The 57,671-nt window shown below is 33.2% G+C and carries 44 protein-coding genes and 2 tRNA genes (2 of these 46 cut by a window edge); 26 read left to right on the top strand and 20 right to left on the bottom strand.

What is annotated here, in order from left to right:
• The 3 genes in view from QYS48_RS00450 to QYS48_RS00440 are tightly spaced (at most 8 nt apart) and all read left to right on the top strand, a layout consistent with a single transcriptional unit that may run on beyond the window.
• Positions 1-3,874, top strand: partial view of a tetratricopeptide repeat protein gene (locus QYS48_RS00450; protein WP_308357063.1) — the 3' portion only. Its footprint begins 215 nt before the window's first position; 3,874 of the gene's 4,089 nt are visible here — the last part of the coding sequence; its start codon lies off the left edge, out of view; its stop codon occupies positions 3,872-3,874.
• Positions 3,875-3,882: 8 nt separating this feature from the next.
• On the top strand, positions 3,883-5,982 hold the full coding sequence (locus QYS48_RS00445; RefSeq protein ID WP_308357062.1) for an OmpA family protein: 2,100 nt from the start codon (positions 3,883-3,885) through the stop codon (positions 5,980-5,982).
• 4 nt (positions 5,983-5,986) lie between these two features.
• Positions 5,987-8,152, top strand: a complete 2,166-nt coding sequence (locus tag QYS48_RS00440; protein WP_308357061.1) for a hypothetical protein — start codon at positions 5,987-5,989, stop codon at positions 8,150-8,152.
• Between the two features lie 45 nt (positions 8,153-8,197).
• Here QYS48_RS00440 and QYS48_RS00435 read toward each other — a convergent pair whose 3' ends face one another.
• Positions 8,198-8,779 carry a porin family protein gene (locus tag QYS48_RS00435; RefSeq protein ID WP_308357060.1) on the bottom strand — a complete coding sequence of 194 codons (582 nt, stop codon included), beginning with the start codon at positions 8,777-8,779 and terminating at the stop codon, positions 8,198-8,200.
• An 87-nt stretch (positions 8,780-8,866) separates the two neighbouring features.
• On the opposite strand from QYS48_RS00435, the gene QYS48_RS00430 reads away from it, so the two are divergent.
• Genes QYS48_RS00430 through bioA form a run of 3 tightly spaced genes read left to right on the top strand, consistent with a single transcriptional unit; the run spans position 8,867 to position 11,861 of the window.
• A complete protein-coding gene (locus QYS48_RS00430) occupies positions 8,867-9,985 on the top strand; it encodes a pyridoxal phosphate-dependent aminotransferase family protein (protein WP_308357059.1) in 1,119 nt (372 codons plus the stop codon).
• Positions 9,982-10,590: a dethiobiotin synthase gene (gene bioD / locus QYS48_RS00425; protein WP_308357058.1), complete on the top strand. Its 609-nt coding sequence runs from the start codon at positions 9,982-9,984 to the stop codon at positions 10,588-10,590. The genes QYS48_RS00430 and bioD overlap by 4 nt, the downstream gene beginning before the upstream one ends.
• Positions 10,587-11,861, top strand: a complete 1,275-nt coding sequence (gene bioA / locus QYS48_RS00420) for an adenosylmethionine--8-amino-7-oxononanoate transaminase (protein WP_308357057.1) — start codon at positions 10,587-10,589, stop codon at positions 11,859-11,861. Before bioD ends, bioA begins: the two co-directional genes overlap by 4 nt.
• An 83-nt stretch (positions 11,862-11,944) precedes the next feature.
• On the opposite strand, the gene QYS48_RS00415 is transcribed toward bioA, so the two are convergent.
• Both QYS48_RS00415 and QYS48_RS00410 read right to left on the bottom strand, forming a co-directional pair.
• Positions 11,945-12,016: transfer RNA gene (locus QYS48_RS00415), tRNA-Glu, on the bottom strand.
• A gap of 84 nt (positions 12,017-12,100) precedes the next feature.
• A tRNA-Glu gene (locus QYS48_RS00410) sits at positions 12,101-12,172 on the bottom strand.
• A 171-nt stretch (positions 12,173-12,343) separates the two neighbouring features.
• Between QYS48_RS00410 and gap the strand changes: the two genes are divergently transcribed.
• On the top strand, positions 12,344-13,339 hold the full coding sequence (gap, locus tag QYS48_RS00405; protein ID WP_308357056.1) for a type I glyceraldehyde-3-phosphate dehydrogenase: 996 nt from the start codon (positions 12,344-12,346) through the stop codon (positions 13,337-13,339).
• Between the two features lie 285 nt (positions 13,340-13,624).
• Here the strand turns inward: gap and smc are convergent, their stop codons facing one another.
• Entirely contained in the window at positions 13,625-17,179 is a 3,555-nt protein-coding gene (gene smc, locus QYS48_RS00400) for a chromosome segregation protein SMC (RefSeq protein ID WP_308357055.1), read from the bottom strand.
• A 246-nt stretch (positions 17,180-17,425) separates the two neighbouring features.
• Here smc and QYS48_RS00395 point away from each other — a divergent pair, with 246 nt between their 5' ends.
• From QYS48_RS00395 to QYS48_RS00385, 3 genes are read left to right on the top strand one after another with little or no spacing between them, the layout of a single operon-like run.
• Entirely contained in the window at positions 17,426-19,597 is a 2,172-nt protein-coding gene (locus QYS48_RS00395; protein ID WP_308357054.1) for a carotenoid oxygenase family protein, read from the top strand.
• A gap of 59 nt (positions 19,598-19,656) precedes the next feature.
• On the top strand, positions 19,657-21,180 hold the full coding sequence (locus QYS48_RS00390) for a SpoIIE family protein phosphatase (RefSeq protein ID WP_308357053.1): 1,524 nt from the start codon (positions 19,657-19,659) through the stop codon (positions 21,178-21,180).
• Between the two features lie 60 nt (positions 21,181-21,240).
• On the top strand, positions 21,241-21,777 hold the full coding sequence (locus tag QYS48_RS00385; RefSeq protein ID WP_308357052.1) for a hypothetical protein: 537 nt from the start codon (positions 21,241-21,243) through the stop codon (positions 21,775-21,777).
• Here the strand turns inward: QYS48_RS00385 and QYS48_RS00380 are convergent.
• From QYS48_RS00380 to QYS48_RS00360, 5 genes are all read right to left on the bottom strand, one after another.
• Positions 21,761-22,231: a hypothetical protein gene (locus tag QYS48_RS00380; RefSeq protein ID WP_308357051.1), complete on the bottom strand. Its 471-nt coding sequence runs from the start codon at positions 22,229-22,231 to the stop codon at positions 21,761-21,763. The two genes, QYS48_RS00385 and QYS48_RS00380, sit on opposite strands and share 17 nt — an antisense overlap.
• Positions 22,231-23,487, bottom strand: coding sequence for a M56 family metallopeptidase (locus tag QYS48_RS00375; RefSeq protein WP_302099978.1), 1,257 nt, complete (start codon positions 23,485-23,487; stop codon positions 22,231-22,233). The genes QYS48_RS00380 and QYS48_RS00375 overlap by 1 nt, the downstream gene beginning before the upstream one ends.
• Entirely contained in the window at positions 23,487-23,846 is a 360-nt protein-coding gene (locus QYS48_RS00370) for a BlaI/MecI/CopY family transcriptional regulator (RefSeq protein ID WP_308357050.1), read from the bottom strand. The genes QYS48_RS00375 and QYS48_RS00370 overlap by 1 nt, the downstream gene beginning before the upstream one ends.
• A gap of 103 nt (positions 23,847-23,949) precedes the next feature.
• Positions 23,950-25,785 (bottom strand): cation:proton antiporter, encoded by a 1,836-nt coding sequence (locus tag QYS48_RS00365; protein WP_308357049.1) that lies wholly within the window; start codon positions 25,783-25,785, stop codon positions 23,950-23,952.
• Positions 25,786-25,946: 161 nt separating this feature from the next.
• Positions 25,947-28,568 (bottom strand): ATP-binding protein, encoded by a 2,622-nt coding sequence (locus QYS48_RS00360; RefSeq protein WP_308357048.1) that lies wholly within the window; start codon positions 28,566-28,568, stop codon positions 25,947-25,949.
• Positions 28,569-28,745: 177 nt separating this feature from the next.
• Here QYS48_RS00360 and QYS48_RS00355 point away from each other — a divergent pair, with 177 nt between their 5' ends.
• Positions 28,746-29,297 carry an NUDIX hydrolase gene (locus QYS48_RS00355; RefSeq protein WP_302099987.1) on the top strand — a complete coding sequence of 184 codons (552 nt, stop codon included), beginning with the start codon at positions 28,746-28,748 and terminating at the stop codon, positions 29,295-29,297.
• Here the strand turns inward: QYS48_RS00355 and hisC are convergent.
• The 3 genes from hisC to hisG all read right to left on the bottom strand — a co-directional run bounded on the left by hisC (position 29,274) and on the right by hisG (position 32,574).
• Positions 29,274-30,320: a histidinol-phosphate transaminase gene (gene hisC / locus QYS48_RS00350; RefSeq protein WP_308357047.1), complete on the bottom strand. Its 1,047-nt coding sequence runs from the start codon at positions 30,318-30,320 to the stop codon at positions 29,274-29,276. The two genes, QYS48_RS00355 and hisC, sit on opposite strands and share 24 nt — an antisense overlap.
• Positions 30,321-30,342: 22 nt before the next feature.
• Positions 30,343-31,629 carry a histidinol dehydrogenase gene (gene hisD, locus QYS48_RS00345; RefSeq protein ID WP_308357046.1) on the bottom strand — a complete coding sequence of 429 codons (1,287 nt, stop codon included), beginning with the start codon at positions 31,627-31,629 and terminating at the stop codon, positions 30,343-30,345.
• 87 nt (positions 31,630-31,716) lie between these two features.
• Positions 31,717-32,574 carry an ATP phosphoribosyltransferase gene (hisG, locus tag QYS48_RS00340; protein ID WP_308357045.1) on the bottom strand — a complete coding sequence of 286 codons (858 nt, stop codon included), beginning with the start codon at positions 32,572-32,574 and terminating at the stop codon, positions 31,717-31,719.
• 341 nt (positions 32,575-32,915) lie between these two features.
• Between hisG and QYS48_RS00335 the strand changes: the two genes are divergently transcribed.
• The gene (locus QYS48_RS00335; protein WP_308357044.1) at positions 32,916-33,392 is read left to right on the top strand and encodes an Mpo1-like protein; all 477 of its coding nucleotides are present in this window, start codon (positions 32,916-32,918) and stop codon (positions 33,390-33,392) included.
• 3 nt (positions 33,393-33,395) lie between these two features.
• Here the strand turns inward: QYS48_RS00335 and QYS48_RS00330 are convergent, their stop codons facing one another.
• Positions 33,396-33,995: a YigZ family protein gene (locus tag QYS48_RS00330; RefSeq protein WP_308357043.1), complete on the bottom strand. Its 600-nt coding sequence runs from the start codon at positions 33,993-33,995 to the stop codon at positions 33,396-33,398.
• A 104-nt stretch (positions 33,996-34,099) separates the two neighbouring features.
• Between QYS48_RS00330 and QYS48_RS00325 the strand changes: the two genes are divergently transcribed.
• Genes QYS48_RS00325 through QYS48_RS00310 form a run of 4 tightly spaced genes read left to right on the top strand, consistent with a single transcriptional unit; the run spans position 34,100 to position 37,563 of the window.
• Complete coding sequence (locus QYS48_RS00325; RefSeq protein WP_308357042.1) at positions 34,100-35,008, top strand: hypothetical protein; 909 nt, start codon at positions 34,100-34,102, stop codon at positions 35,006-35,008.
• Positions 35,002-36,231, top strand: coding sequence for a hypothetical protein (locus QYS48_RS00320; RefSeq protein WP_308357041.1), 1,230 nt, complete (start codon positions 35,002-35,004; stop codon positions 36,229-36,231). The genes QYS48_RS00325 and QYS48_RS00320 overlap by 7 nt, the downstream gene beginning before the upstream one ends.
• Positions 36,218-37,084, top strand: coding sequence for a glycosyltransferase (locus tag QYS48_RS00315; protein WP_308357040.1), 867 nt, complete (start codon positions 36,218-36,220; stop codon positions 37,082-37,084). Before QYS48_RS00320 ends, QYS48_RS00315 begins: the two co-directional genes overlap by 14 nt.
• Positions 37,081-37,563, top strand: coding sequence for a low molecular weight protein-tyrosine-phosphatase (locus QYS48_RS00310; RefSeq protein WP_302099995.1), 483 nt, complete (start codon positions 37,081-37,083; stop codon positions 37,561-37,563). Before QYS48_RS00315 ends, QYS48_RS00310 begins: the two co-directional genes overlap by 4 nt.
• 27 nt (positions 37,564-37,590) lie before the next feature.
• Here the strand turns inward: QYS48_RS00310 and QYS48_RS00305 are convergent, their stop codons facing one another.
• On the bottom strand, positions 37,591-40,290 hold the full coding sequence (locus QYS48_RS00305; RefSeq protein WP_308357039.1) for a putative LPS assembly protein LptD: 2,700 nt from the start codon (positions 40,288-40,290) through the stop codon (positions 37,591-37,593).
• 124 nt (positions 40,291-40,414) lie between these two features.
• Here QYS48_RS00305 and QYS48_RS00300 point away from each other — a divergent pair, with 124 nt between their 5' ends.
• From QYS48_RS00300 to QYS48_RS00285, 4 genes are read left to right on the top strand one after another with little or no spacing between them, the layout of a single operon-like run.
• Complete coding sequence (locus tag QYS48_RS00300) at positions 40,415-41,161, top strand: N-acetylmuramoyl-L-alanine amidase (protein WP_308358442.1); 747 nt, start codon at positions 40,415-40,417, stop codon at positions 41,159-41,161.
• A gap of 14 nt (positions 41,162-41,175) precedes the next feature.
• Entirely contained in the window at positions 41,176-42,102 is a 927-nt protein-coding gene (locus QYS48_RS00295; RefSeq protein WP_308357038.1) for an MlaD family protein, read from the top strand.
• 43 nt (positions 42,103-42,145) lie between these two features.
• The gene (locus QYS48_RS00290; RefSeq protein WP_308357037.1) at positions 42,146-43,774 is read left to right on the top strand and encodes an acyl-CoA carboxylase subunit beta; all 1,629 of its coding nucleotides are present in this window, start codon (positions 42,146-42,148) and stop codon (positions 43,772-43,774) included.
• A 12-nt stretch (positions 43,775-43,786) separates the two neighbouring features.
• Positions 43,787-44,653, top strand: a complete 867-nt coding sequence (locus tag QYS48_RS00285) for a transglutaminase-like domain-containing protein (RefSeq protein ID WP_308357036.1) — start codon at positions 43,787-43,789, stop codon at positions 44,651-44,653.
• Here the strand turns inward: QYS48_RS00285 and QYS48_RS00280 are convergent.
• Positions 44,650-45,285 (bottom strand): 4'-phosphopantetheinyl transferase superfamily protein, encoded by a 636-nt coding sequence (locus QYS48_RS00280; protein WP_302100001.1) that lies wholly within the window; start codon positions 45,283-45,285, stop codon positions 44,650-44,652. The genes QYS48_RS00285 and QYS48_RS00280 overlap by 4 nt on opposite strands.
• A 16-nt stretch (positions 45,286-45,301) precedes the next feature.
• Here QYS48_RS00280 and QYS48_RS00275 point away from each other — a divergent pair, with 16 nt between their 5' ends.
• From QYS48_RS00275 to hutU, 5 genes are all read left to right on the top strand, one after another.
• Positions 45,302-46,216, top strand: coding sequence for a WD40 repeat domain-containing protein (locus QYS48_RS00275; RefSeq protein ID WP_308357035.1), 915 nt, complete (start codon positions 45,302-45,304; stop codon positions 46,214-46,216).
• Positions 46,217-46,323: 107 nt separating this feature from the next.
• Positions 46,324-47,073: a DivIVA domain-containing protein gene (locus QYS48_RS00270; protein WP_308357034.1), complete on the top strand. Its 750-nt coding sequence runs from the start codon at positions 46,324-46,326 to the stop codon at positions 47,071-47,073.
• A gap of 14 nt (positions 47,074-47,087) precedes the next feature.
• Complete coding sequence (gene folB / locus QYS48_RS00265; protein ID WP_308357033.1) at positions 47,088-47,450, top strand: dihydroneopterin aldolase; 363 nt, start codon at positions 47,088-47,090, stop codon at positions 47,448-47,450.
• Between the two features lie 125 nt (positions 47,451-47,575).
• The gene (locus tag QYS48_RS00260) at positions 47,576-49,084 is read left to right on the top strand and encodes an FMN-binding glutamate synthase family protein (protein WP_308357032.1); all 1,509 of its coding nucleotides are present in this window, start codon (positions 47,576-47,578) and stop codon (positions 49,082-49,084) included.
• 67 nt (positions 49,085-49,151) lie between these two features.
• Complete coding sequence (gene hutU, locus QYS48_RS00255; RefSeq protein ID WP_308357031.1) at positions 49,152-50,825, top strand: urocanate hydratase; 1,674 nt, start codon at positions 49,152-49,154, stop codon at positions 50,823-50,825.
• A gap of 53 nt (positions 50,826-50,878) precedes the next feature.
• Here the strand turns inward: hutU and QYS48_RS00250 are convergent, their stop codons facing one another.
• On the bottom strand, positions 50,879-51,316 hold the full coding sequence (locus QYS48_RS00250; RefSeq protein WP_308357030.1) for a DUF4174 domain-containing protein: 438 nt from the start codon (positions 51,314-51,316) through the stop codon (positions 50,879-50,881).
• A gap of 293 nt (positions 51,317-51,609) precedes the next feature.
• Here QYS48_RS00250 and QYS48_RS00245 point away from each other — a divergent pair, with 293 nt between their 5' ends.
• The gene (locus QYS48_RS00245; RefSeq protein ID WP_308357029.1) at positions 51,610-54,999 is read left to right on the top strand and encodes a methylmalonyl-CoA mutase family protein; all 3,390 of its coding nucleotides are present in this window, start codon (positions 51,610-51,612) and stop codon (positions 54,997-54,999) included.
• 140 nt (positions 55,000-55,139) lie between these two features.
• Here the strand turns inward: QYS48_RS00245 and QYS48_RS00240 are convergent, their stop codons facing one another.
• The 4 genes in view from QYS48_RS00240 to QYS48_RS00225 are tightly spaced (at most 37 nt apart) and all read right to left on the bottom strand, a layout consistent with a single transcriptional unit that may run on beyond the window.
• Complete coding sequence (locus QYS48_RS00240) at positions 55,140-55,676, bottom strand: hypothetical protein (protein ID WP_308357028.1); 537 nt, start codon at positions 55,674-55,676, stop codon at positions 55,140-55,142.
• Positions 55,677-56,825, bottom strand: a complete 1,149-nt coding sequence (locus QYS48_RS00235) for a PQQ-binding-like beta-propeller repeat protein (protein ID WP_308357027.1) — start codon at positions 56,823-56,825, stop codon at positions 55,677-55,679. It lies immediately after the preceding gene.
• 34 nt (positions 56,826-56,859) lie between these two features.
• The gene (locus tag QYS48_RS00230; protein ID WP_308357026.1) at positions 56,860-56,994 is read right to left on the bottom strand and encodes a hypothetical protein; all 135 of its coding nucleotides are present in this window, start codon (positions 56,992-56,994) and stop codon (positions 56,860-56,862) included.
• Between the two features lie 37 nt (positions 56,995-57,031).
• Positions 57,032-57,671: the 3' portion of a PQQ-binding-like beta-propeller repeat protein gene (locus tag QYS48_RS00225; RefSeq protein ID WP_308357025.1), read on the bottom strand. Its footprint extends 539 nt past the window's final position; the window shows 640 of its 1,179 coding nt (coding positions 540-1,179); its start codon lies off the right edge, out of view; it ends in the stop codon at positions 57,032-57,034.

Here is a 57,671-nt window from a genome sequence, read left to right as displayed (position 1 = left end):
ATTACACTTAGGGGTGAAATTGTCTTTTCAAACTCAGGATTATAAATATGGATTAGAATTAGCTCAAAGAGAATTAGAGTTGATGAATGATGTTACATTCGATCAACAAATACAATTTTATATTCAGCTTATTAATTTTTTAGCTCAACTTAATATTCAACTCGAAAATACTGATGAAGCAATTCAGTATTCGAAGGATTACATGGAATTGCTAAAAAAGGAAGATCCAAATTCTCTGAATCAAGCTTTAGCAACTTATGATTATGCTTCACTACTATATCAAAACCAAGATGATAAAGCATTAGAGTATTTTCAAAAAGCCTTACCTGAACTTGTTCAATTTACAGCTCAAGCCGGAACGCAATATTTGAATGCCCTTTATTATGTTGCATCATTGGTACAAGAAAAGGGTCAGTTAGATCAAGCCGCTAATTACTATGATAAGGTAATCGGGATCACTCAGGATAACAACTTACAAAACTCTGATCTCTGGAAAATCTCAGCCTACCAAAGAGCTTTAATTTATCAAGAAAGTAGTCAGAATGATAGAGCTATAACATTTTATGAGATATTGATTTCCCAATTAGAAAAGGATGGAGAAACTGAAAAGGATTTATATGTCAGTGCAAAAAATAATCTAGGAGTTTTATATCAAAAAACTGGACAAACTAAAAAAGGAGAATCCTTACTGGCTTTAAGTGGTGATGATTTACAGAGTCAATTAAATAGTGCCGCTATTGCTTATAATAATGGTGATTATGAAACTGCATTAAACCTTTATACCATTGCTAATGACTCACTGGAGATACAGACAATAGAGGACAGTCTTCAATCCGTAAAAATATTAGCTCAAAAAGCCTTGGTATTTAAATCTATGGGTCAATTAGATTCTGCTTTAAATTTACTGCTAGCTTTAGAGGCTGACATACTTAAAAATATAGCCGGAAGGCAGGAGGAGAAAGCGCTAGCTTATAAAAATACTGGAGATCTTTATCTTGAATTAGCTGATTTTGATTCAGCTGAATTATATCTGAATAAGGCTCTTGCTCAATTTGAAGGCAATGATAAATTCAAAACAGAAATCCAGATACAAACTAGAAATAGCTTAGGGGTTTTAGAGCAGAATAGAACCAATATTGAAAAAGCTGCTTCGTACTTTACTCAAAATTTGAAGCAAATTGAAGAAACCCTGGGTAAGCAAACGGTAGAATATGCCAATACCTTAAATAACTTAGGTTCTTTAAGATTAGAAGATAGTGATTACGATTTAGCAGCTTCATATTTTGAAGACGCTGGAAAGATCTTCAGGTCTATTTTTGAGGAGGAACATGAAAACATAGCGAGAACCTACGAAAATTTAGGAGCTGTTGCGCAAAGTAGATCTCAATACAGAGTAGCAGATTCTTTATATCAATTAGCTGAAAAAACTTATACAGCAAGTTTGGGAAGTGAGCATCCCGCATTATTGAATGTGAATTCAAAATTAGCTTTAGTGAAATTGGCTGAAGCTGATTATCCAAAAGCAGAGCGCTACTTTAGGCAGTCCTTAGATTTATCAAAGCTAATTTTTGGAGAGCAAAGTGCTGCTTATGCTGATGCCTTATCGGGTATGGGTTTATATTATCAAAGCACAGGGAATTTAAGGGAGGCAAAAAATAATCTTCAAAAGGCCATCGAAATTTATATCAAAAAACTTGGTAAGCTTCATCCATCTTATGTTACCTCTATAGAAAATCTATCTTCTATTTATCAAAGTGAGGGTAATGTTAAAGAAGCCCTTCCCTTGCTGAATGAGGCTCTAGAGATGGATTCGATAATCTATGGAGTTAACCATCCTAAATATGCTACTACCTTACACAACTTAGCTTCCTTATATTTGAGCAATGAAGATTTTAATAAGGCAGAAGACTTCTATGAAAAATCATTGGTAATTGATGAAAAAGTATACGGTAAAGAAAATCCCGTTTATGCTAGTACTCAATATAATCTTGCTGTTTTATACCAAAAGCAGGATCAATTTGATAAAGCAGATTCTTTATTTGCTAGAGTTACAGATTTAAGAAAAGAAGTATTAGGAGATAATCATCCAGACTATATCTTTACCCTATATGGTTGGGGTATTTTAAAGCAAGTAGAAAATGATATAGACTCAGCCTATAATTTATTTGCAACTGCTGTTGATAGCTACTTATTTCTTTTCAAAGAATATTTTCCTTCCATGAGTGAAAGTGAAAAATCTGCCTTTTACCATAAGGTAAATCCAGTTTTTGAAGCCTATAAAGATTTTGCACTTGAAAACTACACTAAAATCCCTAAGCTGAAAGAAGATTTATTTGACCTGCAATTGTCTACCAAAGCAATGTTATTGAATGCTTCGGCTAAGATGAGAAATAAGATCTTAAATAGTGGAGATGAGGAGCTGATTTCATTATTCAAACAATGGCAATCTAAGAAAGAAAAAGCAATCCAATATTACTCTTACACAAAAGATGAATTAGAGGAACAAAATATTGATTTAGATGAATTGGAGGTTTCCATTAATAATATGGAAAAAGAATTGAGTTTGAAGTCTAATTTATTCAATGCAGGTTTTGGAGCAGACAGTATAAACTGGAGAAAATTAAAAGCAAGCTTAGCACCAAATACTGGTGTGGTTGAGCTAGTAAGAGTTAAGAAGAGTTTAAGAAATGATTCCATTATATATGCAGGTTTGATTTTGACTTCCGATATGACGGAACCTGAAATTGCAATTCTACAAGAGGGAAGAAGAATTGAACAAAAATATTTTAATGCCTATCAGAATTTGATCAAGTTTAAATTGATGGATAAAATTTCTTATGAGAACCTTTGGGAATGGGTAGATGAAAAGATTCCAGAAAATTTAGATAAGCTATTCATCAGTCCAGATGGAATTTATAATAAAATAAATATCAATACACTTTACAGCGAGAACTTAGATCAATATCTTCTTGAAAAAGAGAATATCAGAATTATTACAAGTTCTCGAGATTTGATTAAGCAAAATGAAATCCCAATACCTAAAACTGATTTGGCAGTTGATTCTGCTGGTGAAAGTTCAGATTCAGTGATGATTGCTGATGATTTAGATTTGAGAAGTAAAACGCCAACTTTAGTGCTAATTGGATCACCTGATTTTTCTTTAGGAAGATCAGAAGACGAGATGAATTTAACAGCCGAAACGGTAGGGTTAATGAGGAATTTCAGTGGTGGTATTCCAAGACTCCCGGGTACCAAAAAGGAAATTAACGCCATTGATTCTATGACTAGGTCAAGCAATTGGCAAGTGAGGAAATATTTAGAAAAAGATGCAAATGAAATTTTGATAGATAGCATCTCAGCACCAAATATATTACATATTGCTACCCATGGCTTCTTTAAGACTTATGATGCTGATAAAAAGATTTCAGGAGTAGAAAATCAAGGTAAAGAAGAGAATCCATTATTAAGATCTGGTATATTGCTTTCAGGTGCTTCAATCGGTCTTGCTGGAGGCTTACCTTATGAAAATAGTTTTGAAGATGGCTTACTTACAGCCTACGAAACTATGAATCTTAATTTGGATGATACCGAATTAGTAGTGTTATCTGCTTGTGAAACAGGTTTAGGAGATGTAAAAAATGGAGAAGGAGTTTATGGACTTCAACGTGCATTTTTGGTAGCAGGAGCAGATAATCTAATCATGAGTCTATGGACTGTCAATGATTATACAACTCAACTTTTAATGACAGAATTTTACAAACATTGGACAGAAGGGGATGATAAATTTTCAGCCTTCAGGAAAGCACAAATGAAAATTAAGGAACAATTTCCACAACCCTATTATTGGGCAGCATTTACTATAATTGGAGAATAAGTATTTCTATGAACTATTATAATAAAATTTTTTTAATAATCGCATTGGTGTTTAGCGCATCTATTGCTTATTCACAATCCAAAAAGGATTCGATAGAACAAGTATTAGATTCAATATATCCTAAGACTATTGTAGCTGAAATCAGCTCCGATGAGTTTACAGAATATGCACCTAGTATTAGTGCGAATGGTCGGATTATGATATTCGAGTCTAATCAAAACGGACTCTGGAATCTTTATTTAACCAGATTTGAAGATGGTAAATGGATTGATGAAGTTCCCATTGATAGCGTTAATATGGCAGCAGATTCCAACGATGTAATCAGTGGCCCTAACTTTAGTTATGACGGTAATAGAATATATTTTCATGCTTCATTTGACGGAGGTTATGGAGCTGAGGATATATATTTTTCTGAAAGGGTAGGTGACAATTGGACTGAGCCAGAAAATATGGGGCCTGAAATTAATTCATCAAGCTTTGATGGTTTTCCAACTATTTCAACTGATGGAAAAACACTTTATTTCACTCGTAATAGTAAAAACATCCCAGAAGGCATAAATGAATTTTGCTATGAGATTTATGCTTCTCAAAAAACTGATTCTGGTTGGTCTGAACCAGAAGTTTTACCGTATCCTGTCAATTTAGGATGCGAAAAAGCTCCTAAAATCATGGCGGATAATAGGACTTTAATATTTGCTTCATTAAGGGAAGGAGGAATAGGAGGCTTTGATTTGTATCAGACCAGACTCAATGAAGATGGGGATTGGGTTAAACCAGTACCTCTGGAATATGTAAATACCACGGATGATGATTTATTTTCTTCCATCTCTGCATCTGGTGATTTAATGTACTTCTCAAAGCGTAATGATATATATAGTGTTGAAATTCCTCAGGAATTTAGACAGTTCCAAAATGTCACCCTTCAAGGTGTTATTCGAGATGCTGACAGTAAAGAGGGTTTATCAGCATCAATCAGGATTACAGATGCCAATACATCTGAAATCATTACCAGTTTTGATAATAACCCATCAGATGGTTTTTATTCTATTGTATTATCTGCTGGAAGAGCCTATAATTTAGAAGTAAGGAAAGAGGACTACAGCAGCGCTCTTTATTATTATGATTTGAGAGATATAGAGAGTTATCAGGAATATGAGCAGAATATTGATTTATTCACTACTGCCCACCTTAATGTGAATATTTATGATATTGAGTTGTATGATCCCTTAAAGTCTACTATCACAGTTAAAAATACATCCGGTCGAACGGTAGATATTGTAGAATCAGATGGTCAAAACTGGAAAACTAGAGTAGACCTACCTATTGGCAATGCCTATACTGTGGAAGTAGAAAGTGAAAATTTTAAATCTAAAAGTTTTTCAATTGACTTGACGGGTTTGATTTTATACCGTGTTTATGAAGAGGATATTGAGTTAATCCCTGAGAAAATTGGAGTTCCTATTAATGTAAATGATTTATTGAGTGGAGGGTCTGTTTCATCTTCTACCTTGATAATTCGCAATAAGACAAGAAATGAAGAGATTGTGATTTCTGGAAATCAAACCATTAATTTGAGGGTGGGAGACCGTTATATGGTGGAGGCTTCAAGTGATAGAGGTTATGCCTTTAACTCTACTGAAATTGAGATTTCGGATCAAGGTAAATTGCAAACCATTGATGAAAGCACTGGTGAGATTAAAGAAGATAGTAAAGGAGTTGAATTAAAACTGCAACCTTTAGCTAAGGATGCTAACCTGACCTTAAAGGATATCTACTTTGAATCAAATAAATCAGACTTATTTGAAAGTAGTTTTGAAGAGCTAGATAGGGTTATAAAACTAATGAAATCATATCCTACAATGAAAATTGAGATTGCTGCACATACTGATGATATTGGGGCGGCTGCTTATAATGTACGACTATCTAAACAACGGGCCAATAGTGTAATCAGTTATATCACGAGTAATGGCATTGAGGAAGATAGATTAATTTCACAGGGTTACGGAGAATCCAAGCCTGTGGTGCCTAACGATTCTGAGGAAAATAGAGCCAAGAATCGAAGAGTAGAATTAAAAATATTAGACATTCAATTGGCGCAAAATGATTAAGAACATGAAGAAGTTACTATTTATCATATCGTTATTCATCTTATTGCCTAAAGTAAATTATGCTCAATTAGAGCTTGATTATGATGATGATATCAATCCTTATTTTTTAGGGGATAGCATAGATTTGGTATTTCCACTTTTATTTGATTTTTTCAAAAGTAATAATGAACATCCTGCAACTAATATTCAGTTAGCTTTAATATTTCAAGAACGCTACAAAAATGCTCATCCTATTTCGGATTATGAATCAGCTATTGCTAATGCAGAAAGAGCCAAACTATTATTTGGTCGATCTAGAGATTTGATTGACGACCGAGAGGTAAGAAGAAATGAGTGGTATTATCCAAACTTTACTAATGAATTTAAAAGAAATGGGAAACCAGTGTTAGAATTTGAGGCGGTTCAATCTGTTTTTGAGCAAGGCTATAAAGAAGCTGATTCATTCTTAGTGCATATGCCACCTATTTATGATAATTTCATGAAGATGGTAGAGCAATATGATTTGGCAGCGAAAAACTTTGTCCGAATAAACGGGGACTACAATTCACTCAAGGATATTTATCTCCTTTTTGATGAAGATCTAAAAGCTCGATTTGATTTGGTGAAAAACAGTTATGATTCAACGCTGTACTATTTCAAAGCCTATAAAGATGCAGCTAGCAAATATCCTCCCTTTGAACTCGATCAGCAGTTGTCATTTAATCAAATTAAAACATACCGTTTAGACGGATTGGTGATCCAAACAGACTTTTTGGTGAACAATATTAAATTGTGGGATTATACTTCTTGGGTGAATGAGGTAAAAAATGTAATCGATACTGAGATAGATCAATTGAGAAAAGATATTACTCAAATTGAAGACAAGCTTGATGATAGTTTTGATCAGATGGAAAATTGGCAGCCAAATGATTCAATTGATATCGATCCTATAGAAAGGAAATCAATTTACAGGATTAGAAAGTATGATTTGAATTCACCAGTGGCTAATCTTTTCCAATATAAAGATGATAAGCTGGATTTGATTAATGAACAAAAGAGTTTAGCAGTCTACGATACTGCTGAAGAGATATCTTTACAAGTCAAATTATACACCATAAATCGAGTATTTCAGCAGACTATCCAATTGGAAAATGCCTTAGAAAGTTACAATGAGCAAATTGCCTTGAGTGATCTTAATAAAAACAAAGACTTCTACCAACAATATTATGGAGGAGTTGAGGGGTTTAAAGAATATTTTAAATCTGAATCTGGTGAATTATTAAAGATAAGGGGAGAAACTGCTAATAGATTGAAAACTCAAATTGTGGAGCAGTTTGAAAAACCCTTTGCTCAGGAAATCCCAACCTTTAGAAGGCTGAAATTTGAATGGCAAAATCCAGAAAATGAATATGATTCACTTCCTAAAAATATAGCGTATATCAATCACTCAGTTACTAATGTAAATGAGCTGGAATATTTTGGAGGATATTATTTTAATCAGGATAGTGTTCCTCAAGCATTTTATGCTGCTAGAAATGATACAAAAGTTAGATGGTATAATGCTGTTCCTTCATTATATCAATCCAATAAAGCCTGGCAGCAAATTAATGATATTTCAGTTGCAGGTGGAGGCGATCTAAATTTTTTATTGTATGAAAGTCATGTTGATTCATTAGATTTCATTAACCACATAGTGGTGGCAGATGAAAACGGAAAAATAAAAAATGACATAGAAATTGATACTCAAGAAAAGCCTCTTGAATTAACTGCTTTAAGAAATAGTAATCTTCAGTTAGCCTTATATCAGGGAGATGGGTTAGGAGATGCTATATGGCCGAATTTCCTAACTGTGGTGAAATTTAATCCTGATAGTACAGATTATGTTATAAAAGAAATTGACATCAATGGAAAATATGAAGGGATATTTCAAACGGAGGAAGGAATTATATTGGTATCCTCATCAGAGGATAAAATGAATATTCATGCTACACTTTTTGATGTGGATTTTAATTCGCTAAAGAAGCAATCCTATTCTTTCAAAGAGGACTTTGAAATCCATTATCATTACCAATTGAGTGATGAAAGTTTACATTTAATGAGTAGACAAGGAGAGAAGGGGCACTTCGTTTTGAATGATATTTTAGAGTTACGATATTCTGATGTTGAATTAGAATCTACAGATGGTATATAAAATAGAAAAGGCTGGATTTCCAGCCTTTTTTATTTGAAATATATTCTACAATAATTTATACCCTACACTCAGCATAATTTGATTTACTTTCACATTACCATCAGCACCTAGTGTGGCTTGATTAGATAAGTTACCTTCATATCTTAGATCAACAATAAGTTTTGAAATATCTAGACCGACCCCTGCTTGATAGGCAAATACCGCTGATTTATAATCTTCTACAGCCGCGTCTTCAAAATCTTCCAAATCATCGAGATTAAAACTTGCAACTGGACCAGCATTAATTCTCACGGGTCCAAATTTCCAACCAAATAAAACAGGCATATCTATTTTGTTTTGATTGAAACTCACCGGTTGTGAAACAGGACGGTTAGGGTCTAAGTATTCACCTCTAACTGAATTAAAGTAAGCTTCAGGCTGAATGTAAAAGCCTGTGATTTTAATTCTTGCAAAAACACCAGCATGATAACTGTATCTTGCATCACCAGCTTCATATTGACCAACATTTTCTTCAATACTTAAATTTGTATTACTAATTCCAACCTTGGGACCTATTGTGAAAATTTGTGCATTTGATACTGTTATTCCAGTAAAAAATAGAGCGGATAAAAGTAAAATCTTTTTCATGTTTTATTATCATTTGAGTTTCTTAGTACATTAACGTTAATCAGTATAAATGTTATATTTGCATCGATTAAATCTTATATATAAAGGATGAAGGTAGAGGATGTTTTAGAGAGCCAATTGCAAAAAAGAAAGCAAAATGGGAGTTTTAGAACCTTGAAAATTGCTGATCCCAAACAAATAGATTTTAGTTCGAATGATTATCTAGGCTTAGCTCAGGTTTCAGAAATACATCAACCTATAGAAGAGTTTGTAGAAAATGGAGCTTCAGGTTCAAGACTATTAAATGGCAATAAGCAATATCACGAGGATTTAGAATCTTTTTTAGCTGAATTTTTCAAAGGTGAATCATCATTAATTTTTAATTCTGGATATGTAGCTAATCTTGGCGTATTATCTTCAATTCCGCAAAAAGGGGATGTAGTACTGATAGATGAGTTATCACATGTTTGCATTAAGGAGGGAGTGAGATTAAGTAGAGCTCAGCATTTCAGCTTTAAGCATAATGATTTAAGTGATCTAGAACAGAAACTCAATAAATTCCATAAGCAAGGGGGGAATATATTTATTGTAGTTGAATCAGTTTATTCAATGGATGGAGATGAATCCCCATTGTTAGAAATAGTTGAATTAGCTAATCGCTATGATGCCTATATTATAGTAGATGAGGCACATTCTACGGCATTGCATGGTGACTCTGGTTTTGGATATTGTTGTCATTTAGATATTCAAGATAAAATATTTGCAAGGATTTATACTTTTGGTAAAGCAGTTGGAGCTCATGGTGCTGCAGTTGTGGGTAGTAAAATCTTAAGAGAGTATTTAATTAATTATAGCAGACAATTTATTTATACTACGGCCTTACCTTATTCTAACGTCAAAACGATTGAGGCCGCCTTAAATTATAGGCAGAATCATCCTGAGTTATGGGATAAACTTCAGAAAAATATTAGTTTATACCATGAAATTCTGAATCAAGATATTTCGAAACTCAATAGTAATCACCCAATACAAGGCGTAATTTTTAAAAACAATAATGATGCTATTCAATTTTCTAATTATTTAAATGAAAATGGTTTTAATGTACGCCCAATTTTAAGCCCTACTGTAGCAAAAGGAAAAGAAAGAGTTCGGATTTGTTTACATGCTTTCAATTCCGAAGATGAAGTAAGAAATTTGTGTCACCATATCAATCAATATTTTAAATGAACTATTTTATTACCGCCATTGGAACTGACAGTGGTAAAACATTATTTAGCACCATTCTTTGTGAAGCACTGGAAGCAGATTATTGGAAGCCAATTCAAGCGGGTTTTCCTAGGGATACTGATTTTGTGGCAGCTCACTTATCAAATTTAGTTACAGATTTAATTCCTGAAAAATATGTATTGAATACTCCAGCCTCACCACACTATGCAGCAGAAATAGATAATGTAGAATTAAGAGCTGAAGATTTTGATCTACCCAAAACGAACAATCCGAATTTAGTGGTAGAGGGAGCCGGAGGTGCACTGGTACCGATCAATAATTCTGAGTTTGTAATTGACTTACCCAAGCAATGGGATATGCCTGTGATTTTAGTGGCTAATTTATATTTAGGAAGTATAAATCATACCTTGCTCACTGTAAGCGAACTAAAAAGACGAAATATTAAAGTAAAAGGTATCGTATTTAATGGCCCTTCTAATCCTTCAAGTGAAAGCATTATTTTGCATCATAGCGGGTATCAATGTCTTTTAAGGATTAAACAAGAGAAAGAAATAAATAAGGAGGTAGTAAGAAAGTATGCAAGTGAATTAAAAAACAATTTATGAATTGGTTAGAGAGAGATCAAAATAGTATCTGGCATCCATTTACACAGCTTTTAAATGGCTTTGAACATATAATGGTAGAGAAGGCAGAGGGAATGTATTTGCATACTCCAGACGGCCGGAAAATAATGGATGCTATTTCTAGTTGGTGGGTTAATTTGCATGGACATAGCCATCCAAAAATAGCCGAAGCAGTGGCTAAACAGGCTAGTAACTTAGAGCATGTTATTTTCGCGGGTTTCACGCATAGCCCGGCCATAGAACTGGCTGAAAAATTATTATCTATTTTACCCAAAAACCAATCTAAGATATTCTATTCTGATAACGGAAGTACTGCCAATGAGGTAGCCTTGAAAATGGCTTTTCAATATTGGTATAATAAAGGTGAAAAGAAACGTAAAAAAGTAATTGCATTTGAGGGTGCTTATCATGGTGATACATTTGGCGCCATGTCAGTAGGAGATAGAGGGCCTTTTTCAGCTCCTTTTTCACCTTATTTATTTGAAGTGGAATTTTTACCTATGCCTACTGCAGAAAATCATTCAGAGCTGCTTAATAAGTTTGAAAAAATATTGCATTTAGGAGAAGTAGCAGCGTTTATTTTTGAGCCTTTAGTTTTGGGCTCTGCTGGAATGAAAATGTATGATGCTTCATTTTTAGATCAACTGATAGAAATGGCACAAAAAGTAGATGTCATTTGTATTGCAGATGAGGTTTTTACGGGCTTTGGTAGAACAGCTAAAAACTTCGCATCTGATTACTTAAATCATAAACCTGATATTCTTTGCTTGTCAAAAGGTTTAACAGGTGGCACCATGGCATTAGGGGTAACTTCATGTACTGAAGCAATAATGGAAGCTTATAAGAGCACAGATATCATGAAAACATTTTTTCATGGACACAGCTTTACTGCAAATCCTATTGCATGTGCTGCTTCTATTGCGAGTTTTGATTTGTTAGTGAATGAAGATACTCAAAGCAAAATTCAAGAAATAGGGGAGTGGCAGACTGAATTTTACCATAAGATTTCTCAGCATCCTAAAGTTCAGAATGCGCGAGTATTGGGGACGATCTTTGCAATGGAGTTAAAGACAGAGTCAGATACATCCTATGTGAATGAGGTGCGTCATAAGCTTTATCCATTTTTTTTAGAAAGAGATATATTATTGAGACCCCTAGGGAATGTAATCTACATTTTACCACCTTACATAATCAAAAAAGAAGAAATTGAAAAGGTTTATAATGCTGTAGAGGAAATGTTAGAAACCTTATAATTAGGTTATTATATAATTTGACTTGATAAAATTAAGAATTGGCACAAACAAAAAAAGCTACCAAAAAGGTAGCTTTTTTATTGTAGCCCGTAGGGGAATCGAACCCCTGTTTCCAGGATGAAAACCTGACGTCCTAACCCCTAGACGAACGGGCCATAGTTATTTGATTCTACTATGAAAAGAATTAAATTTTTTCTGAAATTTTGCTAAATGTTTTACTTTTTAAAACATTATAAATGTAGCCCGTAGGGGAATCGAACCCCTGTTTCCAGGATGAAAACCTGACGTCCTAACCCCTAGACGAACGGGCCATTTGTAAATGGAGATGCAAATATAGAAGCTGCATTTTTAATTACAAACCATAGCTCAAAAAAAATATAAAAATATTTTCTGAGCTAAACCTTTGAGCTTCTAATTTGATAATACTAACAACTAGGTTTATATTTGTTTTAAATTTATTGTAACTAAATAATTATATCAACATGTCAAACGTAAAAGTTGGAATTAACGGTTTTGGGCGTATTGGAAGATTAACTTTCAGAGCCCTACTGCAAAAAAATAATGTTGAAGTAGTAGCGATCAACGATCTTACAGATACTAAAACTTTAGCTCATTTATTGAAATATGATTCTGTTCATGGAAAATTCCCTGGTGAAGTTTCTTATGATGCCAACTCATTAATCGTAAATGGTAAATCTATCCAAGTTTCTGCAGAGAGAGATCCTGCTAATCTTCCTTGGGGAAAAGTTGGTGTTGAGATTGTATTAGAGTCTACTGGTCTTTTCGTAGATGAAGAAAATGCAAGCAAGCACTTAAAAGCAGGAGCTAAAAAAGTAGTGATTTCTGCTCCAGCGAAAGGTAATATCCCAACTGTTGTATTAGGAGTTAATGATGATACCATGACAGGAGATGAAACTATCATGTCAAATGCATCATGTACTACTAACTGTTTGGCTCCAATGGCTAAAGTATTAGATGATACTTTTGGTATTGAAAAAGGATACATTACTACTGTTCACGCTTACACAGCTGATCAAAGATTGCAAGATGCTCCTCATAAAGATTTAAGAAGAGCTAGAGCTGCAGCTTATTCGATTGTTCCTACTTCTACAGGTGCTGCAAAGGCGGTAGGTTTAGTTTTGCCTCACTTACAAGGTAAATTAGACGGTATTGCAATGAGAGTTCCAATTCCTGATGGTTCGTTAACTGACTTCACTTTAGAATTGAAGAAAGAAGCTACTGCTGAAGAAGTTAATGCAGCTATGAAAAGTGCTGCTGAAGGTAGTATGAAAGGGGTTTTAGAATATACTGAGGATCCAATTGTATCAATTGATATTGTAGGTAATCCTCATTCATGTATCTTCGATTCAGCTTTAACTTCTGTATCTGGTAAATTAGCTAAAGTTGTTGGATGGTATGACAATGAAGCGGGTTACTCTAACAGAGCAGCTGATTTAATCGAGAGAATTTCAAAGTAATTTAAAACCTAAAATAGGTTTATATAATAAAAGGCTAGCTTTTACAATTTGTTAAAAGCTAGCCTTTTTTATTTGACTAGAGTTAAATAATTACCACCTTATTTTTTCATCCATTTCTTTCTCATAATTAATCCAAAGATTATGGAGAATAAAATAGCTTTGAAAAACGATTCCTGTATTTGTGAAATAAAGCTATTATCTTCAATTAAATACATAAGACTGGCATCAAGTATCCAAAATACTAGTGCAGTAATTCCTATTCTAATTAAAAAGATTTTGTTCATATTATTCTTCCAATGAATCTTCTAATTCCCTTAAATCAACAGGAACTACTCTTGAAATACCCAATTCAACCATAGTAACTCCATAAATAACGTCTGTGCTAGACATGGTTCTTTTGTTATGCGTTACAATAATGAACTGAGATTCTTTTGAGAACTCTCTGATGATATTATTGAACTTGTCAATATTTGCATCATCTAATGGAGCATCTACCTCATCAAAAATACAGAATGGGGCAGGTTTCAATAAGTAGATGGCAAATAGTAAAGATGTTGCAGTTAAAGTTTTCTCGCCCCCTGAAAGCTGATTTATGGTTAAGGGTCTTTTACCTTTAGGCTTTGCCATAATCTCAATTTTGGATTCTAATGGATTGTCAGGATCAGACAATTGAAGATCGCACTCATCTTCATGTGTGAATAAGGTTCTAAATACTTTCTGGAAATTTTCTTTTATCTTTTCATAAGCCTCAATGAAGTTGGTTCTAGCGACTTCATCAATTTCAGTGATGGTATTCAATAATGATTCCTTAGCATTTCGTAAATCCTCTCTTTGGCTTAGAATGAAATCATTACGTTCTTTGATTTCTTCATAGGCTTCCATAGCCATAGGGTTGATTGGACCAATACGGTCCATTCTCTCTTTCAGTTTATTGACAGCGGCTCTCAAATCTTCTACAGACTCATCAGAATTCTGTTCTTCTTCATCCTCTTCTGAAGCCATCATTTTATCCAAATCGATATCGAACTCAACTGAAAGCCTTTCTTTGATGCTACTAAGATCTAATTTAGTTTCATTTAGGTTGTTTTGTAATTGCATTACAAATTCATCAACCTGTTCTTTATTTCTTTGAATATTACGGCTTTGCTTTTCTATCTCATCTATTTGACCTCGAGCATTATAATATTCCTTTTCAATTTCATTTACCCCCAGCTCAATTTGTTCTTTTTCTTCATACATGCCGAGTAACTCATCATCATTCGTTTCAGCAGTGTCAATAAGCCCTTTAATGGCCTCTTCATTTTCTTTTAATTCAGCCTGATTTTTTTCAAGCCTTTCTTTACTACTATCGAAAGCGGTGTTCTTATAACTGATTTCTTGTTCTAAGCTTTGAACTCTGTTTTGCTGCTGGTGAAATTCAATATTTTCTTGATTAAAAGCGGAAGATTTTTGGCTTAGTATTTCATCTTGAACGCCAAGATCTTCACTTATAATACTTAATCGCTCTTCTATTTCCTTAAGCTTTTCTGATTTCTCGCTAGCCTCCGGTTTAATTTGATCAATTTCTTCAATTAATGTTTCTCTTTGTTGCTCCATGCCTTCCCTCTTATTGGCAGCATTATTTAGCATTTGAGCAAATTGTTCCTGTTTAGTTCTCACAGAAACATATTCAGAATTCACCTCATTAATCTCAGTTTGAAGTACTTCAATGTTTTCTCTGTAAGTGTGATCTTTTAAATTATCTAGATCATTTTGTCTACTTTCTAGGCTTTCTTTTATCTGGCTAATCTTTTTATTAAGATCTTTGATTTCAACTTGTAGCTTCTCCAGATTTTTAGCTCTACCAATTCTTTTACCTTCAAATAAGCCAACTGAACCTCCTGACATGCTGAATTTTCTTTTGGTTACCTTACCGCTTTGAGTTATGAAAATACTCTCTTTGTCATCAGGGATAGCTTGGTAATCACCATTTACTACATATACATTGTCAAGGATAAAGCGAATTAGCTTTTTGTATTTTGCATCATACTCTACAATTTCGGTAGCGGCTACAGCCTGGTCATAAAGTTTGGTGTCAGAAGGTTTAAACTTTTCAAAATTGTCCAGTATAAAGAAATGCGCTTTTCCCTTACTAGCATCACTTAGTAGATTTACCGCCTCGAATGCTTGAGCCTCAGTTTCCACTATATAGTAGTTCATATAAGGCTCTAAGAAATTTTCAATCGTAATTCTATAGTCTTCAGAACAAGTAAGAACATCTGATAGGAGAGGAGCATTTTTTCCCCACTTAGAACTTTTCTTAAGGAATTTTATAGCCTCTGGAAATCCTTCTAAATTATCAACCAAGGACTTGGTTAGATTGTATTCGTTTTCTCTGGCATCGAGCTTACGCGATGAATGTGTTAATTCTTCACGGATTAGTTCGATTGTATTTTTATGATCCTCAATCTGCTGATTAAGGTGATTTTCCTTGTTTTTGAGATTACTTAGATATTCATTTTTCTCTTTCAATAATTTAGAAAGCTCTTCAAGCTTAGCATCAAATTCTTCTAAACTTGCAGATTGTTCTGTAGTATCTGTACTACTTTTTTCTAATTCTTGCTTAACTGAAGAAAGCTGAATCTCTTTTATCTCTAAAGATTTGTTTAGTTGATAAACCTCGTTTTGTAAGGTTTTCTGTTGTTGATTAAGCGTGTTTACTTCTTCCCTGATAGCAGAAGTTTTATTTTTCTGCTCTTCATATTCTGCCTTTAAAACTTCTACTCTTTGCTCAGTTTCAAAGAATATTTTTTCAGCGGATGTTTTTTCCTGTTCTAAACTTTTAATACTGAATGCAGCACGTTCATTACTCTGTTTATCTTGCTCAATTTGATGTTTTAAGCTGTCACTTTTATCCTGAAGAAAGCGAAGTCTTTCATTTTTGATTTTCTTTTCACTTTCGTACTGACGGATTTTATTCACGTGCTCATTTAAGGCCTTTTGTCTGCTGGCTAATAATTTTTCTTTCTGTAATAATTCTGATTTACCTTTTTCTAATGTTGCTTCCTGTTCAGCTAATTGCCTATTGAAGCTTAATTTTTTATCATTCTCAGCTTCAAGCTGTTTAGTAAGATTTAAGAATACATCTCGCTTGTCAGCAACCGTTTTTTTCGCTAATAGGACACTTTTTTCTTTATAATCAGCTTTATATTGATAATATTTTTCAGCTTGTTTGGCCTGTTTTTCTAGTGATTTTAGATTCTTCTCGATTTCGAATAATAAATCTTCAACCCTTTCTAAATCTGCATCCGTATCATTTAGCTTCTTAAGCGTTTCTTTCTTTCTTATTTTGAATTTGCTAATACCTGCTGCTTCTTCAAATAAGCCTCTTCTTGAATTATCTTGATCAGTCAGTATGTTATCAACCATTTTTAACTCAATTATAGCATAGCTATTTGAGCTAATTCCGGTATCCATAAATAGGTTCGTAATATCTTTAAGCCTACAACTAACCCCATTTAAAAGATATTCACTTTCACCAGTTCTATAATATCTTCTGGTGATGGTTACATTCGAATATTCTGTAGGTAAAAGGTTTTTTGTATTGCTAAAAGTGAGAGAAACTTCAGCTAAGTTACTTTGCTTACGTTTTTTGGTACCGTTAAAAATCACGTTTTCCATCTTATCGGATCGTAACATACGTGATTTTTGCTCACCAAGTACCCATCTAATTGCATCAACTACATTGGATTTACCACATCCGTTAGGACCTACAATTCCGGTAATTCCTTTATCAAAATTAATGACCATACGGTCACCAAAACTCTTAAATCCTTTTATTTCAAGTTTGGTTAGCTGCATATTTCAATCTCAAATACTTTGCGCAAAAAAAGCGGATAACAAATTTATAATTTATTATGAGAAGTGAGTAATCAATTTTAAGGATATCCTTAAAAAATTGAATTTATAAGCATCGCTTTAAAATAGAGATGTATTTGTTGTTATAGACAATAAATGAATTTGTAAATAATATTTAAATCACTCAATTATTAATTGAAATTTTATTATTTATGTGTTTCTAAACATCAATTATTAAAAACCAAAACTATGAGTCATCCTAATTTGCTCACCTCAACACGCGAACCACTAGATGTAGAATTAAAAGTTAAAGAAGGTGAGATCCCTAAGGATTTATCGGGATTCGTATTTATCAACTCGGGAGCAGGAACCGTTAATAGCGGTGGCTTACCTTATGAACGAAAATTGCCAAATGGTGAATTTAATCAAGAATTTGGATCACCTGTTATAAATGGTGATGGGTATATGTATCGCTTTGACTTTACAGAAGAAGGTAAAATCAAATTAAAAACAAGGATATTGAAAACTCCTTGTTATTATGCTGATATAGCTTCAAGTCCAATATTAAATCCTAATAATCCTTATGCTGATATTGCATTTAAGAATAGGGGGCTAGCAAGGATGTCTATGAAATTGGGTACTAGAAACCAGCTCAATACAGCCATCACTCCATTCAGAACACCCGGTGATCCGCAGGCGAGATTATTGGCTACTTTCGATGCAGGTAGGCCATTTGAGTTTGATCCCGAAAGTATTGATTTAATTACACCTATTGGAGAGAACAAATTCTGGAGAGCAGGAACTCCACCATTTTTAAATAATCCTTTTCCTATGGTGCTAACTTCTGCGCATCCTGTTTATGATCCAGAGACGCAGGAGGTCTTTAGTGTTAATTTCACTAAAACCACTCGAAATTTATTAAGTGCTACTGAAATATTTCATCTATTATTCAGTAGTGAGGAAGAACTTGAGGCTAGATTAGAAGAAAGAATTAGCAGATGGGAAAAGATAGAGGATAAAGAACAAGTTGTTAAAGAGGTAAATGATTTCTTTTATCATGAAGCAGCTGAGAAGGAAAAAAAGTCTTTTTGGGATAAGGTAAAAGCCTTTTACTGGAAATTGATTGGAAGACATTTTTCTAATGAAAATGCGGTCTATTTAGTGAAGTGGAAAGGAGAAAAAACACCGATATCGTATAAAATAGTTAATGAGGATGGCTCAAATATAGACATTGAGCATAATATGCATCAACTAGGTTTTAGTAAGGATTATGTTCTTTTAGCAGATACCAATTTCAAGTTTACACTAGATGTAATGCTCAATAACCCTTTCCCTAATAATGAAAGAATTGATTCATTTTTGAGAGAGTTGTTAGATGGAGCTCAAAATGATTATTCTACCCTTTATATTGTTCATCGAAAAGATTTACAACCTAATGTAAAAGAAGTAAAAGCACATAAGGTTGTTTTACCACTTGAGACAGTTCATTTTTCAGCTAATTACGACAATCCAAATGGCATATTAACTCTTCATGCTGCTCATAATTGTAGCGCTTGTCCAGCAGAATGGGTTAGATATTATGATGAATGTAAAATAAATGGAAGTCCAATTGATCCTCAAAAAGTGGGGATGCTTGCAGTGGGTGAAATGGATATTGGTAAAATCGGAAAGATTGTGATCGATGTGAAAAATCGAGATAATTTAGAAGATCAAACTAGATTTTTGCATTTGGAAGGAAAACCAGGAGAGAAAGATCCAGGTCCACACACATGGGGAGTAGGATTATATACTTACAAAGATATGCTTTCACCAGATAGAAATGTAGGTGAAATAAAGCATATTTTCTGGCAGGCTTATGGTCTTAATGATCAATTACTTACAGATTTTATGTATAGATTATACAAAGACCCAAATAGGAATAGGACATACTCAGCAGAACAAATGATCGAGTTCACTAAAAAGGGTGCTCCCTTCGTTTTAGAAACAGTAGAAACTGATTCGATGAAAGCTACCGATCATTACAGTTTTCCTAAAAACACCTATATGTGGTCATTACAATTTGTACCTAGTAAATCTCCAAATAGTGATATTCCGGAATCTTTGAATGGTTATATTTTATGTACCGTAATAGGAGAGGAGCAAAATGTACATCAAAGTAAATCTTACTTCTCTGAAATATGGATTTTTGATGCCTCTGATTTAAGTAAAGGTCCTGTCGCTAAGTTAGATCACGAAGAGCTACAGTTTGCTTTTACAATTCATTCTGTTTGGGTGAATGAAGCTAATCAAGTAGATACACCTGCATATAAAATTAATATAAAGCAAGATTATGATGAACAGATAAAGCATATAAGAAGGCGATGGTTACGTAGAAAAGTGCAATCTCTTATGAAAGATCACGTTTATCCTCATTTTCGATAAACTATTTTTATTTTTGATATAAAGCTGTTAATCTCGCATAAAACTTTTTAATAATATAGATGAATTTAAATCTAGCAGATAGTTTTGGTATAAACTTGAATGAGAAGTGGGAAGCGGAGTATAAACGAATTGGTCATGTTTATGCTCGCTGGGGAGCGCTATTGGTTATATTTTTATTTCCACTAAGTACAATTCCTGAATTATCTATTGAAAAGACAGATATTAACATCTGGTATGCCTTTCGTTATGGGCCTTCAGTGGTGGTAGGTTTAGTATTCCTACTTCATCAAAAATTTAAGTTTAGTCATGAGTTACTATTTGAGGTAATAGCGTTATGCTTGTTTACATCAGCAGCCTATATGGTAGATTGTAATGATTGGATGACTTATATGATTTCAATGGTTACAGTATTTATTACTAGTGCTGTTTTGGTAATTCTAAGACCTTTCTATTTTGTTATAAACTTCTTTGCAGTATTTCTGATTCAAGTTTTAGTTCACACTTATTTTTGTGAGGCTAGCGTATTAGATTATTTTCTAATGAAAGGAGTTAATATACTAATAGTAGTAGGAATAGCTGCTTTTTCTATGGCTGCATTTAGGTACTATATCATGAAAAATAACTTCATGCATAGAGTAGCTTTACAGGAGGCTCATTTTGAATTACAAGAAAGAAATCAGAGTTTGATTAAAGCTCAAAAGGAATTAAGATTTAAAAGTGATCAAATTTCTGAGCAAAATGAAGAGCTAAAAATGCAGAAGGAAGAAATTCTTTCACAAAGGGATGCAATGCAGTCTCAAAAGGAATATATTGAAAAGCAGAATAGAGATATAATTGGAAGTATTCGATATGCTCAGAGAATACAATCTGCAATGCTTCCTACAGATGCTTATGTGAAAGGGATGTTGCCTAACTCATTTATATTATTTCTTCCAAGAGATATTGTATCAGGTGACTTTTACTGGGCTGCCGAGATCAATGGTAAAAAAATAATTGCGGCCATAGATTGTACAGGGCATGGGGTTCCTGGAGCTTTTATGTCATTAGTAGGAGATACTAATATGAATCAGGTTGTATTACAAGAAGGAATAACTGATCCTGCTGAAATATTAAATAAACTACATGAAGGAGTTTGTAATTACCTAAAGCAGTCGGAAACAGAAAACCAAGACGGTATGGATGCTGCCATAGCCGTTATTGATGAAAAAAATAAAACCATCCAATTTGCTGGTGCTAAAAATCCATTAGTATATATTGATGATAAGCAAGAAATTAATGTAGTTAAAGGTGATAAGATTTCTATTGGAGGTAAGCGTAAAATTCAAAATGATGAAAGTTTTACTACTCATGAAATACCTTTCAATTCAGCATATACCTATTATATGTATTCTGATGGTTATCAAGATCAATTTGGCGGACCGAATGATAAGAAATATTTGGTAGGTCGTTTGAAAAAGCTTTTAAGGGAAGTTTCAGTTAAAGAAATGAATGATCAGAAGTTCCTTCTCAATAAAGAGTTCGATGAATGGAAATACGGATACAGTCAAACTGATGATGTATTATTGATAGGTTTTAAGTTATAATAATCCATTAATTATTTGAATTTCATACTAAATTCAAAATTAGTTTAGTAATTTTATTTTATGGATGATTATAAGATTCTCATATATATAGTGCTGTCAATTCTTTATTTTCTTTTTAAAGGAAAGGGAAAGAAGGAAAAGCCTGTTACAAGAAAAGAGGTACAAAAATCTCCTTCATCTGATCAAGCTAAAGAAAACAGACCTAAAACTTTTGAGGAAATATTAGCTGAATTGTCTGGTCATAATCAAGAAGAACAATCAACCAATGAAGAGGAAACCATTTTAAGAGATGGTGATGAAATAAAACCGCTTTCTGACCAGGTTGAAGAACGGCCTATGGATCAAGAAGTGAGTGCTGAAGATTATAGAAATGCTGATGAAACTTTAAAAGAACTATACAAAAAAGGAGAAAAACTTAAAAGTATAGATGAGTTAGTTGATATAGAAGAAGTTGAAATACGATCAAATCGATTCGCTGAGTTTGAGGATAAATCTGATGATAATAATTTCGCTCGAGAAATAAGAGAAGGTTTATCTGATCCTGAAAGTGCGAAAAAGGCAATAGTTTATGCTGAAATTCTTAATCGGAAGTATTAGTACTTACTTTTTCTAATTCATACTTCTGTATCACCCAGTCTTCAGAATTTTTAAGATTTAATTTTACTTCTAAAATTAGTTTTTCCTTAGTTTCATGATACATTTTCGCATTCTGATACGATAATTGGATAGAAGCCTTTTTATTATTTAATCTGAATTCATCTACTTCAATAAAGTACTTTCTGGCAGGTTCATCTATTTCATTTTCTGATATAAACTTTATGGTTTTGTCACGTATTGTTAATTCTATTTCATCATTCAATAATTCCGGGAAATCCAACATGAAAACTTCTTTTCTATCATTAGAACGCACATATCGTGGTGAATTATTAAAATGCTCCTGAAATTCTTCTATGTTTAATGCAGCCTGAAGGACTAATTTTTGGTTTTTGACTTCAGGTTCTTGAATGTTGAAAATTGAAATGATCAGTATAAAACTAAAAAAGAATTTCATTATGAATTAATTTGAAATCTTATGGGGATAACTCTTCTAGATCGTACAATATTTCCATTCTGTTTACCAGGGTTCCACTTTCCTTGTTTTTTCAGAACTTCAATGGCCAATTCATCACAACCATAGCCAATTCCTTTTACGGCTTGAATATTAGAAAAGCTTCCATCTTTTTCAATAATGAATTGTAAATACACTACACCTTCTATTTTGTTTTCAATGGCTTCTTCAGGGTAAAGTCCTTCCATTTCTTCTGATAGCTGATTATAGAACTCTTGAATTCCATTTTTAGGTTCAGCTTGTTTCTCAACTACGTTGAAAATTTTATCAGTAATTTGGATTGCTTCTTCAACAGTAGCAGTATTAATATCCTTTGCTAAAACTATTTCTTCGTTTTGATTGAAGTTACATGAAAATATAAATGAAGTGATAAAGAATAGGAGAGCAGCTACTATTGTCTTATTACTTGAAGTATTATTATTTTTTAGCATATCTAATCTATTCAATATGCTAGGTTTAGCGAAAAAGCTAGCTAGTTTGAATGAATTGTTATTTACAGTCTCTCTAATTAATAAATTCACATAATTATTCTTTTCTGTTGCTTTGCTTGCGTAATGGTCAGCTATGTATTCATGATTTTCAACTACATACCGTTTGATCAATCGATTTAATGGATTAAGAATTAAAATTGATGAGCACAATTCTATACAAAATATATCAATAAAATGAAGTCCTTTCCGATGTGATTCTTCATGTTTAATTATGATATCTTTCTCTTGATTATTTTGTAGCTTAAGTGGTAAAAGTGTTTTGGTAATAAATGTAAGTGCTGGAATATCATTTTCTACCCAATATACTTTTGATCTGTAGTCAAATTTTGAGTTTCTAATTACTAGATTAAATTGAGAATAACTTTTAATAAATCTTATTATGAAAATAGATACAGAACCAATACAGAGAGTTAAATAGACATATTTCAGAATCTGATAAAGGTTTAAGCTAGTTCCAGCATTCCCAACGCTTTCTTGTATTATTTTCGAATCATTAATGCTGTTTTCAACAATAGAGGTATCTATAATGATTACGGTGTTAAAAAAATTAAATTCTAGAAAAGGAGCAATAATACTAATGAAATATGCTCCTAAAAGATAAAACCTATTAAAGTGGAAGTTTTTTTCTTTTCTAAGGAAAAAGTGAAAAAAACTTCCAAGTATAATAAATAATAGATGTGCTTTTAAAATGTAAATAATGCTATCCACTATTTTTGTTCTTTGATATGTTGAAGTACTTCATCTAATTCCTCCTTGCTTAAATTTTCTTCTTTAGCAAAAAATGATGCCATATTCGCAAATGATCCTTCGAAATATCCAGATATTAATTTTTTTAAGCTTTGTTTTTTATATTCATCTTTCTTTAAGATAGGATAATATAAATAACTTTTACCAGTCTTTTCGTGCCCAACTACTCCTTTTTTCTCTAATATTCTAATGATAGTACTTACGGTATTATAGGCTGGTTTTGGAGAAGGTAAAGTTTCTAAAACTTCTTTTACATAAGCTTTTTTAAGCTCCCAAAGCTTATGCATGATTTCTTCTTCGGCTCTTGTTAATGTTTGCATTTGTTCCCTATTTGATTTCGATAAATATAGAACTAATTAATTAGTTTCCAAAGCCTTAAAAGCTATTTATATGTGTGTTTTTAGCCTATTAATCGAAAAACTATTAATCGTTTTTATTACTAGTCATATTGTAATTCTTATTTTTTAAGAATATAAGTCGATCATCTTTCCCTACTTCTTCAGGGTAACCAGAAATTATATGTAGTTTCTTTTCTGAGGTAATAATGAATAGTGGAATTATGGTTTTTCCCTTTTCTTCTAAGAATTCTTCATATTCTGCCTCACCATAAAATTTCACTTCTGAAATTTCACTATTTTGTCTAAGTAAATGATTTAAGCTTAGGTAATCTAATCGAGATTTGAATAACACATTTTTAGGTAACGGTAGATTTTCATTTTCAGCTTCTTCTTTACTCACAATTCTATAGGTATTTTCTAGTCCTAATTCATTATCGAACCAGTTTAAAGCCAAAGAATTAATGCCTGAATTACTGGTTACAGCCATCATTTTACCTATTTGGGATAAATCAATTTCTTCAAAGATCTCTTCTGATAAAATATTCCCTTCATATACTGGTAAATTTAATTTTCTAGCTTCATTAACATTGTGTTTGGCAGTATCTGCTAACAAAACATAGAAGCCTTCTTTTTTAAGGAACAAGGCTAACTTTTTAGCAATTTCATTTGCCCCAACAAATAAAACTCCTTGAGGTTCTTTTCTTAATACGCCTAACCACTTTCCAACGTATTTTGCACTTGTACCTTGAATAATTACAGTTCCAACGATCACCAAAAATACCAATGGAAGTAACAGTTCTGCTTCAGTTTTAATAGTGGAGCTTGTGGCGGAAGTACTAATTAAGTCTAGAGAAAATAGTGAAGCAACGGCTGCAGCTACTATTCCCCTGGGGCCTATCCATGATACAAATAGTTTTTCCTGCCAGCGAAGAGTAGAACCTATTGAACTGAGCCATACGCCTAATGGACGCAAGACAAATATCACAACTGCAAATAATACCAAACTTCTGGTTCCCAGTTGCTCTATTTGATCAATATTTATTCTACTAGAGAGTAAAATAAAAAGAACAGTTACAAGTATTAAACTTATATCTTCTTTAAATGAAAGTATTTTTTTAAAATCATCAAGTTTTAGGTTTGCCAATACTATTCCCATTATGGTAGTTGCTAATAAACCCGCTTCTTTTTGTAACATATCTGAAAGGGAGAATACTAGAATAACAGTACCTAGTGTAATAACATTTCTTAAATAATCTGGGATTTTATTTTTACTAATTATGTACCAGATAAGAACTGCGCCAAACCCACCAATAAAGAAGCCGACTGAAATAGTGATAAAGAAATCCTTAAGTGCTTCAACAGTATAATACTCTCCATTTGAAGAGCTTTTTATGAATTCATATACCAAAACGGCTATTAATGCGCCTAATGGATCAATTAAAATCCCTTCCCATTTTAGAATGGTATTTATTTTTGCATTTGGCCTTACGTTCCTCAAAATTGGCAAAACTACGGTTGGCCCTGATACAATGATTAGCCCTCCAAAAAGTAAGGCCATTGAAAGACTTAAGTCTAAAATTGCCACAGCAGCTATTGTTCCCCCTACAAAAGTCACTAATACCCCAACAATCAACAAGTTTCTTACAGTACTAGCGACCGTTCTTACTTCCTTTAAATTTAAGGTTAAGCCACCTTCAAATAGAATAACACCTACTGATAAGGATACAAAAGAGAATAAAAGATCTCCAGAGAAAATATTATCTCCATCGATTAATTTAACACCATCTGGCGTAAAGAAAGTAGATACCGGCCCCACCAAAAGACCGATAATAATTAGTGGGAGAATTGCTGGCTGTTTTATTTTCCAAGCTAGCCATTGAGCAAAAACTCCTAACACTAAAATACTTGCTAATTCAATCATGCTGTAAGAATTTTGATTAAGTCAATTCTAAAAATAAAGATTAATTACCGCATTCATAAGTTTAAAGTGGAATTATTTATTTTAAACAAGAATAAATGGTGCACTAATTAAGAAGTTATTAGTTACGGTGATTAAGTTATGAAGTTGTAAGGGAATTGATTTTAACTAGATGAATATACTTTATCCTGATATTTTTTTGCTATTTCAGTAATACCTGATAAAGGGAATGTAATTGTGAAAGTACTACCTTCTTTTTGTTTACTCTTTAATTTGATATCTCCATTTAGTATTTCCGTTGCTTTTTTTACTATGTAAAGCCCCAGGCCATTACCAGAGGAGATTTGTGATGTTCTTTTGAACATATTGAAAATTTCATGCTTCATGTCCTCTGAAATCCCAATTCCATTATCTGCAACACTAAGAATTAGCTCTTCATTTTTTACTTCCGCACTAATTCGTATTTTAATACTTTTTGTGTAATTAAAAATCAAGCTGTTTTCAACCAGATTACTCAAACATATTTCTAATAAAACTGGATAGAAAATGACTTTATCATCTGTAGCGTAAACTTTTACATCATATTGATAATCAGTACGATCAAATGACTTTCTTTTTACGACTTCATCCGTTATTTTATGAATTTGGTCTTTCAAATTTATTGAAGTAGGAGCTTTTAAATTTTCAAAGTCTCCTAAAAAACTCACAGCTTGGAGTTTTTTAACCAGACCATCTAGTTTTTGAACAGTAATGTTAACCTGATTAAATAAGGTTCTTCCTTCTTCTGGTAAATCATAACCTTTTGAGATACCCACCAATCCCATTAAGGTAGTAAGTGGACCTCTAAAATCATGGGAAGCTCTGTAGAAGAAATGATCTAATTCAGAAAGGGCGTTTTCAAGTGCCAGGGTTCTATCCTTTACTCGGTTTTCAAGTTTCTCATTTAGCTCGGTAACATACTGATTAGCTTCCTGCAACTCTTCAGATTGCGCCATGATTTCTTCCTGCTTTTCTTGAATTTCATTATTCAGCTCACGCAGTTTATGGTTAGTTTTCGTTCTGATTTTTAGGTAACGGAAAATGATATAACTAATCACTAATAGAAGTATAAATCCAACTGCTAAAACAATCAAAGTATTTCTTTGAGAAGCAATAGTTCTATTTTTTAATGCAATAGTTTTTTCATTATTCTCTTTTTGTAGATTTAATAGTGTTAGCTCTTTTTCTTTATTTTTTAAGTCGTATGAGGTTTCTAAAGTAGCTAATTCTAATGTTTTGGTTTCTTCTGAAAGTTCTTTCTGTGTTTTTAATGCCTTTTGAAAATAGTCTGTAGATAATTTAAAATTATTTGTTTTAGAATATAAGTTAGCCTTTGCTTCATAAATTTTTAACAAAAAGTATTTCTCTCCCAGATTAATAGCATGTTTCTCACCCAAATTAAAATAGTATAAAGCAGAATCATTTTGATCTTTTTTCATAAAATATTCACCTAACACCCATTCCCCTTCAATTAGGCCCGCATAATTTCTTAGTGTAGAATCTACTTTATAGCTTTCTCTGTATAGCTTAATTGCTTTATAATCTTGCCCAATTTTTTCAAGTACTACAGCTTTATTAAACTTAGCAGCTGAAATTTGCTTAATATTTTTCGTTAGTTCTTCATAATAAATAGCAGAATCAAAATGAAAGATAGCGGAGTCAAAAATTTCTAAATCAGTATATAATGATCCGTAGGCGTTATGCTGACTCCCTAGAAAACGATAATTTTGAATCTCACGAGCAATTTCTAGGGATTGATCTAAATACTTTTTCGCTCTTTTTTCTAATTCAAGGGAATAGAAAATCCATCCTAATTCATAATAGGCTATTTGAAGTTCATTAAGATTCTGATTATTGTCAAATACTTTTAAAGCTTTAAAGATATAATCACTTGCCTCATTATATCTTTGCATCCATGAAAGTAGCGTTCCAGTTTCAAGATTTATTAGTGCAATACCATACTCATAATTTAATTCTTCATAAATAGATTGTGCTTTAATTAAGAATTTTGAGCTCTCTTTATAATTACTAACTTCCATGGCATTCTTAGCTAGAAAAAGATAGGTTTCAGCTAAATCCATTTTGTTATCGGTACTTTTATAGTAAAAAGCTAGCTTATTGAATATTGAGTCTGATTTTTTGTATGACGCAATTAACTGATAATATTGTCCTTGAAGACTTTTAAACCTGAGTAATAATTTTTCGGTTGCTATATTTCCATTTTGCTGTAATTGGTTTATAAGTTTTAAGGCGTGGTCAGTATAGCCAATTTTTATTGCTGCACTAAGTTTAATTAATAGAAATTCATAAAAAGCTGTTTCATTTTCATTTAATGAATATTGCTCCTTTTCGATTAAATCAAATACATCTTTGAAATGTCCTTTTTTAGCTAATACCGCAGCTAAATAAGATACATATTGAGAATAATCATATTCATTAGCTTTTAATAAATTAACTGCTTTTTGGTAGTAAGAAAGGGCACTATCATATTCTAATTTGGTATAGAAAGATATTCCATATTGCACGTAAGCATCAGCTTTAATTTTAATGTCTTCAATTCTAGGAATTAATTCAAATGCTTGTTGAGCGGCATTATGTGAGAGGGCTAAATCATTATGCCAATTTTCATTTGCTATATTTATAAAATAACTTGCAGAGTCATCCATGTTTTTTTGAGCATAGATATCTTCAAGAGCAAAAAATGCCAAGCTTATTATCAGAATTAATATGGTTCTTTTAGTGCTCAAATCTTACAAGCTAAATATCTGACTTACAAATTGTTTAAATAATCTTTAAAAGCTAAAGATTATTTAATAATACTTAAAATGATTTCGATAATTAATATGTTTTAAAGGATAATCTTATTTGATTTGACTTTAATAAGATAAATCAAAACAAAATTTAAATTTCAAAATTAAAAATTAATGGGGTTAAATCCATGGAAACTAGTTAAATCCACACTAAAATATGACAATCCTTGGATAAAAGTTGAGGAACATGACGTGATTAATCCAAGCGGCAAGGAAGGCATTTACGGTAAAGTTCATTTTAAGAATATTGCAGTGGGTGTGATTCCAATTGATGAAAACGATAATACTTATTTAGTTGGCCAATATAGATATCCTTTAGATCAATATAGTTGGGAAATTCCAGAAGGAGGTTGTCCTGAAAATGAGGATGTTTTAGAGGCTGCAAAAAGAGAATTGAAGGAGGAGACGGGTCTTTCAGCTAATGATTGGAATGAATTTATGAAAATTCACACTTCTAATTCAGTTTCAGATGAGAGAGGGGTAGTGTATTTGGCAAAGGGTTTAACTCAAGGTGAGGTTCAATTTGAAGAAACTGAGGACATAAAAATAAAAAAGCTTCCCTTATCAGAAGCTTTTAAAATGGTATTAGATGGTGAAATCACAGACAGTATTAGTATGGCTTCACTTTTGAAGTTGAAATGTTTAATCGATCAAAAGGAGCTGTAAATTTTTGATGAGATGTTTGTTTTCTTCCTCTGTACCTACTGTTATCCTTAAACAATCATCACATAATTGAACGTTAGAACGATCCCGAATTACAATTTCTTTTTCTATCAATTTTTGGTAAAGATCTTTTGCCTGATTTATTTTTACTAAGAGAAAATTAGCATCACTTTCATATACTTTTTTAACAGAAGGTATATCCTGTAAAGCCACTTGCAATCTGTCTCTTTCACTTAATATGATCTTAAGCTGTTTCTTAAATATTTCCGGATTTTGTAAAGCTTCCAATACAACTTTTTGACTTGGTCCACTAATATTGTATGGAGCTTTCACCTTGTTTAGCAACTTTATTAATTCTGTATTAGCATAAGCAATTCCTAGCCGGGCAGAAGCTAATCCCCAAGCTTTACTTAAAGTTTGTAGGATTACTAAATTAGGATATTGATCTAATTCTTTAATCCAAGATTCTTCTTTCGAGAAATCAATATATGCCTCATCTATAATTACAATACCTGGATACGTTTCAAGTATTTCTAAAATACTATCTTTTCTTAAACTATTTCCCGTAGGGTTATTCGGTGTGCAAATGAATAATAATTTGGTACTTTCGTTTACAGCATCCAAAATGTTTTTAACATCCAATTGGAATTCAGGTGTCAGAGGCACTTCGACATTCTCAACATTATGTATCGCAGAGGATACCTTATACATTCCATATGTTGGAGGGCATGTAATAACATTAGATTCACCTGCTTTACAAAAGATTCTAAAAAGTAAGTCAATCGCTTCATCACTACCATTGCCCAAAAACATATTTTCAGCTGCTATACCTTTTATTTTTTCAAGCTCAGCTTTTAAATTTTTCTGTAAAGGATCAGGATATCGATTCCAATTGTTTTGTTCCTCATCAAACGGATTTTCATTTGCATCCAAAAATACTTTGGCATCACCTGAAAACTCATCTCTGGCAGAAGAGTAAGCTTGTAATTTTAAAATATGGGGTAAAACAAGTTTTTTCCAATTCATAATTTTAATCTATAGATTATGATTAGTTTTTAATACTATTAAGACGCACAGTTACTGCATTTTTATGCGCTCTTAGAGATTCAGCTTCCGCCATTTCTTCCACATAGGGGCCAAGTTTTTGTAATCCTTCAGCTGTAATTTCTTGATAGGTTATATTCTTGATAAAACTGTCTAAAGAAACACCACTGTAGGCTCTTGCAGCACCGTTTGTTGGTAAAGTATGGTTTGTACCAGAAGCATAATCACCTGCTGATTCTGGTGTATAGTAGCCAATAAAGATAGAGCCCGCATTTTCAATTTTATCAGCTATCTCTCTTGCGTTTTTAGTTAATAAAATTAAATGTTCAGGAGCATAAATATTGATCAAGTCAATGCATTCTTTTTCTTCTTTTAAAATAAAAACGGCACTATTTTGTAGACATCTATCAGCTATTTCCCAACGTGGTAACTCACTTAACTGATGATAAATCTCCTTTTGTAAAGTTGGGATAATGTCTTGAGCTGTAGTAACAAAAATCACCTGGCTATCCACTCCATGTTCCGCTTGAGATAATAAGTCAGCAGCAATAAATGCTGGATTAGCATCTTCATCCGCATAAACTAAAACTTCTGAAGGCCCAGCAGGCATATCAATAGCAGCGCCATCTAAGCTTGCCAATTGTTTTGCTGCAGTTACATATTGATTTCCAGGGCCAAAAATTTTATCCACTTTAGGAATACTTTCTGTACCATAGGTCATGGCTGCTATGGCTTGAGCACCGCCTACTTTATAAATTTTGGTGATACCTGCTAATTCCGCTGTAAATAGAATTGCCGGATGAATGTTTCCTTCTTTATCTGGAGGACTACAAAGAACAATTTCCTTGCAGCCCGCAATTTTTGCAGGAACCGCTAACATCAATACTGTGCTAAACAAAGGAGCCGTTCCGCCAGGTATGTATAAGCCAACTTTTGGTATAGCCACTGATTTTCTCTCACAAAGAACGCCAGGCATGGTTTCTGTCCTTAAATCAGTTATTTTCTGTGCCTTATGAAATCTAGTGATATTCTCGTGTGCTACTTTAATCGCATCTTTAAGCTTCTGATCTACTTTTTTGCTTGCAGCTTCTATTTCTTTTTTTGTTACTAAAAGATCATTTATCGATATACCATCAAATTTTTCCGTGTAGTTTTTTACGCTACTGTCACCGTTATTCTTTACCTCATCCATTATCGGCTGCACTATTTTCCTTATATCATGCAGCGATTCAGTGGGTCTTTTTAATAGTTCTTCCCAATTCTCCTTTTTGGGATTAATATATTCTTTCATATCCTTTTGCTAATTCTTTCTGAAATACTGATTACTTTCAGTTGTACAACTGTTCAGTGTAATTAAATATTTAGGTTCAATTATATATTATAGAATCATTTTTTCTATTGGGGCAACTAATATTCCTTGCGCACCAGCAGCTTTTAATTTTTCTATAACATCCCAAAATTCATCTTCTTTCACTACTGAGTGTAATGAACTCCAGCCTTCCATTGCTAATGGCAACACGGTAGGGCTTTTCATACCTGGCAGTAGGCTTATGATTTCATCAATAGAATCATTAGGAGCGTTTAATAAAATATATTTATTGTTTTTACCTGCTTGAACTGCTTCGATTCTAAATATTAACTGATTTAAAATTTCTTTCTGTTCAGAAGATAACTTTTTTCCAGAGATTAAAACAGCTTCAGATCGCATAATTACATCCGCTTCTTTTAGGCCATTGCTAAGTAAAGTACTTCCTGAACTTACAATATCACATACCGCATCCGCCAATCCTATGCTAGGAGCAATTTCAACAGAACCACTGATTTCATGAATTTCTGCCTTGATATTTTTTCCTTTAAGGAAATTTTCAAGGATTTTAGGGTAGGAGGTTGCGATACTTTTACCATCTAATTCAGAAATGTCTTTATAATCCCAATTTCTGTCTACTCCAATTGATAATCTACATTTTGAGAAGCCTAATTTTTTTACAAGCTCAACGTCTTTTTCATATTCCACTAATACATTTTCACCAACAATACCTAAGTCAGCTACTCCATCTTCCACATAGCCAGGGATATCATCATCTCTGAGAAATAGAAATTCTAACGGAAAGTTATCTGCAACTGCTTTTAATTTACCTTTCCCATTACTGAATTTGATACCACATTCTTTAATTAGTTTTAGTGAATCTTCACTTAATCTACCTGATTTTTGTATAGCTATTTTTAAAGTATTCATTTTTAATTTCTGATTTCGATAATTTAATAAAAAGAGAATTTGATTAGAATTGTTTATTTAATTTCTATTAAATAAAATGATGCGCAGAATCCTGCTTATGGCAATATAGTGTGAATATCCCTCTTACAAAGAGGAATGATGGAATACGTGAACAGCATGAAATGCATGAGTTGCATTTTTTGAGATGTAGATATTTGTGCTGTTTGTATTCATTTACTGCAAATGTATTAAGCTTTTTTAATAACTCTAATAATTTTATAAATTTTTTAAAAAAAAGTGTTAAGAATTTTTACAATAATTTTAATATTGATTCATAAAATAAAAATCTCTATTTTGGTCGTATGAGAAAGATAGATTCACTACTAGAAGAATATGGGGCAAGCCATAAAAATGCTACAAATAAGAAAGTTCATTGGATTTGCGTGCCGCTTATATTTTGGAGTGTGGTAGCATTGCTTTATTCCATTCCAAATGATAGTCTTACTTACTTTCTTGGAGATGGATATTACAACAATTGGGCAGTAGTTGTACTCGTTCTAGTATTGATTTATTATATCACTCTGTCTATTCCAATTTCCTTTGGTATGTTGGCCTTTGCCATTTTGTGCATTGCGGTTGCAAGATGGGCAGATCAATTCAATTTTTTACCATTATGGGGAATCGCTTTAATAGTTTTCTTTTTAGCCTGGGTTGGCCAATTTTGGGGGCATAAAATAGAAGGTAAAAAGCCATCCTTCTTAAAAGATTTACAGTTTCTTTTAATAGGGCCAGCTTGGTTAATGCATTTTATTTATAAAAGATTAGGAATTAAATATTGAGAATTAAGAATTCAAATAATCAAATTTGAGTCCATCAATCTTAAGGGCTTCTTCTTCAAATCGGGCTTTGAATGATTGCTTTATTCCAATTTTCGCATAACAGTCTTCAGTAAACTCCTGAGTTTTTATATCGGCTTCAAATTCATTTAATAGCCTCATAACTTCGTTGGTGATTTCATAGCCGTAGTTAATATCATATAATTCTTCAATTGTAACCTCGGTCAAATTAGATGATTCTAATGCTTCAAATGCTGCAGTTTTATAGGCATTGATCAAACCAGAAACCCCTAATTTTGTACCTCCAAAGTATCGAACAACTACTACTAATACTTGGGTTAAGTTCTTGGATTTTATTTGGCCTAAAATAGGGTCACCAGCCGAATGATTGGGTTCTCCATCATCATTTGCTCTAAATTTATCTTTTGAAAGTATATAAGCATAGCAATGATGTCTTCCATCATAATATTGCTTTTTAACCTCTTCTAATCTTTCTTTTACTTCATCTTCATCACGAACTCTAAAGGCCAAGCCAATAAATTTACTTCCTTTTTCTTTATATAATCCTTCACCACCCTTTGAAATTGTATAGAAAGAATCCTTCATTATTTTCTTTACTTAAATATTTTTAAAGGCTTTAAATTTTACTCAAAGCTCAAATTAGTTGAAAAGCTATTATTAATTATAGTTTAAAAAGTATTTTTACACTTATGTGGCAAAACTATCAAATTTCTGAGCAATTCCCTTCTCAAAAAGAGGAAGCTGAAATGGATCTGATGCTTTTTACTAAAAAAGAGTATTGGCTATTTCATTTAAGAAAAGAAGAAATTTTGCCAGTGTTAGTTAAAGATGATAATGGAAATATACTGTCCTATTGGTGTTTTTATAAGTCTTCAAACGAAATAAGAACTCCTTTCAGTGCTCCTTATTTTAAACCTTTTATTTCACGAACTTCTAGTTTTCTCATTCAATTTGAAGTTGTTAAAGGCTATTTGAAATCAAATTATAATCAAAAAGTCTATTTCGCATTTTTGAAATCTTTAATGGATGAGTATGAATTTTTTAAATCGAATATACAGTCAGTTGATATAGGAACAGTTTTATCAGTTGATAAGGCTGATTTTTCAAGAGCAATTGTAAACGATAGAAAAAGTAGGAAGTTAAATTCATTATTAAAAGATAGATCCTTTAAAACTGAATTAGTTCGTAAAAATGATTGGAAAGAGACTTATGAATTAAACCTGAGTTGGAGGATAGAGAAGGGTCACCAAAATTTTATTAGTTCTGAATTGATGAGAAATCTGAAGCTTAAATTCCCTCAAAATTACCAGGCATTTCATTTAATAAATAGTGATAAAGTAGTGGGTACAGTCTTTTTTGTTAAAATTCATTCTGAGTTTTTATATGTATATTCCTTAATTACAAATCCTAAATATGATGCTAAGGAACCCAGCTTATTACTTTGGAATGCAGTCTATAATTGGGCTTTTGAAAATAAAATTCTTTTTATCGATATGGGTACTTCTATGCTCTCTAATAAAAGTATAAATAAAGAATTGCTATCCTATAAGTTAAAAATAGGAGGGAAATGCTACCGAAAATATAATGTTGAATGTTAAAGACCATTACAAAATATCAACATGCGGTATTTAGTGCAATATTGATCATAATCAGAAGTGCAGTGGGTTTTGGAGTTCAAAAACTTGTTGCTGTTGCATATGGGCCAGTAGGAACTACCTTAATCAGCCACTTTCAAAATTTAATATCAATTTTCACTCAACCTGTTCAGGATGTAATTGTAAATGGTTTAATTAATGCTTTCCCTAAAAAGGATTTTGAAAAGTCTAAAATAATAGGGGCCTCACTTCATTTATTATTGATATTATTGAGTGGTACAGCCTTCATTCTATTTTTAAAATATATTTTTAACGAAAGCTTATTTAGTTTTTCATTTTCACAATGGGTTCTGATAGTTATTTCAATAATGCTTTTCAGCCTTGGTTTAATTCTATCAGCCATTTATGTAGTTGAGAAGAAGCTGAAAATATTTCTTAGTATTTTTTCATTTCAATGGCTTCTCTTCTTTTTAATTGTTTTATTATATGAGTTTGAGTTAAATGAATTTTTACTCTTTTGGTTAATTATTCAAGCAATTTTTACTCTAATACTTTATCTGCCTATTAAGAACCTTTTTAAGATAAACTTTAAACTTGATAATAAAATTAAAAACCATTTTAAGCAATTTCTCATAATTGGGTTTACTGTTTTAATAAGTAATAAATGGGTTGATTATTTTGTCAGAGAATATGCAGTACAAGAATTTGGTCAAAATGAATCGGGTCTTTGGCAAGCGGTGGTTCGTTTATCAGAAGCATATAGAGGATTGATTATTAGCTTTTTGTTTTTAACTTTTTATCCCAGTATTTCAAAAGCAATTTCATCTGATACCATAAAAAGTACAATATTACGGAAGCATTTCTTACTATACCTGGTGTTATCTTTAATGCTAATCATCATTTTATTCCTTTTTTCTGATCAATTATTAACTCTATTGTATAATAGAGAGTATAGTCAGGCAAATTATTTATTTCGGCTTCAGTTAGTAGGAGATTTTTTGGCTATATTATCATTCCCTTTTGCTATATATCTTTTAGCCAGAGTAAATACCTATTCCTACATTTTTGCAGAAATATTAAGCACGATTGTCTTTATTATTGTAATTTTATTAAAACTTGGAAATGGAATTGATTCCATTGTTATAGCTCACATCTGCAGATTTATTATTTATTCCATATCAATTTCTGCAATTAGTGTAAATGATTTAAAAAATGTCAGCAACTAAGGTCACTGTAATTTGCTTATGTTATAATCAGGAAGAATATGTAGTGGAGGCTATGCAATCCGTTTTAAATCAGACTTATCCAACTGAATTAATCATTGTGGATGATGCTTCTACGGATAAGAGTGTGGAAGTCATTAAATCATTTCTAAAGAATCAAAGAAGAGAGATTAAGTCTATCTTTTTAAATGAAAATCATGGAAATTGTAAAGCTTTTAATATTGCATTGAAAGAGTGTGAATCGGATTATATAATTGACTTAGCAGCAGATGATGTTCTTTTGCCTCATAGGGTAGAAGAGGGAGTTAAGAATCTAAAAGCTAATAGAAATGTGGCAGTAAACTTTACAAATGCTAATTATATTGATCAGAATGGTGAATACATAAAATCACATTTTGAAGTTGATGATATTAAAAGATCAAAGGAAATAGTACCAGAAGGAGATTGCTTTGCCGCTATTTTAGAGCGTTATTATATATGTTCTCCTTCCATGATGTACAATGCAAAATACCTAAAAGAAATAGGAGGTTATGATGAAAGTTTAGCCTATGAAGATTTTGATATTATGCTGCGCCTATCCAGAAAATATCCATTTAGTTATACGGATAAAATATTGGTGAATAAAAGAATTCTTAATAATTCCATGTCTGCCAATCAATATCAAAAAGATAATAAGCAGTTAAATTCAACACTTATTATATGTAGAAAAGCGTTTAAACTAATTAAGGAGAGAAAAGAAAAGGTAGCGCTTATAAAACGTATCGCTTATGAAGCAAAACAAGCTTTTGTTAATAAAAGGTTTATATTATTCATCTCATTTATTAATTTAGAATTTAAAACTATTTTGCAAAAATGAAGAAAATACTTTTTGTGTGCTTAGGGAACATTTGCCGATCTCCATTAGCTGAGGGTTTGATTGTGAAGAAAATTGCAAAATTAAATTTAAACGAGCACTTTAAAATTGATTCCTGTGGGACTGCTGACTACCATATTGGTGAGCTACCGGATGAAAGAACTCGCGAAAATGCACTAAAAAATGATTTAGAATTAAATCATAGGGCAAGGCAATTCGAATACTCTGACTTCAATAAATTCGACCATATTTTGGTCATGGATAATTCTAATAAGATGAAAGTGATTGGCCAAGCAACTTCCGAGGAGCATCTTAGAAAGGTTCAGTTAATGAGAGAATTTGAAACTGAAGATGATCTGAAAGGTATAGATGTGCCAGATCCTTATTATGGTGGCGAGGAAGGTTTTCAAAACGTATTTGATATATTAGATAGATGCACTGAAAATCTTTTAGAGTATCATTTACAGACTATAGAATACTAGTATTTAGTATCGGTTTTCATCAGTGGATTAATTATCCCACCAGCTTCTTCTTCTGTTTAATTTCAAATCCTGTAAAATTGAAGCCTTTACTCCAATATCTACACTGAAAGATTGGAATCTTCCAAATGGTACCCAATTTGCATTAATTTGCCAACAGTGTAGATTTCTGAAGATATTGATGGAAGTTTGTGTGAAGTCTTTTTGCTCAAAATCATAACCCGAAGTGAAACCAACTTTCCAGTTTTCTGTGAAATTAATGTCCCCGCTGAAATTCATGGTTTGTTGCACTGTAGCTTCTTCATAGCCGTCTTTGCTCCATCTGATATTATATCGTACTCTTAAGTTCCATGGAACATCGAAATCAACATACATTTGAGGATTATTGGATAATGCCTGCACCTGATCTTCAGTGGCACCGGCTTGCCTAGCTTTGTCTTCTAAATTATTTCGGTTTTCATCATCGCTTTTCTTACCCTTAGGGTTCAGGTTAGTGGATAATGCAATATTTGCTGTGGTTAATCGTCCTATTCCTTGGCCACCTTCCCAAGCATATTGATCAATTTCACGCTGAAAAACTTCCGTTTGCCCCCTTTCATTTGTCGTGATACTATCCAATACTATAACATATGGATTTATGCCAGTTTGTATGTTAACATCTAATTTATTGTTAAAAAGATTTGTTCTAGCATTTATAGAGATGGGTGCCAATCTAAATGAATCAGCTATTATATTATAACTGGTGGAAAAAGAAAGGTTGTCAAAAATTTTCACCTTAGTAGGAGTGTCAGAAGTATCACTAGCCTTTTTAACTTTCATTTCAATGGTATTAGCTAAGGAAATACCTATTGTTCCCGATTTCCCTCTACCAGGACTACCGTAAACAAATCCATCATATTTTGAAAAGATTCTAGTGTTTCCAAGAGAGTCAGTCTGAACTTCCTTGTAAATACCATATTGTTCCTCACCAAAATCGGGACGCCAGTTGAAGTTTACGGTTGGAGTCATAATGTGGCGAACTGCTTTCACTGGTCCTTTCTTAGGGTAAATTGTACCATATAATCTAGTAGTAAAACCAATGCCAGCATTGTAAGAGCCAGCTCTACTAAAAGTATTTAAGGTATCAATTACTACAGTTTTTAAAGAATCACTGTATCTGTGATTTAATTCTCTTAGATACCATACCTCATCATAATTAAAGTTAGGACTTGCCGTAATGAACTTAAATAAATTAAAAGAAGTAGAAACTGGTACTCTATGCCTACCTCCATTATTAGCTCTTTCTAATAAGAAAGGTAAATTTTCTGGACTAAAGTCTGCAATACTATCTTCTGTAGCTTCCAGGCTAACTCTTCCAATATTATTTGTTATTCTATTTGTACTTGTAAAATTGTATGAATAATTCATTTTCTGTAGCCAGTCAAAACCATCCAGATTAACCTTTTTAAATGGATATTGCCTGTTCATGTTCAAAGCTACTTCTGGTAATAGAATGTCAATTTCATTAGTTCTAATATTTTGATTGTGTCTTGCACTTATCGCATAATTGAAAGGCGTTCCTGCAATAACGTTAGAATAAGAAATATTGGAATTAAAGTTCGCGTTTACTTGCTGCTGGTAGTTTGAAGTTGGGTTGTTTTGGTTATAGCTTGAGGTTCCACCATTCACTGAAGCAGAGAATCTTCCTGTCCCTTTTGATTCAGGTCGATGTGACCATTGTATCCAGAAATCTTTTGAAACTGCTGAATCTACTTCAGATTCCCCAATTTGCTGCTGATTAAAACGGATGTTAATGTTTCCGCTATAACTGTATCTCTTTTTATAATTTGAAGCTAAAGATAAACCATAACTTCCTTTTGAATAAATTTCACCTCTTAAAGCTAAATCAATATATTCACTGATAGCCCAATAATAACCTCCATCTCTTAAGAAAAACCCTCTTCTATTTTCTTCACCGTAAGTAGGGAATAAAATACCAGAGGTCTTATTATTGGGCATCGGAAACATACCAAATGGAAATAATAAAGGCGTGGGAAGTTCTGTGATTTCTAGGTTAAAAGGGCCAGCAAGTATTTTATCTCCAGGAATTAATTTTAATTTATTTGCTGAGATACCAAAGTGAGGATGATCTAAATTACAAGTAGTATAGAGAGCATGGTCACTGAATAATTCGTCCTTTTCGTTCTTTTTCGTCCAGTTTGAATGCATGAAGGCTTCCCCTTGCTGGGTTACTACACCCTTAATAATGGCTTTTTTGGTGTCGAAATTATATCTAATTTCATCTGTTTGATAAACTTGGCCTCTATCCGAGAATATTGGTTTACCGCTAATATTACCGGAAGTATCTTTTAATCCACTGGCATCTAGTACCTTGGTATTGTAATTAACTTTTATCTTATCAGCATCTAGTTCAATTTCTCCATAATCTACATGGGCCTCTTTAAACATAATAATGTCTTGAGTTTTCAAGTTAAAGTTTAAAGAATCCTTGGCATTGTAATTGACTGTGGTTGCGATGTCCCCTTTTTTCTTGTTTTTAACAGTATCAGCTTCGGCTTTTGTGCTATCAGAAATTATAGCAGCTGTAGAGTCTGTTAAAGTTTTAAGACTATCAATATCGAGGGATGTGTTAATCAAGGAATCGGTTTTCTGTACTAAAGAATCCGCGTCTTGAGTAAAACCAAAATAAGGAACAATGAATATGAAAATACTTAAAATATACCGCCTCAAATTATTTCGTGGATTTTTCCGATTTGATGAATTTTTGCAATCTTTGTGTAAAATTATACTATTCAAATTAAACAACCGAAAGATTGTGAAAAATATTACCATCCTTTCTACACTTACTATTTTGATGGTCCTTGGCTCATTCACAAATCTTAATAAACCTTCATATAAAGTAAATAAGGTTGTGATTGATGCTGGACATGGGGGCAAAGATAGTGGAACACGAGGCGTAATGTCAAAAGAAAAAGATATTGCTTTAGATATTGCTTTGGAGCTAGGTGAAATCATTAAAGAATATTTGCCTGATGTTGAAGTCATTTATACTAGAAAAGATGATAATTTTGTTGAACTTGACGAACGCTCGAATATCGCGAACAAAAATGGTGCCGACCTGTTTGTATCTATTCATTGTAATGCAGTTGACTATAGCGAAAAAGTTCACGGCACAGAAACCTGGATAATGGGACTTCATAAGTCAGAAACAAACTTGAATGTAGCAAAAAGAGAAAATGCTGTTATTCTTATGGAGGATAACTACGAAGAAAAGTATGAGGGTTTTGATCCGAATGATCCAGCTTCTCACATATTATTTTCTTTATACCAAAATGCTTATTTAGCTAATAGTTTGAATCTTGCCGAAAAAGTAGAATATCAGTTCGATAAGAGAGTAGGAAGACACAGTAGGGGTGTTAAACAAGCCGGATTTGTGGTTTTATTTAAAAGCTCAATGCCGAGTGTACTGATTGAAACTGGCTTCTTAAGTAATCCTAAAGAGGAAAGATATTTGAACGATGACTTAGGAAAGACGTATATAGCATCGGGTATTTTCCGTGCCATCCGAGATTACAAAGTAGAAATTGAATCAATGAACTAAAAACTTATACAACTTTGAAAATAGCTAAAGAAATTAAAGTTGCCGTCTTGGCAATTACATCAATTGTAATATTCTATTTTGGTTTTAATTACCTTAAAGGAATAGATTTTTTTGATCCTAAAAATGAATATTATGCTGTTTATGACCAAGTGAATGGTTTAACAGTATCTAATCCTGTGTTATTAAGCGGACTTTCAGTGGGGAGAGTAAGTAGAATTGAAATTCTTCAAGAGCAGGAAAATAAATTGAAAGTTTATTTTGAGGTAAGGGAGGATATCACTTTAGGAGATGAATCGGTTGCTATGTTAGCAACAGACATTCTAGGATCTCAAACTATAGTGTTGAAAAGGAATAATGTGGTTGAACCTATAGCGGAAGGAAGTGAAGTGAAAGGAGATGTAGAACCCGCATTAACTGAACAAATTCAACAACAAGCCTATCCAGTACTAAAGACTTTAGACTCTGTCGGCCAACATTTAAATGGAATACTCGCAAACATCGATCGTAACGAGAGTAAAATACAAAATATTATGCTTCATGTGGAAACTACTACCAGGAATTTAGCAGAGATTTCAGAAAAGCAAGCTAAGATAGGAGCGATGATCGATGATTTTAAAAAAATATCTGCTGCTTTGGCTGATGAAAGAACTGGACTAAAAGCATTACTTAATAAAACAAATGGTATTGCCGATTCTGTTAATTCTTTAGAATTAGCTAAAGTTGTGAATAGATTAGATTCTACATTAATCACAATCAATTCTACAGTGGCTTCAATGCAGGATGGTGAAGGCACGGTTGATAAATTACTAAATGATGATTCTTTATATCTTAATCTTAATCAGACATTAGTTGATTTAGATGCCTTATTGATTGATATGAAGGATCAACCTAAGAAGTATGTACACTTCTCATTATTTGGTAGAAAAGACAAAAAGAAATAATTGAATACTTAATTAATTATTAATCATATCAGGAAACGACTAAATGGATATTGAATTTAATAAGAACGAGGACCTCAATAAACAAGAGGTAGATAAGCTAAAGCACAAGCTTGAAAAAGTATATTTAGGTGGGGGAGAAAAAAAGATTGAATCCCAACACAAAAAAGGGAAATTAACAGCAAGAGAACGTATTGATTATTTAGTAGATGATGGTTCTGAATTTTTAGAAATCGGAGCATTTGCTGCAGATGGTATGTATGAAGAGGTAGGCGGTTGCCCTTCTGCTGGTGTAGTTACGGGGATTGGATATGTAGAAGGTAGACAGGTGGTTATTGTAGCTAATGATGCTACCGTTAAGGCTGGGGCATGGTTTCCCATGACAGCAAAGAAAAATTTACGCGCTCAGGAAGTAGCGATGGAGAATAGATTGCCTATCATTTATTTAGTGGATAGTGCTGGTGTATTCCTGCCAATGCAAAATGAAATTTTCCCTGATAAAGAACATTTTGGAAGACAATTTAGAAATAATGCAAAAATGTCTTCTATGGGAATTATTCAAGTAGCTGCTATCATGGGTAGCTGTGTAGCAGGAGGCGCTTATTTACCGATTATGGCGGATGAAGCTATGATTGTAAATAAAACAGGATCTATATTCTTAGCAGGTTCATATTTAGTAAAAGCTGCTATAGGTGAAGATATTGATAATGAAACATTAGGTGGAGCTACTACACATTGCGAAATCTCAGGTGTTACGGATAATAAGCATGAAACGGATCAGGATTGCTTAGACGATATTAAAAGGATTTTTAATAAAATAGGTAGCTTTGAAAAAGCTGGTTTTAACAGAGAAGAACCTGCAGCACCTAAAAAAGATGAGAAAGAAATCTATGGTTTACTACCGAATGATCGAGTAAAACCTTACGATACTAGAGATATAATAGAAAGACTGGTTGATAATTCAGAGTTTGATGAATACAAAGCCTTATACGGTAAATCTATCATTTGCGGAACAGCAAGAATTGATGGATGGGCAGTTGGAATAGTAGCAAACCAAAGAAAAGTTGTAAAAACTAAGAAAGGGGAAATGCAGATGGGAGGAGTAATTTATTCCGACTCTGCTGATAAAGCTGCAAGGTTTATCATGAATTGTAATCAACGAAAAATTCCACTTGTATTCCTTCAGGATGTAAGCGGCTTTATGATTGGAAGTAAATCTGAGCATGGTGGTATTATTAAGGATGGGGCTAAAATGGTAAATGCTATGGCCAACTCGGTAGTACCTAAATTTACTATTGTAATTGGTAATTCATACGGAGCAGGTAATTATGCAATGTGTGGAAAGGCTTATGATCCTCGACTAATCTATGCATGGCCTACAGCCCAAATTGCAGTAATGAGTGGAGCGGCTGCAGCAAAAACCTTATTGCAAATAAAAGTAGCTACCCTTAAAGCAAAAGGAGAGGAAATATCAGAAGAGGATAAGGAGAAAATGCTGAAGGAAATTACCGATAAGTATAATGAAGAACTTTCTCCATATTATGCAGCCTCTCGATTATGGGTGGATGGTATTATTGATCCATTAGAAACTAGGAAAGTAATTTCAATGGGGATTGAGGCAGCAGATCATGCGCCAATAGAAAAACCATTTAATGTAGGAGTAATCCAAACCTAAATTAGATAAATATTGGATTTAGATAAGAAAGAATTCAAAGCTTTAGTATCTCTTTTAGAAGACGATGATCAGGAGATAAGCTCTCATGTTGAAGGAAAGATAATGTCTCTTGGAAGCGATATTATCCCATATCTGGAAGAGCAGTGGGAAAATAGCTTTGATCCTAATGTACAAAGGAAAATTGAAGATATGATTCATAATCTTCAATTTTCACAGCTGAAGGAAAAGCTAAAGGATTGGAAAGAAGGTGGTGCAGAAAGCTTGCTTGAAGGCATGTGGCTCATTTCCTTGTATCAATATCCTGATACTGATTTAAATGAATTAAATAAAGAAGTAGAACAAATATATTATGATATATGGGTGGAGCTGAAAGAAGATCTTCATCCTTATGATCAGGTGAAAATTATAAATAGTGCTTTGTTTTCGAAATTAAAATTCCGAGCGAACACAAAAAATTTCCATTCACCAAATAACTCTTTTTTAAAGTCAGTATTAGAGAGTAAAAAAGGTAACCCGATATCTCTATCAGTCATATATATGCTTGTTGCTGAAAAGTTAGGGATGCCTATTTATGGGGTAAATTTGCCAAATCTGTTTATTGTAACCTATAAATCTGAAGAAACTCAGTTTTACATAAATGCATTTAATAGAGGGCTAATTTTCTCAAAAAAAGATATTGATAATTATTTGGCAAATTTAAACTTAACGCCAAAGCCAATTTATTACGAACCATGCTCAAATGAAGATATCATAAAGCGTGTGTTACGTAACCTTATCATGGCATATGAGAAATTGGATGATCATCAAAAAGCTGATGAAATTAAAGAATTGCTAATAGAAGTTTCCGGTGGAATTGATTTCGATGCTTTAGGGCTTTAGTTCACATTTAAGCAAATAAAATACTCCTCCAATTTGTAAAAAGCTAATTCGTATTCTTTAAAGAAATCATCTTTATTAATAGAACCACTCATTAGAGTCCAGTCTTTTTTGAGTGGTTTTACTTTTAAGTTGTCTTTAAAATTTAATTCACGTTTCATAAACAACTTATACAATACTTCCTTGGCAGACCACATTTTGGAATATTTCACCAAGTCAGCATTACAATATTCCATTTCCTCATCAGTATAAAGTCTTGGGGCAATTTTTGCCATTTTGGCCTTTGGTTTTTCAATATCAATACCCACTTCTATTTTAAATCCTACGGCAGCAGCTATATAATTTTCAGTGTGAGAAAGTGAAATATTATACTCTGAATCAGGTATTACAGGTTTCCCGAATTCATTTCTATATATAGGCTGATCAGTTATTTTTAATGAATGTAATACAGTTTTACACAACATTCTACCAGCTAAGAATTCTAATCTTTTTTCAGGGTGAGTTGTCTCAGCAAGAATATTAACATCAGTTGGGCTTAAAACAATGTTTCTTTGATAGAAGTCTATATCTTCCTCAATTTTCCAAACAGCTAGGTGAACTTTATCGTTTATTTGTTTTATATATTCTAATGCCATCTCGTAACTTTACAGTATGCCTAAAATTAATGTAGAAAAAGTACAAAGCCTAACAGGACATAAAGATTGCCTATATGTAGTGGAACCAGCAGCCCAAAATAATCAATTTTTCTCTGCTGGCGGAGATGGGATTGTGGCTTTATGGGATTTAAAAGATCCAGAATTAGGTCAAATGGTAGCAAAAGTCAATAATTCTGTATACGCTTTACATTATCTGAGAAATACCAATCATTTGTTGGTAGGCCATAATTATGAAGGTATTCATTTAATAGATGTTGAGAATAAACAAGAGGTGAAATCTTCTAAAATAACTGATGAAGCTATATTTGATATTAAAGTAATTGATAATATTATCCTGAGCGCCTGTGGTGATGGTCAGTTAATATTATCTGATTTGAAGGATTTATCTACCATTGCAAAGCTTCAAATTTCGGATAAAAGCATTAGAACCATTGCTGTTCACCCTAATCAAAAAGAAGTAGCCTTAGGCTTAAGTGATAATACGATTAAGGTTTTATCTTCTACTGATTGGCGCTTAAAAAAGGAAATAAAAGCCCATGATAATTCAGTATTTACAATTCAGTATTCTAGGGATGGAAAGTTATTGTTAAGCGCTGGTCGTGATGCACATCTAAAAATATGGGATGCGCAATCTGATTATATTTTGGTTGAATCAATAGTCGCCCATATGTATGCAATCAACAATATTAGTTTCCGGTCAGATGGTAAGTACTTTTCTACCTGTAGTATGGATAAAAGTATAAAAATTTGGGATGCACAGTCATTTAAGCTCTTGAAAGTTATTGATAAAGCTAGGCATGCAGGTCATGCAACATCCGTTAATAAATTATATTGGACGGATTATAATGATCAACTGGTAAGTGTTAGTGATGATCACACCATATCAATTTGGGATATACAGATGAATTAATCAAAAATATCCCTGTATATTTATATCTTGAAAAAGTGAAATACTTTTCTTAGCATTAAGACATTAGCTGGTTTTATGCGTTATTACAATAATCAACAGATAGTAAAATGAAGATTACTCCTTTAGAAATAAGACAAAAAGAATTTGAAAAAGGCTTTAGAGGCTATGATAAAGATGATGTCAAAGCATTTTTAGCTTCTCTATCTCAAGAGTGGGAGAGGGAAATGGACATTCAAAAGGAGTTAAAACTTAAATTGGAAGCAGCAGAAAAGGAAGTAGAAAAGTTGAGACAAGTGGAGAGCTCATTATACAAAACTTTGAAAACGGCAGAAGACACCGGAGCCAACGTAATTACCCAAGCCAACAGAACAGCGGAACTTCATTTAAAGGAAACCCAAATTAAAGCAGATAAATTGTTGTCAGACGCTCAACAAAGAGCAAAAGATATTGTGGAAGATGCTAACCATAAAGCACAGGCAATATTAGAAGATACAGAAGATGAATTAAAAGAGGTTGCAGATGGCTTCAAACAACTAGAAAATCACAGAGATAATGTGATTGAAGAATTGAAAAACCTTAGCACTGGATTGAATGATAAAGTGAAGAAGATTGAAGACAGAATGCAACATGTTGATATTGAAACTCATCTTAAAAGAGCCAGAAAGGCGGTAAAGAAAATACAAAATGCTGATGAATATGAATTGGAAGAAGTTAAAAGACCTTCTATAAAACATGAAGCAGCAAAAGTACCTAAGGCTGAAAAAACTAATCAGTCAGAAGAGCCAAAACAACAAAATAAAAATGAAGAAAGTGGGGGAGAAGATACTTCCTTCTTTGATGAAATAACAGCCGATTAAAATCAGTATTTTTTATGAAGGGGAAAGTTGCATTGTCAGGAATGACTTTTTATGGCTATCATGGCTATTATGTTGAGGAAAACAAATTAGGGAATCATTATTCGGTTGACTTGGTAGTGGATACCAAGTTTGAAAAAATGGATGATAATTTAGAGAGCACCTTAAACTATGAAACCCTATATAAAACCACCGAGGAGGTTATGAAAAAACCTCTGAAATTACTGGAGACCTTAGCTTTTCATATTGGTAAAAAGATTTTAATAGAGAATGACTCAGCCATAAAAGTATTAGTAAGAGTAAATAAAAAGCAGCCCCCTATCGGTGCAATATGCGATGTAGCTTATGTTGAATTAGAGGTGTCCCGAGATGATTTTTAATTAATCCTAGAGTACTTTTTTAAATTATAGAAAACTATTCCTTACACAATTTTATTACTTTATTATATTCTTTAAATTAAATTTTAGTTGTCTTTTCAGACATTTCATTTTTTAATCAAGATCAAATGCATAGAGTAATAAAATTTATCTTTGCAATAATTGCTTTTTTTATTGTAACCTACCTGATCATCTTTTTCCCGATTCCCAGTCTATTAGTAGTAGGCTCAGTTATGTTAATAGTTGGGATATATGATATTTCTCAAAAGAAGCATACTATTTTGAGGAATTTTCCGATAATCGGACATTTTAGATATTTGTTTGAAGAGATCTCTCCAGAAATACATCAATATTTTGTTGAATCAGATGTTGACGGTAAACCACTTAGCAGAAACCAAAGAAGTTATGTTTATGCTAGGGCTAAACTTCAAAATAATACACATCCTTTTGGAACAGAACATGATTTACAAAGGGAAAAGATGGAGTGGACTACTCATTCAATTTTCCCTAGTAAAAGATTAGAAGATGCTCCACGTGTTAATATTGGGGGCGCAAATTGCTCTAAGCCATATGAAGCAAGTTTATTTAATATTTCTGCAATGAGCTACGGCTCATTAAGTAAAAATGCTATTATGGCTCTTAACAAAGGTGCTAAAGCTGGAGGTTTTTATCATAATACAGGTGAGGGTAGCGTTTCTAATTATCACCTCATGGGTGGAGATATTGTATATCAGGTAGGGACTGCATATTTTGGCTGCAGAGATAAAGAAGGGAACTTTTCAGAGGAAAAGTTTAAAGAAACTGCTCTGAGAGATGAAGTGAAAATGATTGAATTAAAATTATCTCAGGGTGCTAAGCCTGGACATGGAGGGATATTACCAGCACAAAAAAACTCAAAGGAAATTGCAAGAATTAGAGGAGTGGAGCCCCATACAGATGTTTTGTCTCCTCCTGGTCACACAGCATTTTCCTCATACACTGAAATGATGGCTTTTATTGGTAAACTTCGAGAGCTTTCAGACGGAAAACCTATTGGGTTTAAAATTTGCATTGGCAGAAAGAATGAATTTGAATCCATATGTGATGCAATAAAAGAAACCAATATTTACCCCGATTTCATAACCGTGGATGGTGCAGAGGGAGGTACAGGCGCAGCACCCATAATATTCTCTGATCATGTAGGGATGCCTTGGGAAAATGCCTTGGTTTTCGTGGTGGATACCTTAATGCGATACAATCTTAGAAATGAGATAAAAGTCATTACTTCAGGCAAAATCATTGATGGTTTTGATATTTTTAAAGCACTTTGCCTTGGTGCCGATATATGTAATTCTGCAAGAGGTATGATGCTAGCCTTAGGATGTATTCAAGCCTTGGAATGTCATAAAAATACTTGTCCTACAGGAGTTGCAACCAATAATGCTTCACGGATGAGAGGATTAGTAGTTGAAGATAAATGGAAAAGGGTGAAAAATTACCATGGGGAAACTATCAAAGATTTCTTAGATCTGTTTATGGCTTCAGGAGTTTCGGATTTATCTCAGCTTAATAGATCATTGATTTTTCAACAAAGAGATGGGAAAGAAGTAAACTTTGCAGATAGATATCCAGAAGCCCTAGAGGATAGTAAAATATAATAAACTTGCCTTTTTGTTGAATTTATAGCTATTTCACATTTGGAAAGATTGAACAGAACTAAAAGTTATGGAAACGACTAAAAAATACAATCCGGAAACTTACAAAACACCTACCGGCAGCAAACTCAACTGTAAAGGGTGGGTACAAGAAGCAGCATTGCGTATGTTGTTAAATAATCTAGACCCTGAGGTGGCCGAAAGACCTGAAGATTTAATTGTTTACGGGGGTAGAGGTAAGGCAGCAAGAAATTTCGAATCTTTAGATTTGATCATTAAAGCACTTAAAGATTTAGAGGAGGATGAAACTTTAATCGTTCAATCAGGAAAGCCTGTCGGGATTTTACCTACCCATAAAGATGCTCCTAAAGTATTGATTTCTAATTCTCAACTAGTGCCTAATTGGGCAAATTGGAAGCATTTTGATGAATTAGAGAAAAAAGGATTGATGATGTACGGCCAGATGACGGCTGGTAGCTGGATTTATATTGGTTCGCAGGGTATTGTGCAAGGGACTTATGAAACATTTGCAGCAATAGCCAATAAAGATTTCAATGGTAGCCTTAAAGGAACCTTAACCGTAACTGCCGGATTAGGTGGAATGGGAGGAGCTCAACCTCTTGCCGTTACCATGAATGATGGAGTTTGTTTAGTAGCTGAGGTGGAACAGTGGAGAATTGACAAAAGGCTTTCTACAAAATATTTAGATGAGTCAATTGAAGATATGGATGCTGCAATTGATAGAGCATTGGAGGCGAAGAAGAATCAAGAAAGAGTTTCAATTGGAGTTCCGTGTAATGCAGTACATTTATTAGAAAGACTAATCGAGAGAGGGATTACCCCCGATGTATTGACTGATCAGACTTCAGCTCATGATCCTTTAATTGGATATATACCACACCAAATAAGTTTAGAAGAATCAAATGTTCTAAGAGAGCAAAATCCTGATAAATATGAGGAATTGTCATATGAGTCAATGTACAGACATGTAGAACTGATGCTTGAACTTCAAAAATCAGGATCTATCACTTTTGATTATGGGAATAACTTAAGAGCTAGAGCTTTTGAAAAAGGCCTAAAAAATGCATTTGATTTCCCAGGATTTGTTCCGGCTTACATTCGTCCACTGTTCTGTGAAGGGAAAGGGCCTTTCAGATGGGCTGCCTTATCGGGTGATCCGGCTGACATAGCAGAAACAGACAGAGTTATTAAAGAATTATTTCCTGAAAATGAATCTTTAATGCGTTGGATGGATATGGCTCAGGATAGAATATCATTCCAAGGGCTTCCTTCTAGAATCTGTTGGTTAGGACAAGGAGAAAGAGAAAAGGCTGGCTTAGCATTCAATAAATTAGTGAAGGAAGGAAAAGTTAAAGCTCCTATTGTAATTGGACGTGATCATTTAGATACTGGATCAGTCGCTTCTCCAAACAGAGAAACAGAAGCCATGTTGGATGGTTCGGATGCTGTAGCTGACTGGCCATTATTAAATGCATTAGTCAATACTGCGGGTGGTGCTAGTTGGGTTTCGTTGCATCATGGTGGTGGTGTGGGTATGGGGTATTCTATCCATGCAGGAATGGTAATCGTAGCGGATGGTACTGATGATGCACAAAAGAGATTAAAGAGAGTTTTACATAATGACCCAGGAATGGGGGTTATTAGACATGCAGATGCTGGTTATGACATTGCCAAGGATACTGCTAGAAAGCATAAACTGGATTTAAAAGAAAGATTGGAGTAGGTGGTTCTATACCGGTCAGGTTATTTAAACCTGACCGGTATTTTGTATATTATTTAGTTTTTATCTTTCATTTCTCTTTTTCTCATCGGCATAGCGTCAATAGTAGCAAATAGCTTTTCATTTTTGATAGGCTGGTCTTTTCTCATTTTAATTCCCCCATCTTTACCTATTAATATATTTTGATAACCATCTTCTGAATTAACATTCAATCTTTCCAAAATCTGTTCATAATTCAAGTATTGCTCCTTTTTAAGGTTTAGGGACTTAACTATTTCGTCTTCTAATATTAAAACTATTAAATCTCTTACCTTAAATTCTTCTAAATCACTTTTTATTTCTTCTGATTGTGAATCTAATAGAGAAGTGGAATATTCATTTGAATAAATCACCAATACTCTATTTTTCCATTTAAAGTCTTCAATTTGTTTTATTTGTGCCATTGAAAGATTGCTGTAAATAAATAATAGACTCGTAATAATTAAATATCTCATAATTAAATAACAGAATGATTTGTTCGATGTTTATAATTTGATTTTATAGCTTATAAAATTAAGCAATATTCTGATTCACAGATATTATCATTTGTTAATAGAGGGCTGTGTTATGATTTTTATAGCAAATAAAAGCTTGGTAAGCTTATAATTTACCTATCATTAACTAAGCCTTTTATAGGTAGTTTAAAATATAATTTTTGGATTATTCATACCTAACGAATGTTCGGTAATAGCTTTAATCTTTAGCTTAATTATTGTAATTTCGTACTTGGAAATAAACGACTAAAAATATGTCTGCATATAAAACTGAAGCTCCTTATAAACCTAAAAATAATGTCCGTATTGTAACGGCTGCCTCACTTTTTGATGGTCACGATGCTGCCATCAACGTGATGCGTAGAATCATACAATCTACTGGCTGTGAAGTAATTCATTTAGGTCATGACCGATCGGTAGAAGAAGTTGTGAACACGGCTATACAGGAAGATGCTCAAGCTATCGCAATGACATCATACCAAGGTGGACATACTGAGTATTTCAAATACATGTATGACTTATTAAAGGAAAAGGGAGCAAGCCATATAAAAATCTTTGGAGGTGGAGGAGGAGTTATCCTTCCTGAAGAGATTAAAGAGCTTCATGATTATGGAATTGCCAGAATTTATTCTCCTGATGACGGTCGTGAGATGGGATTGCAAGGGATGATCAATGATTTAGTAAAACAAAGTGATTACCCAACAGGGGAGAATTTAAATGGTGAAGTAGGAAGAATCGATAAAAAGGATGTGAAGGCAATTGCCAGATTAATATCTGCTGCTGAAAACTTTCCGGATGCTTCCAATGCTGAACTAGAAAAAATACGAGAAAAAGCGAAGGACCTTTCTGTACCAGTTTTAGGAATAACGGGTACTGGTGGAGCCGGTAAATCCTCATTGGTAGATGAATTGGTAAGAAGGTTTTTAATTGATTTTAAAGATAAAAATATAGGGATCATCTCAGTTGATCCTTCAAAGCGTAAGACAGGTGGTGCTTTATTAGGAGATAGAATTAGAATGAATGCGATTAATCACGAAAGAGTGTACATGCGTTCATTAGCGACTCGTCAGAGTAATCTTTCTATTTCCAAATACGTGAAAGATGCGGTGTCTATATTAAAAGCCGCTCAATTTGATTTAATTATTTTGGAGACTTCTGGGATTGGTCAGTCTGATACTCAAATATTAGATCATTCTGATGCCTCTTTGTATGTGATGACACCAGAGTATGGAGCAGCAACTCAATTGGAAAAAATTGATATGCTGGATTTCGCGGACATCATCGCTTTAAACAAATTCGATAAGCGTGGGGCTTTAGATGCTTTGAGGGATGTAAAGAAACAATACCAAAGAAACCATGGGCTATGGGATGCAAAAGTAGATGATATGCCAGTTTATGGTACAATTGCTTCTCAGTTTAACGATCCAGGGACTAATTCCTTATACAAAACCTTAATGGATAAGGTAGTAGAAAAATCAGGTGCTGATTTGAAATCTACTTTTGAAATTACAGATGAGATGTCTGAAAAGGTATTCATCATTCCACCAAATAGAACTCGTTATTTGTCTGAGATTTCTGAAAATAACAGAGGTTACGATCAATGGGTGGAAGATCAGGCTGCTGTAGCCGATAAATTATACGGTTATAGAAAGTCTATTGATACTTTAAAAGAATCAGATCTTGAGGATAAAGATCGATTGATTAAAGGTCTGGAAGAAGCCTATGCTAAAGAAGAGCTTAATTTCGACCCTAAGAACAAATTATTAATTGAAGAATGGGGCGATAAGGTTCAAAAGTATAAAGACCCAATTTATTCATTTAAGGTAAGGGATAAAGAGATTAAGATTCAAACGCATACCGAATCATTATCTCATTCGCAGATTCCGAAAGTATCACTTCCAAAGTATAAGAGTTGGGGTGATCTTTTACGTTGGAATTTACAAGAAAATGTACCCGGTGAATTTCCATACACGGCAGGAATTTATCCTTTTAAAAGAGAAGGAGAGGACCCAACGCGTATGTTTGCAGGTGAAGGTGGGCCTGAAAGAACTAATAAGCGTTTTCATTATGTAAGTATGGATATGCCGGCTAAACGTCTTTCTACTGCCTTTGATTCAGTAACGCTATACGGTAATGATCCGGATTACAGACCTGATATTTACGGTAAAATTGGTAATTCAGGGGTAAGCATCTGCTGTTTGGATGATGCTAAAAAGCTTTACTCAGGCTTTGATTTGGCACATGCTATGACATCAGTATCCATGACCATCAACGGTCCTGCACCAATGTTATTGGGCTTCTTCATGAATGCTGCCATTGATCAGCAATGTGAAAAGTATATTAAGGAAAATGGAATGGAAGATGAAGTCAATAAAAAAATTGACAAAATCTTCAAAGAAAAAGGAGCAGATCGTCCACAATATAGAGGTGAATTACCAGAAGGCCATAATGGATTAGGCTTAATGCTTTTAGGTGTTACAGGTGATCAAGTTTTACCTAAAGATACTTACGAGAAGATAAAAGCAGAAACAATGGCGGTTGTTCGTGGTACTGTTCAGGCAGATATCTTAAAAGAAGATCAGGCACAAAATACCTGTATTTTTTCTACTGAATTTGCTCTACGTTTAATGGGGGATGTTCAGGAATATTTCATTGAAAATCAGGTACGTAATTTCTACTCTGTTTCTATTTCAGGATACCATATTGCGGAGGCTGGTGCAAATCCAATTACACAATTAGCTTTCACCTTAGCGAATGGATTCACCTATGTAGAATATTATTTAAGTAGAGGAATGGACATTAATAAATTTGGTCCAAACCTATCATTCTTCTTTTCTAATGGTATTGATCCTGAATATGCTGTTATCGGTCGGGTTGCGAGAAGAATTTGGTCTAAAGCTTTAAAACAAAAGTACGGAGCAAATGCTAGAGCGCAGATGTTGAAATATCACATCCAAACTTCTGGTAGATCCTTACACGCTCAGGAAATTGATTTTAATGATATAAGAACGACTCTCCAGGCTTTATATGCCATATATGACAACTGTAATTCATTGCATACCAATGCTTATGATGAAGCGATTACAACGCCTACAGAGAACTCAGTTCGTAGAGCTATGGCAATTCAGCTGATTATTAATAAAGAATTAGGATTGGCTAAGAATGAGAATCCGATTCAGGGGTCATTCATCATTGAAGAATTAACTGATTTAGTTGAAGAAGCGGTATTGACAGAATTTGATAGAATAACTGAAAGGGGAGGGGTGCTTGGTGCAATGGAAACTATGTATCAGCGTGGAAAGATTCAGGAAGAGAGCTTGTATTACGAAACTTTAAAGCATACGGGTGAATATCCGATCATAGGAGTCAATACCTTCTTAAATTCAAAAGGATCACCAACTGTAACTCCTGGTGAAGTAATTAGAGCCACAAAAGAAGAAAAAGAATATCAAATTGAAACACTTCGTTTATTGAATGATAGATTTGAGAAAGAAGCTCAAGAAAGTCTAAATAAATTGCAGGATGCTGCCATAAAGAATAAAAATTTATTCTCTGAATTAATGGAGGCTACCAAATTCTGTTCGTTAGGTCAGATTACGAACGCAATGTTCGAGGTTGGTGGCCAATACCGTAGAAATATGTAGGTTTAGATTCTAGAGTTTAGAACCTAGAACCTAGATTATAAATAAAAGAAAAGCACGGTGGAAGCCGTGCTTTTTTGGTTTGACACAAATAATAATTTATAAAATTGCTTATGTCGTTTAACTAGTTGAAAAAAAATAAATTATAGATGATAACCTATACTAAATTCTCCAAGTGCAACCCCGGTACCGATATTAAGGTTTCCAAAAATCTTATTTTTACCGAAAAAGTTAAATCCTATTCTAAGAGAGGGAATGATAGGTGATGATATTACTTTCTCCAAGGAGTAATAAAAAACTGAAAGACCTACATAAGGATCAAATAAACTTAAATTCCTTTTTCTTTTTAAATGATAATTTAAGTAGATACCACTGACTGTGGAAATAGTAGGTCCTTCAAAATTTATAATAGTTCCTGACTGCTTTTCATGTTCGATGCCAAAGTAGATGCCTGATGAAAGCCTTGAGTTTAGTTTGTAATTAAATGAGAGCGAAATGAGAGGTATGGCAATTCTATCAAAACGCTTATCAGTAGTTAATTCGTCTATGAGTAAAATCCCTGGAAACCCTGAACCTATTTGGATAGAGGCTTTTGGTCTTAAAAGATTACTTGTCTCACTTTGGGCAGAAGCGAAGGAACAGTTTAAAATTAATAATATACAGGATATAGTTTTTTTCATTCATCTCAAAGTTGGATAACAATAGGCATGTGTATAACTAGCGGTATAAATTCTATCATTTTCATGGTCTATGGTCAGTACTGGTTGAAAGAAAGCGCCATCATCAGTAGCTCTGGAAGGTGCTTCCACCTCTAAGAGTACTTCTCCGGAAACAGCATCAACTCCACGCAGTGAAATGCCATCAGTATAATACACCACTCCTTTATGCTCTTGCATTCTACTACCGGCACTACTATCTATCTGCCATAAGATATTACCTGTTTCCGCATCCAGTGCATAGAGCTGAAATTCTGTATTGACATAGAGCTTATTGTCTGCATACATAATGCCCGATCTACTGCTGTTACCATTTGTTTCGCGTTGCCAAATTATAGTGAAATTATTTTTATTAACACACACAACAGTTCCATTCAAGGATAGATAAAGAGAATTTTCGGTCAGGACTGGAGGAGCATCAATGAATCTATTTCGCTCTTTATCCAAAATTATTGTGTCTTGTGCTGTGAATTGTTTTTTAAAAATATTGTACTTTAAAAATATAAGTTCTCCTGGTTCAAAATTTTGTCTTCCTCTTAATACAGGAATCAATAAGTCAACTCCATCAATTATCAAATGGTCTATGTAGTATCTTATCGAATCATTGTTATTAAAGGCAATTAATTCGTTCCAATTAAAATCAGATTTCGAAAAATATACTGTTTCTCGCGAATAATCTTCAAATGTAAATCTAGTAAATATTACTTCTTCGTAACCGACAATACTTTTTCCTCCAAAGAATTGAGAATTATGACTAAAGCGTGTAGTTCCATTCATTATATTGATTGCATATTCCCAACCCGAAGAAATATAGAGGAAGCCTGCATGAATATGCCATGTATCTGTATGTTTGAATTTATCAAAGGATTCTGGAATATTGTCAGCCCATTTCCATATTAATCTTCCGTTTTTTTTATCAAACGCTTCCAAAGTACTATTGGCTGAGAAGTCATTTTTCTTCTCATCCAGCCCTGAATAAATAACTTTATCTACATATAAAATAGGGTCAATGCTAGAAAAATACCCAATATTAAAATCATACTCCCAAATTGGAGGGTATAACAATTTGTTCTCTGGCTTTTGAAACAAGTGACATGAGCTAATTAAGCTCATGCAGCTAAATATTAATATCATTTTCCACATAAAATCATCTAATAGGTCTATGAAAAGGAGTGTTTTCTCCTAAAACAAAAATCTGATTTAATATTTCAGTTATTCTTGGATGATTGCCTACTTCCAAATGGTTGACGCCATTGGCATCATAAACATCCATATTTCTCATGTTATTGATCATTTGACTATTTTCTTCCCCCAGTTTTTCATCTCAAAGTTGGATAACAATAGGCATGTGTATAACTGGCGGTATAAATTCTATCATTTTCATGGTCAATGGTCAGTACTGGTTGAAAGAAAGCGCCATCATCAGTAGCTCTGGAAGGTGCTTCCATCTCTAAGAGTACTTCTCCGGAAACAGCATCAACTCCACGCAGTGAAATGCCATCAGTATAATACACCACTCCTTTATGCTCTTGCATTCTACTACCGGCACTACTATCTATCTGCCATAAGATATTACCTGTTTCCGCATCCAGCGCATAGAGCTGAAATTCTGTATTGACAAAGATTTTATTGTCTGCATACATGATGCCAGAGCGGCTAGTATTTCCATTTACTGGGGTTTCCCATATTAATTCTCCGTCACTTGACCTAACACAAATGACAATACCATTACACGGAAGAAAAATTTTATTATCGATAATAGTACTAAAGTTGTCAATAAAACGTCCAGACTCTGAAACTTCAATAATTTTTTCTTTTATTATACTGTTTGAATTTAAATCGTACTTAATGATTCCGGGAAGTAATTTGTCGTTCTCGTATTTTGTTATTGGAAAGTGAAGCACTTGTTCCTGATAAGTATCTGGTAGTATATTGTAAAATGTATAAGCAACACTATCA

This window comes from Marivirga arenosa (assembly GCF_030503895.2).
In the GTDB taxonomy this organism is placed as follows: domain Bacteria; phylum Bacteroidota; class Bacteroidia; order Cytophagales; family Cyclobacteriaceae; genus Marivirga; species Marivirga arenosa.
This window is presented reverse-complemented; position numbering and strand designations above follow the sequence as displayed.

Excerpts from the sequence above, each read along its gene's own strand:
- QYS48_RS00370 (WP_308357050.1), bottom strand. The coding sequence starts at position 23,846 with ATGCAAACATTAACAAGAGCCGAAGAAGAAATCATGCATAAGCTTTGG.
- QYS48_RS00230 (WP_308357026.1), bottom strand. The coding sequence starts at position 56,994 with ATGAGAAATATGGATGTTTATGATGCCAATGGCGTCAACCATTTGGAA.
- hisD (WP_308357046.1), bottom strand. The coding sequence starts at position 31,629 with ATGAAAGAATATATTAATCCCAAAAAGGAGAATTGGGAAGAACTATTA.
- QYS48_RS00250 (WP_308357030.1), bottom strand. The coding sequence starts at position 51,316 with ATGAGATATTTAATTATTACGAGTCTATTATTTATTTACAGCAATCTT.
- QYS48_RS00275 (WP_308357035.1), top strand. The coding sequence starts at position 45,302 with ATGCCTAAAATTAATGTAGAAAAAGTACAAAGCCTAACAGGACATAAA.
- QYS48_RS00330 (WP_308357043.1), bottom strand. The coding sequence starts at position 33,995 with ATGAAGGATTCTTTCTATACAATTTCAAAGGGTGGTGAAGGATTATAT.
- QYS48_RS00315 (WP_308357040.1), top strand. The coding sequence starts at position 36,218 with ATGTCAGCAACTAAGGTCACTGTAATTTGCTTATGTTATAATCAGGAA.
- smc (WP_308357055.1), bottom strand. The coding sequence starts at position 17,179 with ATGCAGCTAACCAAACTTGAAATAAAAGGATTTAAGAGTTTTGGTGAC.
- QYS48_RS00300 (WP_308358442.1), top strand. The coding sequence starts at position 40,415 with ATGGTCCTTGGCTCATTCACAAATCTTAATAAACCTTCATATAAAGTA.
- QYS48_RS00380 (WP_308357051.1), bottom strand. The coding sequence starts at position 22,231 with ATGAAATTCTTTTTTAGTTTTATACTGATCATTTCAATTTTCAACATT.
- QYS48_RS00440 (WP_308357061.1), top strand. The coding sequence starts at position 5,987 with ATGAAGAAGTTACTATTTATCATATCGTTATTCATCTTATTGCCTAAA.
- QYS48_RS00335 (WP_308357044.1), top strand. The coding sequence starts at position 32,916 with ATGAGAAAGATAGATTCACTACTAGAAGAATATGGGGCAAGCCATAAA.
- QYS48_RS00320 (WP_308357041.1), top strand. The coding sequence starts at position 35,002 with ATGTTAAAGACCATTACAAAATATCAACATGCGGTATTTAGTGCAATA.
- QYS48_RS00365 (WP_308357049.1), bottom strand. The coding sequence starts at position 25,785 with ATGATTGAATTAGCAAGTATTTTAGTGTTAGGAGTTTTTGCTCAATGG.
- hisG (WP_308357045.1), bottom strand. The coding sequence starts at position 32,574 with ATGAATACTTTAAAAATAGCTATACAAAAATCAGGTAGATTAAGTGAA.
- QYS48_RS00355 (WP_302099987.1), top strand. The coding sequence starts at position 28,746 with ATGGGGTTAAATCCATGGAAACTAGTTAAATCCACACTAAAATATGAC.
- QYS48_RS00325 (WP_308357042.1), top strand. The coding sequence starts at position 34,100 with ATGTGGCAAAACTATCAAATTTCTGAGCAATTCCCTTCTCAAAAAGAG.
- QYS48_RS00430 (WP_308357059.1), top strand. The coding sequence starts at position 8,867 with ATGAAGGTAGAGGATGTTTTAGAGAGCCAATTGCAAAAAAGAAAGCAA.
- QYS48_RS00390 (WP_308357053.1), top strand. The coding sequence starts at position 19,657 with ATGAATTTAAATCTAGCAGATAGTTTTGGTATAAACTTGAATGAGAAG.
- QYS48_RS00385 (WP_308357052.1), top strand. The coding sequence starts at position 21,241 with ATGGATGATTATAAGATTCTCATATATATAGTGCTGTCAATTCTTTAT.
- QYS48_RS00310 (WP_302099995.1), top strand. The coding sequence starts at position 37,081 with ATGAAGAAAATACTTTTTGTGTGCTTAGGGAACATTTGCCGATCTCCA.
- hisC (WP_308357047.1), bottom strand. The coding sequence starts at position 30,320 with ATGAATTGGAAAAAACTTGTTTTACCCCATATTTTAAAATTACAAGCT.
- QYS48_RS00245 (WP_308357029.1), top strand. The coding sequence starts at position 51,610 with ATGTCTGCATATAAAACTGAAGCTCCTTATAAACCTAAAAATAATGTC.
- QYS48_RS00280 (WP_302100001.1), bottom strand. The coding sequence starts at position 45,285 with ATGGCATTAGAATATATAAAACAAATAAACGATAAAGTTCACCTAGCT.
- hutU (WP_308357031.1), top strand. The coding sequence starts at position 49,152 with ATGGAAACGACTAAAAAATACAATCCGGAAACTTACAAAACACCTACC.
- QYS48_RS00435 (WP_308357060.1), bottom strand. The coding sequence starts at position 8,779 with ATGAAAAAGATTTTACTTTTATCCGCTCTATTTTTTACTGGAATAACA.
- folB (WP_308357033.1), top strand. The coding sequence starts at position 47,088 with ATGAAGGGGAAAGTTGCATTGTCAGGAATGACTTTTTATGGCTATCAT.
- QYS48_RS00240 (WP_308357028.1), bottom strand. The coding sequence starts at position 55,676 with ATGAAAAAAACTATATCCTGTATATTATTAATTTTAAACTGTTCCTTC.
- QYS48_RS00260 (WP_308357032.1), top strand. The coding sequence starts at position 47,576 with ATGCATAGAGTAATAAAATTTATCTTTGCAATAATTGCTTTTTTTATT.
- QYS48_RS00270 (WP_308357034.1), top strand. The coding sequence starts at position 46,324 with ATGAAGATTACTCCTTTAGAAATAAGACAAAAAGAATTTGAAAAAGGC.
- gap (WP_308357056.1), top strand. The coding sequence starts at position 12,344 with ATGTCAAACGTAAAAGTTGGAATTAACGGTTTTGGGCGTATTGGAAGA.
- QYS48_RS00290 (WP_308357037.1), top strand. The coding sequence starts at position 42,146 with ATGGATATTGAATTTAATAAGAACGAGGACCTCAATAAACAAGAGGTA.
- bioD (WP_308357058.1), top strand. The coding sequence starts at position 9,982 with ATGAACTATTTTATTACCGCCATTGGAACTGACAGTGGTAAAACATTA.
- bioA (WP_308357057.1), top strand. The coding sequence starts at position 10,587 with ATGAATTGGTTAGAGAGAGATCAAAATAGTATCTGGCATCCATTTACA.
- QYS48_RS00445 (WP_308357062.1), top strand. The coding sequence starts at position 3,883 with ATGAACTATTATAATAAAATTTTTTTAATAATCGCATTGGTGTTTAGC.
- QYS48_RS00395 (WP_308357054.1), top strand. The coding sequence starts at position 17,426 with ATGAGTCATCCTAATTTGCTCACCTCAACACGCGAACCACTAGATGTA.
- QYS48_RS00235 (WP_308357027.1), bottom strand. The coding sequence starts at position 56,825 with ATGAGCTTAATTAGCTCATGTCACTTGTTTCAAAAGCCAGAGAACAAA.